Genomic DNA, 54,794 nt, shown 5'->3' on the forward strand with positions numbered 1-54,794 from the left:
CTCAGCCTCGCCGCGATGAAGAGCGCCTCCGAGGACGAGATCATCGCGCACTGCACGACGGTCGCCGCCGAGATCCCGCTGGTCGGCTTCTATCTTCAGCCGGCCGTCGGCGGCGTCATCCTCTCCGCCCGGTTCTGGCAGCGCTTCGCCTCGATCGACAACGTCATCGCGATCAAGATCGCGCCGTTCAACCGCTATCGCACCCTCGACGTCCTGCGCGGCGTCGCGGCCGCGGGCGCGCTCGACCGCGTCGCGCTCTACACCGGTAATGACGACCACATCCTGCTCGACCTGATGCTTCCGTTCGATCTGCGCGACAACGGCGTCACCACGCGCACCTACTTCAAGGGCGGTCTGCTCGGCCATTGGTCGGTGTGGACGGCGAGCGCGATCAAGCAGTTCGAACGCTGCAAGGCGGCGCGGCACAAGGATAGCGTGCCGGCCGACCTGCTGGCGCTCGATGCCCGCGTCACCGACTGCAACAGCGCCTTCTTCGACGTCGCCAACAATTTCCACGGCTGCATCGCCGGCTGCCATGAAGTGCTGCGGCGCCAGGGCCTGATGCAAGGCCTGTGGTGCCTCGATCCGGACGAGGGCCTCAGCCCGGGTCAGAAAGAGGAGATCGACCGCGTCTATCGCGCGCACGCCGACCTCAGCGACGATGCCTTCGTCGCCGCGAATCGGGACAAGTGGCTGGCATGAGCCCAGCCCCCTTCATCAGCCTGCAGGGCGTCCGCAAGGTCTATCGCAGCGGCGGCGCCGAGTTTCTGGCCGTGTCGGACGTCACCATGGACGTGCAGGAAGGCGAGCTGGTCTCGCTGGTCGGCCCGTCGGGCTGCGGCAAGACCACGGTGATGAAGATCCTGGCTGGCCTGCACGGCGCCGACGGCGGCACGGTGAAGATCGGGAACGCCGAGAGCCCGTTCGATCCGAGCCGCGACATCGGCATGGTGTTCCAGCAGGCCTTGCTGCTGAAATGGCGGACGATCCTGGACAACGTGCTGTTGCCGGCCGAGATCGTCGGCCTGCCGATGAAGGCTGCGCGCGAGCGGGCGCGCGACCTGCTCAACCTGGTCGGGCTCGCCGGCTTTGAACAGAAATATCCGCAGCAGCTGTCCGGCGGCATGCAGCAGCGCACCGCGATCGCGCGCGCCTTCATTCACGATCCAAAGCTGATCCTGATGGACGAGCCGTTCGGCGCGCTGGACGCGCTGACGCGCGAGCAGATGAATCTGGAGATGCTGCGGATCTGGCGGGAGAGCGGCAAGACCATCGTCTTCGTCACGCATTCGATCCAGGAGGCGGTGTTCCTGTCGTCGCATTGCGCGGTGCTGACGGCGGGACCGGCGAAGATGGCCGACTATTTCCCGATCGACCTGCCCTTCCCGCGCGATCTTCCGCTGAAGACGACCGATGCGTTCGGCGCCTATGCAAGGCGCATCTATGCGAAGCTGGGTCTGGGCGCGGTGTGAGGCGCCACACGACAGGTGCCGTAGGGTGGGCAAAGCGGAGCGTGCCCACCAATTCTATGAAACGCGGGGCAGTCGTGGGCACGGCGCAAGCGCGCCTTTGCCCACCCTACGAGAGCCGGGCGCGGCGTTGTCACCGCGCCCTCCTCACAATCAGCTCTTGTTGCGCATCTTGCTGAGCAGATAGTTGTCGTAGAAGTTCTCCGCGATCTGCGTATAGAACAGCAGCTCCTTCATATACGCGTCGTGGCTGTCCTTGGTCCGCTTGAACAGGTCGCTCTTGGCGGCGAGCTCGTTCAGATGGTCCTGGGTCGCGTTGTAGCAGGCCTCCAGCACCGGTTGCGGGAACGCCTTCAGCTCCGCGCCGTTGGCGATCAGCCGCTTCAGCGCCGCCGGATTCACGCTGTCGTATTTCTCGAGCATCCAGGCGCCGGCCGCCGAGGCGGCCTGGTTGACGATGGCCTGATACTGCTTCGGCAGCGATGCCCATTTCTCATCATTGACGATCATGTGCAGCATCGCGCCGCCCTCCCACCAGCCGGGGAAGTAGTAGTACTTGGCGACCTTCTGAAAGCCGAGCTTCTCGTCGTCATAGGGGCCGACGAATTCGGCGGCGTCGATCGAGCCCTTCTCCAGTGCCGAATAGACGTCGCCGCCCGCGAGCTGCTGCGGCACGATGCCGAGCCGTGCCAGCACATGGCCGCCCATGCCGGCGATGCGGAATTTGAGGCCCTTGAGATCGTCGACGGTCTTGATCTCCTTGCGGAACCAGCCGCCCATCTGGGTGCCCGAATTGCCGCAGAGGATGGCGTGCGCCTTGAAAGGCTTGAGCGCCTCGTTGGTGAGGTCGGCGCCGCCACCGAAGTGCCACCACGATTCCTGATGGCGATGGTTCATGCCGAACGGCGCGCCGGTGGCATAGGCCAGCGCCGGCTCCTTGCCGATGTAGAAATAGAGCGGCGTCTGCGCCATCTCGACGGACGCGACGCTGACGGCATCGAGCGCCTGGAGACCGGGAACGAGCTCGCCTGCCGCGAAGGTCTGGATCTGAAATTTGTTGTCGGTGGCCTCGGCGACGTATTTCGCGAAGGTCTGCGCCGTGCCGTAGATGGTGTCGAGCGACTTCGGGAAGCTCGACGTCAGGCGCCATTTGATCTCCGGCGCGCTCTGCGCGATCGCAGGTGCGGCGACCAGCGTCGTCGCGCCGGCAACCGCGCCGCCCTGGAGGAATGTACGGCGTTTCATGATGGGTCTCTCCCTGAACTAAATTTCAAACATATGGGCTTGCGGCGACGATCTTCGCGGACCGTTTGCCCGTTCCCAAAGCAGAGTTCAAGATGCGCGAGGACAAGATGCGCGAGGACATGGGTCCCGGATGACGCTGCGCTCCCGCCGGGCAACGAGACTGTGAGCTGAAAGGCTTCAGAGCAGCTTGGCGCTGACGAACAGCGCGCGCACGGCGTTGGTCGCCTGCACCGCCAGCATCGCGTTACCGGCTGCGCCTTCCAGAGCCTCGACGGCGTCCTCGTGCAGGGAGCGGAATTCCATCCATTCGACCGACTTGAAGTTGGTGAGGAATTGATAGGCCTGACCGACGGTCGCGATCGCCAACGTGTCGCCGTTCAGCTTGATCTTGAACGTCGTACGCAGCGGGGTCTCGGAACTTGATGGATCACTCATAGGCTGCTTCTGGACGATGACGGCTTAACGAAGGGGAAACGGCAGCCCCGCCGCAGCAGGCGAATATCAGGAGTCAGTGCTGGCGCGCTGCGAGGCAGTCGCAGATCCGCTCAAGCTCGGCACCACGACCAGGCGGTTGAACTCGCCATTGTCGTAAGCCTTGAGGAAGCGATCATAGTCCTTGATCGAGACGCAGCCGTTGGAATCGCCGCGCGGCCCGAGCATGTAATTGTGGGTGAGAAGGCCGACGCGGCCGAGCGCGCTTGTGCCATCGGTGGGCGTCAGGCGCAGCGCGCGGACACCGTGGAACAGCTTTTCGCGCGGCTTCAGGTCGTAGGTTGCGGGTGGAGTCGCGCCGACCATGCGCTGGTCGACATGATTGGGGTCGTCCATCAGCGCGCCCATGCCGGAATGGGCTTCCAGCGCGACGCCGCTCGGCAGGTAAAGCGCCTTGGCCTTGATGTCATAGACCGCCGTCCGCGAATCGTAGCCGAGGGCGGCCAGATCCGGCGCCTTGCCGAACAGGCCGTCGCCGGGCGTCAGCGAGGCCAGCCTGATCTTGTCGGTGAATTTTTCGAAGAAGTTGCGGTTGTCGACCCTTGGGTTGGTCTCGGCATAGGCTTGGCTGGACGCGATCTGGGCGGAGAAGTCCGCCTGCGTCGGGCGCGAGCGCGGCATCGGGATGGCGTCGGCACGCTGCGACGGCCGCGTCTCGTCAACCACGTGCCGGTCATCATCGGTCAGGGTCGAGCGCCAATCGTCGCCCTGGAGCTTCTGGGCGAGCATCGCCTTGGCATCGCGGAGCTTGAGCTGGACCGCACTCAGGGCGGAACGCTCCATCGTCCGCAGGCCAAGCTCGCGGGCGGGCGGATTGCCGGACGCCGACGCGAAACGGTCCTCGAAAGACGGGCTATTGGCCGGCGGCAGTGCAGCGGTGACCAGCGGGGTCGTGTCGCCGGTATCGACAACCCAGGCAGCAGCCCCCAGCGCCAGCGCGACGGCGGCCAGAGACAGCAGAACTCTTTCGGCTCGCCCGACACGGCGGCGCGACAACAGCCTCTCGGCATGTGCTGCGTCGGAAACCATCAGATCCCCAAATCGACCCCCGGGGGGCCCAACCCCCGCCCGGAAACTCTATACCAGCTACCACATTGGGAGCCAAAAGTTAGGCATAATCGCGGCCGGCAAGGCCCTCCAAGGTATCCAATGACCGATCCTTTCGATCTAGAGCGCTTCGTAACGGCCCAGAACACGGTTTTTCGCGACGTCCAGGGGGAGCTGGCCCGGGGCCGGAAGCAGACTCACTGGATGTGGTTCGTCTTCCCACAAATCGCGGGCCTCGGCTTCAGCGCCATGTCGCAGCGCTACGCCATCGGCTCGCGGGCGGAGGCGAAGGCCTATCTCGCGCACCCCGTCCTCGGTCCGCGCCTGGTCGAATGCACCCGCCTCGTGCTCGCCGTCGACGGGCGAACCATCAACGCCATCCTCGGTGCGCCTGACGATGCCAAATTCCGCTCGTCGATGACGCTGTTCGGCGCGGTCTCCGATGAGCCGGTTTTCGGCGAGGCACTCGCCCGCTATTTCGCCGGCGAGCGCGACGCCGCAACGCTGGAGATCCTGTCGAAGCTGGATCGGCAAGCTCCGCGTTGATCAACGTCCCTGGAAGATGGCGGCACGACGCTCGATGAAGGACTGAATGCCTTCCTTCGCGTCCGCGCTGCCGAGCACGCGGGCACGGATCTCCGGAATGTAGGCGATCGCCGCCGCCTCGCCGCCTTCGACGTACTTGGCCGCCGCTTCCTTGGTGACCTGGATGCCGAGCGGCGCATTGCGCGCGATGATGGCGGCAAGTGCCATCGCACGCTCGACCTGCTCGCCTGCCGGCACGACCTCCTGGACGAGACCGATCGCGTGGGCCCGCTCGGCCGAAAATTCGTCGCACAGGAACAGATGGTACATCGCGTCGCCCCAGCCGGCGCGCGACAGGAAGCGGAAATGCGCTCCGCCAAGCGGCGCGATGCCGCGCTTGGATTCCATCTGGCAGAAGCGCGCATCCGCGGCGGTCACCACGATGTCGCCGGCGAGCATCAGCTCGATGCCGATGGTGAACACGATGCCCTGCACGGCGGTGATAACAGGCTTGCGGCAGCGCTTGGCAAGGCCAAACGGATCGACATTGCCTTCCCGGATGTTGCGCTTCTCCGCGGTGGGCCCGAAGAATTTCGGCATGTCGAGACCTGCGGTGAAGTCCCTGCCCTCGGCGCAGATCACGCCGACGCGGTAGGCATCGTTATTGTGCAACTCGGTCAGCGCATCGGACAATTGCTCCATCATCACCGGCGTGAACGCGTTCTTCTTCGCGGCATTGTCGATGAGGATCTTGAGAACATGGCCGTGCACCTCGGTGCGGATCTGTCCCTCGCTCATGTGTGTCTCTCCATGATTGTCGTTCGGTGTCGGCGGGCGTCAGGCCGACGGCTGAATCGCCCCGCGGATCGCCTTGATCCGCTCCGGCGTGAACACGCCGGATTCGAGCAGTTGAAGGATCGAGAGCACGCCACCCCGCGATCCCCAGCTTCCCTCGTCGATGACCTCGAGATTGACCCACCAGGTGGGCGCCGGCGTCTGCATGCCGCAGGCCTCCGCGAGCCGCGCGAGCACGTTGCGGATCACCTCGGCGCGCACCTCCGCCGGCCAGGCCGCGTTCATCACCGCAATCCTGACGGTGATGATGTCGCGCGGGCTGTGCTGATCGGACAGGAGCTGGCCGCCGATCGCCATGCAGTCAGCCGCCAAGTCGTGGAAATGGACCTGAAAGCCCATTCGCGCGGCCGCCACGTGCTGGCCGATCTCAGGCTCGAGCACGGCATCGGTCAGGCTTTCCGCGAGGCGGCGGCGCTGGGTCAGGCTGAGCCGGCCCGCAGGCGCGGTCACGGTAATGATGGTCAAAAGGCGCCCTCCAAGAGAATTATGACGATCGTCATATTTCAGTCCCGCTTGCTTATGTCAAGCGTCATAGTCTAGATCAGAACGCCGACCAGGGATTTCCCATGACCTCCACTACCCGCGACAAGATGATCGCCGGCGCCGCCGATTTGATGAGCCGCCGCGGCGTCAACGCCACCAGCATGCGCGACGTCGTCCGCCATACGGCGACGCCGCGCGGCTCAATCAGTCACCACTTTCCGGACGGCAAGCGGCAGTTGATCGCCGAGGCCGTGACCTTCGCCGGCAGGGAGGTCGCTACTCCTCTGGAGAAAGCCATGCGCGATCGCGGCGTGATCGACGGCCTGCGGGCCTTCGTCGCGTCCTATCGCCGCCGGCTCGAGGCGACCGGCTTCAAGGCCGGATGTCCGGTGCTCGCGGTCGCCGTCGATGGCTATGTCGGGGAGGCCTCCGACAAGGACGATGAGGCGGCGCAGCAGCATCTGCTCGACCTCGCCGACGGGGTGTTCGCCGAGTGGCGGCAAATCATGCGCGCAGCCTTGCTGCGCGAAGGGCTGGCCGCGGAGCGCGCCGAGCGGCTAGCGACACTCGTCGTCGCCGCGATCGAAGGCACGGTCGCCATGTGCCGCGCCAATCGCAGTGCCGATGCGCTCGATCAGGTTCAAGAGGAACTGGAGACGGTGCTGGACGCCGCCCTCGCCCGCACCAACGGATAGATTGGAGACGCACCGTGGACCTTTCCCGACAGCGCGAACTCGCCCGTCATCTCGCCAAATTGCGCCGCGAGGGCCGGCAACAAAGCGGCCTCGAAGAACGGCTGGTCCCGCCGGATGCAGACACGGCGTACCACGTTGCACGGATGGTGGAAGAGGAATTGGGCTGGGATGTCGTCGGCTGGAAGATCGCCGGCATGAAGCCCGGACTCCAGCGCCAGCTCCGGATCTCTTCGCCGATCTATGGGCGAGTGTTCGCGCCTCTGATCAAGAGCTCGCCCGCCAGCGTCGAGCACGCCAGGCAATGCAGCCCGATACCGGAAGTCGAGTATCAGGCACGTCTCGGCGCCGACCTGCCACCGCGCGCGAAGCCCTATGCGGTGGGTGAGGTCGGCGACGCCGTCGCCTCGTTGCATCCCGGCATCGAGCTAGCGGAGTGCCGCTTCGTTCACGATGCGGCATTTCCCGCAATGCCGGCGATCATGGCGGACGGCTCTGGATCGGGAACGATCGTGCTCGGAGAGCCCATCACCGACTGGCGCCACCGCGACATCGCCAATCAGCACGTCATCCTCAATTGCAATGGCGCCGAGAGGCGCCGCGGCTCCGCTGCAGAGGCGATTGACCATCCGCTGGTGCCGCTGACCTGGCTTGCCAACGAGCTGTCGCGGACAGGCATCGGTCTCAAGGCCGGCCAGACGATCAGCACGGGCACGCTGACTGGCATGCTGCGGCCGAAGGCTGGCGAAACCTACGTTGCCGATTTTGGTCCGCTGGGATCGGTAAGCGCGACCTACAGTTGAGAGGGCGCCATCGGCCTGAGCGTAAACCCGAGATTAACACGGGCATCCTAACTTTCGGAGAATATCTTTCTCCCCCGCGCCAATTGCCGGATAGATCATGAAAATCGGTACGCTCCTGACCACCGCCATCGTCTCGCTCTCGACCGTGGGCGGCGGCCTCGCCGTCTATGTTGCCGTGACCAAGTACCAGACGATGGAGCGGATCAGCGAGGCGCAAGGCCGCCTGGCGATCGTCCGCGCTGCCAGCGACATCCCGCGCTATCTCAACCCCGAGCGCGGCTTTTCCACCAACATCCTCTACGGCCCTGCCACCATCGACCCTGCGCTGCTCGCCGAACAGGACAAGCTGCGCAAGCAGACCGACGGCGCCCGCGACAGGATGAACGCGCTGCGCAAGGAGCTGCCCGGCTCGTTCGACGACGGCAACACCATCGGCAGCAACATCGATGGCATCAATGCGAAATTCACCGCCTTGCGCGAGGCCATCGACAAGGCGCTCACCGGGCCGGCGGAGGCCCGCAAGGACGCGGCCAAGAAGATCGTCACCGACAATGCCGTGCTCAACAGCGGCGTGACCGCGCTGCTGAACGAGCAGGTCCGCCGCATGGCGATCCTGAACGGTGATGCCTACCGGCAGGCCAGCTACGCCAATACCGCCATGACGTTGCGCGACGTCGGCGGCTTCAACTCCAGCCTGCACAAGAACCTCGTCGGCGGCAAGAAGCCGGCGACCGACGCCGAGAAGGCCGACATCGGCCGCTCGCAGGGCCGCAACGACCAGCTCGTGATGGCACTACTGGAGTTGCGCGGCAATCCGGCAACGCCGGCGAACGTCGGCGCTGCGCTCGAAAAGTTCAATTCGATCTATGTCGAGGAATTTGGCCGCGAGCTCAAGCTCGTCAAGGACGGCGCGGTCAGCGGCAAGTACGAACACGACATGGACACCTATTACGCCGCCACGCAGCGCGGCCTCAGCACCATCATCGAGGTCCGCGACGCGTTCTACGATAATGCCGAGCAGATCCTCGCCGGCGCCTCCTCGGCCGCGCGCACCAGCTTCACCATCGCGCTTGCAGGCCTTGCCGCCGTGCTCGTCGCGAGCGTCGGCCTCATCGTGATGGTTCGCCGCCGCGTCTGCGCGCCGATCGTCAGCCTGACGAGCCGGATGTCGCGGCTTGCCGAGGGCGAGGTTGCCGAAAGTATCCCCGGCGCCGCGCGCTCCGACGAGATCGGGGCGATGGCTGCCGCCGTCCAGGTCTTCAAGGACAACATGATCCGGGCCGACCGGCTCGCGGCCGAGAAGCAGGCCGAGAATGACGGCAAGATGCGCCGCGCCCAGGCGCTCGACGAGCTCACCCGCGCGTTCGAGGCCAAGGTCACCGAGCTCGTCGGCGGCCTGTCCCGGGCCTCCTCGACCATGGAAAGCACCGCACAGTCGATGACCTCGACGGCGGCCCAGACCAACAGCCAGGCCGCGGTCGTCGCCACAGCGTCGGAGCAGACCTCGACCAACGTGCAGACCGTCGCCAGCGCCACCGAAGAGCTGACCTCCTCGATCTCCGAGATCGGCCGTCAGGTCGCACAATCCACCGAGATCGCGGCCCGCGCCGTCGAGAACGCCCGCCGCACCGGCGACACCGCACGCACCCTCGCCGAGGGCGCGCAGAAGATCGGCGACGTCGTCACGCTGATCCAGAGCATTGCCGAGCAGACCAATCTTCTGGCGCTGAACGCGACCATCGAGGCCGCCCGCGCCGGCGAGGCCGGCCGCGGCTTTGCCGTGGTCGCCTCCGAAGTGAAATCGCTGGCGGGCCAGACTGCCAAGGCGACCACCGAAATCTCCGAGCAGATCACGGCGATCCAGAGCGCGAGCGACGAGACCGTGGCCGCGATCCGCAACGTCGCCGACGTCATCGGCGAGATCGACCAGATCGGCACCGCGATCGCCGCGGCGATCGAGGAACAGGGCTCGGCGACCAAGGAGATCGCCCGCAGCGTCCAGGAGGCCGCCCGCGGCACCCAGGAGGTCAACACCAACATCGCAGGCGTGCAGCGCGCCGCCGACGACACCGGCGCAGCTGCAAGGGAAGTGCTCGGCGCCGCCGAGCAGCTCTCGACCCAGTCGCGCGATCTCGCCGGCCAGTTCGACCGCTTCCTCGGCGAGGTCAGGGCGGCGTAACGAGCCTCAGTAAGGCGGCGCCTTGCGCGCCCGCTGCGCCTTCGCCGCCTCGATCCACCAGGTGAGATCGTCGGCAAAGCGCGGGAACGAGCGCTCCAGGGCCTTGCCGCCATCACCGATCGGCTCGCCCTCGGCCGACAGCGTCTGCGCGATCGGGCCGACGCCGATGGTGCTGGACACCACCACCATGCCCATCTCCGACAGCGTGCCGTGCCAGGCGGTGGCGGCGCGCGCGCCCGAGAAGCGGCCGGCCGAATAGCTCACGATCGCGGCCGGACGCCAGAACCACTCTTCGAGGAAGTGGTCGGTGAGATTCTTGAGGCCGGGCTGGATACCCCAATTGTATTCGCCGGTGACGAAGACAAATCCGTCGGCGCCGCGGATCTGTCCAGCCAGAATCTCCAGCGCTTCAGGTGCCGAACCCTTCGGATACTCCTTGTACATGCGGTCGAGCATCGGCAGGCCGATCGCCTTGGCGTCGATGAAGGTGACATCGTCGCCGCGCGCGCGCAGCCGATTGATGACGAAATTCGCAAGGCGGATGCCCATGCGGTCGGAACGGTAGGAACCGTAGAGGACGAGGATGCGATTGCTCATGGCCGGACGGTAGCACAAACCGGCGTCCGGCCCTACTCGATCCGTCAACTATCGCCCGCGTCCGCGCTCCAGCGTTTGCGACGGCGTCTCGCCAAACTGGTCGCGGTAACTTCGGGAGAAGTCGCTGAGATGCCAGAAGCCGAACGCAAGAGCCACCGCCTTGACGCTGTCGGCGCCGGCGAGCAGCCGCCGGCGCACCAGCCACAGCCGACGCAGGCGCAAGTAACGGTGCAGGCTCATGCCGCGATAGCGGCGGATGACGTCGTGCATGGTGCGGACGGACAGTCCGAGCTTGCGGGCAATCTCCTCGCTGTAGATCGGCTGGGAGAGGTCATCGGACAGTAGCGCACTGATATCCCGGAACATCCTGAAGTTCCGCTCGTCATTGGGGCGCAGCGTCCAGCGGACCGAAACGACATCTCCCAACACGTGGTCGACGGCCGCGAGCAGGGATTCCTTCATTGCTCTTGCCTTGACCGGGAGATCTGACGCCTCGACGGGCTCTGAGGCCGCGGCCAGCACCTCACGCACCACACGGCGCAGCCGGTCCAGGCCAGCGGCACTCGTTTCGAAAATCTTGAAGCTCTGGGAAGCCCTGGGCCAGCCGCGGTCCCTCACCTCCGGGCTGAAAATCACTGAGGCGATTTGCCGCTGCACCTCCTCGATGACGGTGTAGGCCGCACCGCCGCTGCCAATGACCACGACTGGACGTGCACGTTGCGAGCCATTGAAGCGAATGGGGACGTTGAGGTCGTCCATCGTGAAGCCGATCGCCGTGCAATTCCCGACGAGCTGTGCATCAACGACCCGGGGAAACGCGCGCGTCAAATTCACGTCGCACCCGGGCAACGACAGAATTGTCTGCTCAGACGAAATCTTCCGTACGAAAGGCGTGAACTCGAAATTCAGCCCGCGTATGGCGCTTCGAAATTCGTCGACATCTGAAAAACGAAATGTCTTGAGTGCCAGCCTGGGCACATCATCAATGCTGTTCATGAAAATACGAAACCCGGCGTCGCAATCGACGCGCATTTGGCAACGGTGCCGATCCGCTCCCCCCTTTTTGGTTTTCGTCGGACCTGAAGAATCAATCCTAACGTGTCCTGATCAATTGGGAAGAGTCCAACTGAAAGGACAAGCCCGGACGTCGAGCCTTGCCGAATTTCGATAGCATTTCCCGAAATGCCGCGGCGCATTAACACCTGGGATTTAATTATCAAAATTAAAAATTAACACCTTTGAGGCCCAATAAAGCTCGTTAAATTGTATAGCTATTTTATTTCAGGCTCCTGCCATGATGGCAAATTCGCCTGCTGATATTTTGGTCGAGTTGGAGGATGCGGTCGCAACTTGCCCGCTGGACCGCTGCGCTCGCATCCTCGAAGGCATTTTGCAGCTGCTCACCGGCAGCCGCGACCGGCCTCAGGAATTGCTGGCCAGTGTGGTCGACGGCGTCCTGCTTCGATTGACGGAGCGAGTCGAGGCCAGCGCATTGATTCAACTCGGCGCGGCGCTTGCCGAGCTCAAAGTGGCTCCGCCGAAGACCCTGCAACGTCTTGCCTTACACGACAATCCCGGCGTGGCCTGCCCCGTTCTGCTCAAATCGCAGGCGCTCTCCACGTCCGATCTCGAAACAATCGCGATTTCGAGTGGCGAACCGCAGCAACTCGCGATTGCTGTCCGAGCGCGCATCGAACCCCGATTGACCGAGACGCTCATCAAGCGCGGCGGCCGCTCCGTTCACCTTGCGCTGATCAGTAACGCAGGGGCACGGTTCTCCGATGCCGCCTACGTCGCGCTCGTTGAGACGTGTGCAAGCGATGACGAACTCACGAAGGCCCTGGCGCTCAGACCAGGCACGCCAGATCCGGTCCTGCGGAAGTTGCTGCCGGCCTCGCCGGCCCCCGACGCTCGCGCGGAGCCAAAGGCTTCCACCGTCTCGTGTCCTCGAGCGGCAGCGCCGATCGTGCCCAAGCTGCCTAGCGCGGCCGCCTATGCAAGCGCACGGCCGGAGATCGTCGCGCTCAACCGCATCGGCAAGCTCAACGATTCTGCGGTGAACCGCTTCGCGATCCGTGGCGAGACCGCCAATTTGTTCACCGCCTTGTCGGTGCTTTCGGGGACCCCCATCGGGATCGTCGAGCACGTCATGACCGACGGCGATTGCGAGGGCCTGGTGATGGCCTGCCGGGCGTCGCGGCTGAACTGGCAGACCACGCTTGCCATCCTGAGCAACCGCAGCGGCACCAGGCTTTCCTTTGCCGAGCGCGAACGCGCACAACACGTTTTCGAGACGCTGCTTCTGTCGACCAGTCAGTGGACGGTGCGGTGGGGGGAAATCGCCGCAAGCGTCAAGGAGAGCAGTCGGCGAGATCGCGGCGCAAAAACGGGGGGGAGCCGATGAAGTTCGACGGCCGCAAGGCGGCGCGCGTGCGGATGGACCACAGGCAGGCCGTCAATCTGATGGGCTCTGACGGCACATGGCGGCGCAGCTGCGTTCTGCTCGACGTGTCGCAGACAGGCGCAAAGGTCGAGGTCGAGGGCACGCTGGACGTGCTGCAGGCCAAGGAATTCTTCATGCTGCTGTCGTCGACCGGGCTCGCCTATCGGCGCTGCGAGCTGGTCTGGATCGATGGCACCACGGCCGGCATTCACTTCGTCACCGCTGATGGCAAAAAGAAGCCGGCGAGCGCACCCTCGGCCGCTACGCAGACCGTCGCCCGGAGCAAATAGGCCAACAATTCATCCCAATTATTGCAATCCACGATAGTCCAGGTCGAGCCGTGCAGGACGCGCGAACCATCCTCAGCCCCGTCAACGCGGACGGCATCCGCGAGAAGGAAGCGGCCCGTTCCTTCGTGCATGTGCTGGCGGATACGTCCGAAAGGCTGGCCGGCGTCTGCACGATCCTTGAGGACCGTTTCGCCGTCGCCGGCGAACGGCTGGACGCCGAAGCCAAGCTGTCGCAGGTGCCCGCCGCCATCGTCATCCGCGCGGACCTGCGCGACGTCGACAATATCGCTGCCCTCAAGAGACGGGCTGGCAAGCTCGCCAAGGCGAAGAAGCGGATATTTCTCCTCGAGCACAGCTCTCACGTCGGTATCTCGCAAGCCTACGCGCTCGGGGCGACGCACGTCCTGTCCGGTACGATCAACCGGCCCAAACTACTGTCTGCGCTGTGCGATCCGGCGGATCCGTCCTCCGCCGCGCCGGGCGAGATGGCACGGTCCGACAACGCGGTCGAGGCCGCGGCAACCGCGATCGCCTCGATGTTTACGGCCGTCACCCTTGGCCAGCCCCTCGACGTCGATGGCACCAAGGAGGCCGGCCGCCAGATCGCCGACCGCATAACTCAGCGAGGCCTTTCGGAATGGCTCACGACGGTGCGGCGCCATCACGAGGGAACCTATCAGCACTGCCTGCTCGTGACCGGCGTCGCCATCGACTTCGGCCTGAGCCTCGGTGTCGGAAGAGCCGATCTGGAGCGCCTCTACTCGGCGGCCATGTTCCACGACATCGGCAAGGCGCAGATCCCGCTCGCCATTCTCGACAAGCCGGGCCGCCTCGATGCGGAGGAACGTGCCCTGATCGAGACCCATCCGGCCGCTGGCCATGAGTTTCTAAAGGGCCACGACAAGATTTCGCCGGAGATCCTCGATGCCGTTCGCCATCATCACGAATATCTCGACGGGAGCGGCTATCCCGATGCGCTCTGCGCCGAGAGCATCGGCGACGTCGTAAGGATTCTCACGATCTCCGACATCTTCGCAGCGCTGATCGAGTACCGGCATTACAAGCCCACCATGCCTCGTGCGGAAGCCTACGACGTCCTCTGCGGGATGAGCGGAAAATTGGAAAAAGTGCTGGTGACCTCGTTCAGGCAGGTCGCGCTCACGCGATAAGGCCGGCGGCTGGCGATGGCCGCGAAGCGAGCCCCGGCTAATGCGTGGCGCGATGGCTGGCGCGGTGCGGGATGGACCGGCAGGCCAGCCCATCGGCCAGCAGTTTCATGTCCTCATGCCGGCCGCTGCGAATCAGCCGGCCGAACTCTTCGGGTGTGAAAGGAAGACTTGGATCAGCATCGATGGGGCGCCGCAGCCGCGGGCCGAAGAACCATCGAACCAAGCTAGCCAGCCGCCGCATGTCAATTCCCTCGCGCCAGCAACAAACCTATCACGAGGCTTATTGTTCCTCCCGCATTTTCGAGATTGCAAGAGCCTGCGAACGACTCCGCACCAAAAAAATTTTGCGAGAGAATAATCTCCTCTTCATCGTCCTAATCGGCAAAACCCACGTAGCGCACGAACTCTTCGTTATGCTCGCGGTCCGAGCGAACGGCGTTTGCGGCAAAGTCGTCGTCGGGATAGCCCATCGCGACGCAGGTCATGATCACCTCGTCCTCCGGAATTTTCGCGACCTCGCGCACGATGTCGGAGCGCAGGTGGCCCCGCCGATCATCTCGTCCATGTTGCGGCGGCGGACCTCCTCGAGCGGGCTGCCGGTAAGCACATGAACATGCCAGGGCTGAGTGTTCATCGACGACGGCGCACGCTTGGCGCTCTCGATGATCGCCTCGATCACCGTGCGCGGCACCGGCCCGTTCCTGAAGCCGCGCACGCTGCGGCGCGACTGGACCAGCGTTTCGAATTCCACCTCGTGGACCTCCCTGCCCTTCATCCATCGGCGTGACGACACGGCCGGTTGCCGATGCGGCGCGCAAAATCTATGCTCACTCGCAAGCAAGACCAAGAACCCTGGAGGAACTGCCATGGCCACGCCACTCGATCCCGTCATCGCCCAGATCATTCCGCTCATGCCGATGCGCGATCCCACGGTCATGACGCCACAGAGCGCCCGCGATTCCTTGCGCGCACTGGCTGCCTCGCGCGCCGCCATCCCGCCGCCGCCCGTCGACAGCGTCGAGGATATCAAGGTGAAAGGCGGCGCCGGCCCGCTTCCTGCACGCGTTTATCGGATCGGCAGCACGCCCGCGCCAACCGTGGTGTTCTTCCACGGTGGCGGCTGGGTCGCGGGCGACCTCGAGACCCATGACCGGCAGGCGCGCAACCTTGCGATCGAGACCGGCGCCGTCGTCATCTCCGTCGACTATCGCCGCCCGCCGGAGACTCGCTTTCCGGGCGCGTTCGAGGACGCCTGCGCCGCCGTGAGTGATATCTTCGACCGCGTCGCGGAATTTGGCGGCGACGCAAAACGCCTCGGCGTTGCCGGCGACAGCGCCGGCGGCAATCTCGCCGCGACCACTGCGATCGCCTGCCGCGATGCTGGCATCAAGCTCGCCGCACAATTGCTGGTCTACCCCGTGACCGACGTCCTCGGCGCTTACGCCGACGCGCGCGAGAACGCGCGCTATCCTTCGCGCGCCGAGAATGCCGAGGGCTACTTTCTGACGCGTGCCACGATGGAATGGTTTTGCGGCCATTATCTCGCCGATCCCGGCCATGCCCTGGACTGGCGCGTCTCGCCGCTGCGGGCCGCCTCACTTGCGGGCCTTGCACCCGCGGTCGTGACCACCGCCTGGTTCGATCCCCTGCGCGACGAGGGCGCTGCCTATGCGCGGGCGCTGGAGGCCGCCGGCGTGCGGGTCAAGCATCACGAGGGCCCGGGCCTGATCCACGGCTATTTTGGCATGGGCGACGCCTCGGACGTCGCGCGTGCCGAGGCGCAGCGCGCGCGAGCCGACTTCAAGGCCCTGCTCGCGCGCGGCGTTTGAGCCACGTCGGCCAACCATCAGGACGTGGCAGCCGGGAGCTCGAAGAAGCCGGTCGCCTGAACCAGGCGGCCATCTGCACCAAAGCGCCCAAAACTCTCGCCCTTGACGAAGACGCGGCCGGTGCCGTCGTACATGGTCCAGCGGAAAAGCGCCTGCTCGTGGTGTTCGAGGAAGCTGTCGTTCCTGAAGCAGGCGCCCGGAAATTTTAGCTGCGTCTGCCCGATGCGGGCCATCAAGGCTTCCCGCCCCGCAACCTGCGAACCCGGATCTGTGTAGACGCAATCCGCGGCCACGCTCTGTTCGAGCAGCCGACGTCGCTCGCTCTCCCCAACGGGCCCCCATGCGGCCTGATAGGCGTTCCACGTCTTTAGTCGCGCTTCGTCGTTCATCTCGCAACACCCTCCTGCCCTGCCGGATCATGACAAGTTGACAATTACAGGCATTTTGTCAAGATGCGAACGATTGATGGGGAGACCATGGCTCAATCCCGCGCCTCGAAAGAACAGCTTGCCGTCGCGGCCGCGACCGAGGTCTTTTCGCGCTACGGCTATGCCCGCACGACGATGGGCGACATCGCCTCTGAGGCGGTGATATCGCGACCCGCGCTCTACCTGCTCTTCCCCGACAAGGACGCGGTGTTCGCGGCAGTCATCCGGGGAATGGACGAGCAGAAGCATCGCGAGATCAGGGCCGCGATCGCCCGCCTCGACGGGCTTCACGCCAAGCTGCTCCACGCCTGCAAATCCTGGGGATGCCATGGCTTCGACCTGGTCGAGGCGCATCCGGATTCGGCCGATCTCTTCGACCTCCGCTTCCCCGCGGTCAGACAGGTCTATGACAATTTCCAGTCCCTGGTCGTCGAGCTCATCGGCGATCAGGTGCGGTCTGCAAGGGGAGCGGACGAGCCCGAAGTTTTGGCGCGCTGCCTCGTGTTCGGCATGCGCGGACTGCGGGAAACGGCCAGGAGCGGCAAGGAGATGCGGCGCCTGATCGCCGTTCAGGTCGCCATGCTCGTCAGAAGCATCGGCGGCAAGACGTGAGCCGCGCCGAACCGCCTATCACCCGCTCCGCGCCCGCTGCGCCGCCGTGTGTCCCCAGGTTTCGTCCCAGTCCTGACCGGCGGCGTCGACCACGTGGCCGTCGGCTTCGAAGAACTTGTTCGGCACCTGGAAGATCGCCAGGATCAGGGCCCCGTCCGGGCAACAGGCGGCATGCCGGCTGCCTGCCTCGCGCCAGATGAATTCGCCGGCCTTGCAGGCGATGCCCCTGGCCGGCCCCTCCTTGTCGACGAGCGTGCCTTCGATGACCCAGCTCTGCTCGATGCCGACATGCTCGTGATCGGGCAGCACCGATCCCGGCGCAAACCGCATCAAGGCGGTCATCAGGCCGGTACGGCGATCGAACAGCAGCGTCTTGGCCTCGCAGCCGGGAAAGCGCGTGGTCTGCCAATCCATGTCTTGAGGCCGAACCAGATGCGAATGCTGATCGGCGGCTTCCTGGCGTTTCGGGATCACGGCGTCCATCACGATGCTCCGTCCGGCTAAGCTGGCCAAGCCTAGCAGCATTGCCCGCCGTGGTCAGCGAGCAGTGCAACAGGAAGCGAGCCTGGCCGACTCCGCTTCGAAAAAATCGCCAGCCGGACCGGATGGCAGGCCCTCATCCAGCTTGATTGCGCCACGATTCCCGGCTCCAATCTCTCCGCCATTTCTGGTTTACGGAGACACCCATGATGAAGCGGATTTTCCTGGCTGCGATTGTCGCCACCTTTGCAGCGGGCTCGGCCTTCGCGCAAGAAACCTGCGAGAGCAAGGCGGTCGGCAAGGACGGCAAGCCGCTGGCCGGCGCCGCCAAGACCTCGTTCCTGAAGAAGTGCAAGGCCGACGCCTGCACGCCCAAGGCCGTCAGCGCCGACGGCAAGCCGCTCGCCGGCGCCGCCAAGAACAGCTTTATGAAGAAGTGCGAAGTCGGCGCGTAAGGCGCTTTGCATTCGCTCTGGTTAGCGAACAATCGCTCCACGAACTCCGTCATGCCCGGGCTTGTCCCGGGCATCCACGTTCTTCGTGGCGCTTGAAAGTTCGTGGATGGCCGGGACAAGCCCGGCCATGACGATGCGGAGACACTTCACTCCCGCTTGAACTTGTAATCAAACGCATCGCCCAGCGGCCTGATCAGCCCCACCGTCGGCGCCGGGAAATGAACCGGCAAAATCAGCGTGTCGGTGTCCGCCACAGACGCAAAGAATTTTCGCCGCGAGAGCGCCGACTGCTTCGGGTTCCAATCCGGCTTCGCCGACCAGTCCGGCTCGCGGCACTGGATCTGGTGATGCATGAGGTCGCCCGCGACCACCGCGCGCTGGCCCTTCGAAAAAATGTTCACGCAGCAATGACAGGGCGAATGCCCCGGCGTCGGCGTCAGCGTGATGGTGTCGTCGAGCGCGTAGTCGTCGTCGACCAGCAGCGCCTGCCCGGCCTCGACGATCGGCAGGCAATTGTCGCGAAACACCGTACCGGGCGGATTACAGCCCTTGGCGTTCTCCGCCTCCCAGGCCGCATACTCCCCCCTGTGAAAGACGTATTTCGCGTTCGGAAACGTCGGCACCCAGCGTCCGTCGCGCAACGTCGTGTTCCAGCCGGTGTGATCGATATGCAGATGCGTGCAGAACACGTAGTCGATCTGCTCGAAAGAGATGCCGAGCGCGAACAGCTCGTTGCGCCAACGCTCCTTGCCGGGAAAATCGAACGGCGGCGGATGACCCTTGTCCTCCCCGGTGCAGGTGTCCACGAGGATCGTATAACGCGGCGTGCGCACCACAAAAGTCTGGTAGGTGATCACCATCATGCCGCGTGCGGCGTCAAAGACCTCCGGCTCCATCGTCGGCAGATGACGGGCGTACACGCCCTCGTCATAGGCCGGGAAGAAATCCTGCGGCCGCCGCCACGGCCCCTCCCGCTCGATCACGGCGTCGATGGTGATGTCTCCGATCCGGAGTTGCTGCATCGCCGTTTCACTCCCCTTTTTTGCAGGAGCGTAGCGACTGGCATGGGGCCGTTCAAGCGGTGCGATGCGGACAGCGCCCCTGCGAAACGATCGCCGCAAATCAACCTCAAATACCACTGAGGGTGATCGCGGAATTGGGAATCATCTGTGGGCTGGAAACTCAAATTCGCGACGACAGCCATCATCGCCGTCGCGGCAGGCGTCTACATCAACAACACCAGCCTTCTGGCGCCGCATCAGGGCGGCAAGCCGGTGCTGCTTGCCCATCGCGGCATGGCGCAACGCTTCGATGAGCGCGATGTGAAGAGCGACACCTGCACCGCCGCGCGGATGCTGCCGCCGACCCACGATTATCTCGAGAACACCATTCCATCGATGCGCGCCGGTTTTGACGCCGGCGCCGACGTGGTCGAGCTCGACGTGCATCCGACGACCGACGGTGAATTCGCCGTATTCCACGACTGGACGCTCGACTGCCGTACCGACGGCCACGGCGTCACGCGCGAGCAGAGTATGGCGAAGCTGAAAATGCTCGATATCGGCTACGGCTACACCGCCGACGGCGGCAAGACCTTCCCCTTCCGCGGCAAGGGGATTGGAATGATGCCGACATTGTCCGAGGCGTTGGCCACCTTCCCTGACAAGAAACTCCTCATCAACGTGAAGAGCCGAGACCCGAACGAAGGCGAGACACTTGCCGGCGTGCTGAATGCGCTGCCGGCCGAGCGGCGCCGCGCGGTCATGGTTTATGGCGGCGACGAGCCCATCGACGCGATCCGTCACCTCACCCCAGATGTCCGCACGATCTCGCGTGCGGCGATCCGGAACTGCCTGATCCGTTATATCGGCTATGGCTGGACCGGCCTGGTCCCGGCGGCCTGCCGCAACGCGATGGTGCTGGTGCCGATCAACGCCGCACCCTGGCTATGGGGCTGGCCCGATCGCTTCCTCGCACGCATGAACGGCGTCAACAGCGTGGTGTTCGTGCTCGGTCCCTACAGCGGCGGAGAGTTCTCCACCGGCATCGATACGCCGGAAGCGTTCGCGCAGTTGCCGCAAGACTATTCCGGCGGCGTCTGGACCAACGAGATCGAGGCCATCGCCAAGATTGCGGGCAAGGTTGCGGGAACGAGCAGAGATTAGCTCCGCAACCCCGGCGCCTCCTGCCCAGTCCGCGCGACATATTCCGTGTAGCCGCCGCCGAACTGATGGATGCCTTCCGGCGTCAGCTCCAGCACGCGGTTCGACAGCGTCGCCAGGAAGTGCCGGTCATGCGAGACGAACAGCATGGTGCCCTCGAAATCCGAAAGCGCCGTGATCAGCATCTCCTTGGTGGCGAGGTCGAGATGGTTGGTCGGCTCGTCCAGCACCAAAAAATTCGGCGGGTCGAACAGCATCTTGGCCATCACCAGCCGCGCCTTCTCGCCGCCCGAGAGCACGCGGCAGCGCTTCTCGACATCGTCGCCGGAGAAGCCGAAGCAGCCGGCGAGCGCGCGCAAGGAGCCCTGCCCCGCGGTCGGAAACGCGTATTCGAGCGACTGAAACACCGTCTGCTCGCCGTCGAGCAGGTCCATCGCGTGCTGGGCGAAATAGCCCATCTTGACGCTGCCGCCGACAGCCACCGTGCCCTGGTCCGGCTCGCTCGCGCCCGCGACGAGCTTGAGCAGCGTCGACTTGCCGGCGCCGTTGACGCCCATCACGCACCAGCGCTCCCTACGCCGGATCATGAAATCGAGCCCGTCATAGATGCGCTTGGCTCCGTAGCCCTTGTGCACGTTCTTGAGCGCCACGACGTCCTCGCCCGAGCGCGGTGCCGGCGGAAAGTCGAACGCCACGCTCTGGCGGCGGCGCGGCGGCTCGACCCGCTCGATCTTGTCGAGCTTCTTCACCCGGCTCTGCACCTGAGCGGCATGAGAGGCGCGCGCCTTGAAGCGCTCGATGAACTTGATCTCCTTGGCGAGCATGGCCTGCTGGCGCTCGAACTGCGCCTGCTGCTGCTTCTCGTTCTGCGCCCGCTGCTGCTCGTAGAATTCGTAATCGCCGGTATAGGTGGTGAGCGAGCCGCTATCGATCTCGATCACCTTGGAGATCACGCGGTTGATGAACTCGCGGTCATGCGAGGTCATCAGCAGCGTGCCTTCGTAGTCGTGCAGGAATTTTTCCAGCCAGATCAGGCTTTCGAGATCGAGATGGTTGCTCGGCTCGTCGAGCAGCATGACGTCGGGGCGCATCAAAAGAATACGCGCCAACGCGACGCGCATCTTCCAGCCGCCGGAGAGTTTTCCGACGTCGCCGTCCATCATCTCCTGACTGAAGCCGAGGCCGGACAGCGCTTCGCGCGCGCGGCCGTCGAGCGCATAGCCGTCGAGCTCCTCGAAACGGTGCTGCACCTCGCCGTAGCGGGTGATGATCTCGTCCATCTGGTCGGCTTTGTCAGGGTCGGCCATGGCGGCCTCGAGCTCGCGCAGCTCGGCCGCGACCTCGCTGACGGGACCGGCCCCGTCCATCACCTCGGCCACGGCACTGCGGCCAGACATCTCGCCGACGTCCTGGTTGAAATAGCCGATGGTGATGCCGCGATCGGTCGAAACCTGCCCCTCGTCGGGCAGTTCCTCACCGGCGATCATCCGGAACAGCGTGGTCTTGCCGGCACCGTTCGGCCCGACCAAGCCGATCTTCTCGCCCTTGTTGAGGGCGGCGGAGGCTTCAATGAATAGGATTTGGTGGCCGGCTTGCTTGCTGACGTTGTCGAGGCGGATCATGAGTATCTTTTGGGGGATTTTTGCGTTGCAGCGTCATAGGCCATGCGGGCCCCCAGGGGAAGCCCGGCGGGGTACGGATCCGCCCTGCCGGGTGCCAATTCCGTCCTTTCACCCCGCAGCCTGGGGCCCATAAACCTCGACCGTCCGCATCATTGCCATTTCCTCTGAGTTTGGAGGCGACATGATCGGCTCGCCGCGCCGAAATTGGTTGCGGGCTGGATGCGACCTCGAACGTCACTCGGCCGATTTGTCTTGCTTGTGGCGGAAGGGATCGGCGCTGTCATCGTGACCGCTGCGGCTGCTGAAGAACATCAGCGCCATCAGTCCGCATCCGATCAGCAAGGAGAAAAATGTGCCAAGGCCTAGCGCGATCCAGCCGTGCTTGCCGATCTCGACCCCGCTGCTGGCATTCCATACCGAAACGGCCCAGACACCGGTCAGGATCAGGATCATTGCCAAAACGGCGAGCAGGAGGATCTGGCCCTTGCTGATGCGTTCCATGGTCACGCCTCCTGACTGCTTCCCGGACCAACAAGCTGCGCTAGAGGCCGTTCCTCGACGCGTCGAGAGCAACTTCCGCCTCGGGCATCGGCGTCATGATCTTTGCCTCGGCGCCGATACCGAACTCGCCACAGATAGTGCCCGTGAATTTGATCGCGGTCGATAGCGGATGGCCCAGAGGCGTTTTGATGACACCCTTTCGTTTTTTTACACATGAACGGCGTGACCATGTCGGCATGGGCCAGTCTCGATCGTCCTCGGGTGGACACTTCCCGGAAGTGCCCTGTATGGACCCGCGACGTGAAGTGATGTCGTCGCCTCGAACCGTCAAAGTGAACCTGGAGCAATGCCCATGAGAATTACCGTCGAGACCAACGTAGCAGCCCCCGTCGATCAGGTCTGGCGTGCCTATACGACGCCTGCCGATATCGTGAAGTGGAACGCAGCGTCCGACGACTGGCATACGACCAGGGCTACGGTCGACCTGCGTGATGGCGGCGCGTTCTCGTCGCGCATGGAGGCCAAGGACGGCAGCATGGGTTTCGACTTCGCCGGCACTTACACGAAGATCGTTGAACACAAGCGGATCGAATACGCGTTCGGCGATCGAAAGGCCGAAGTTGAATTCGTGCCCGGCCCAAAGGGCGTTGTCGTCCGCGTCGTCTTCGATAGCGAACCGACGCACTCCGTCGAGCAACAGCAAGGCGGTTGGCAGGCGATCCTCGACAGCTTCACGCGATATGTGGAGGCAAGACAGAATAAGTCGTGACGTGGTGGGCAGGAGATGGAGATCCTGACAGGCGTGGTCGGATTTCCGCGGAGTACCTGACGGAAATTGAATAGTCCCCTTGGGGTCGCTTGCTGACATCCGACAGGCGGCGACCGAGGTCAGCCACGGGCCAACGCGCGGACATTCGGCACGCTTCCCAATCGCTCGAAAACGCGGTCATATGGCGCCCGGGGACACTTGGCTTATTGGCGCCAGGTGTCCGCTTCCACGGGAAGGCTGCGCGTGAAGGAACTCGCTGGAAAGACTGCGTTCGTGATCGGTGCAGCGTCGGGCATTGGATTCATGCATCGCAGCAAATCCCATCTCTATTCGATCACCTCATCGGCACGAACGAGTAACGAGGGCGGCACAGTGAGGTCGAGCGCTTTCGCCGTTTTCATGTTGATGACTAGCTCGAACTTGGTCGGCTGCTCTACCGGCAGATCGGCAGGCTTGGCGCCCTTGAGGATCTTATCGACGTAGCCGCCTGCACGGCGGAATAGATCGGCTATATCGGGGCCGTAGACGACCAATCCGCCATCGGCGAATTGTCGGAAGAAGTAAATCGCGGGCAAATGGTACTCCGCCGCGAGCCCGACAACTCGCGGGGCTTGGCGAATGGTCAGAATGTCGCCAAAAACAATCATTGCATCGGCGCGCTGGGCAGCTGCTGAAGCAAAGGCGGTGTCGAGTTCCTCGGTCTTAGTCGCCTCGACTATAGACAGAGCGACCCCGCGCTTTCGGGCTGTGCTTGGTACCTCCTCAGCTAACAGCAACCTGTGCATTGGGTTGTCGCGATTGACTAAGAGCGCAATTTTTGCGGCATGGGGTATCAGTTCGCGGAGGATTTCGATTTGTTTTCCAAACCAATCTCCCGGAACCCACGAGGTAAGACCGGTCATGTTGCCGCCTGGGCGCGAGAGGCTTTGAACCAGGCCAAGTCCAACAGGATCGGCAACAACCACGAAGACAATCGGAATGGCGGCCGATTTCAGGGCGGAGGCTGCTTGCGGCCCGGCGGCAACTATCAGATCGGGAGCTAGGGCTACCAACTCCGCAGCAGAGGTTTGCAAGCGATCCGAGGCGTCTGCATAGTTGCGATATTCGATGAGCAGGTTCTTGCCCTCGATCCAACCCCTTTCACGTAAGCCAGTGCGCCACGCTTCGCGAGCTATCGGATCTAAGAAACCGAAGAAACCGATTCGGCGAGGCCTTCCTTGCGCCCCCAACCGTCGTGGCGAAACGACCAGCACCGCAGCAGTCGCCATGAACTCCCGCCGCTTCATTCGATCCTCATCGCAGCTGGGGGGACAGGTGCAGAGTATCAGGTGTCAATGGTCGTCGCACTTGCTGCGAATGCAACTGCCGCGTCGCAAATGCGGCGAGATGGCGCATGCCCGCTTCGGGTCAAAAGCCGCGCCTCCAGCCGAACCAAACGATGTCCGCTCTACCTCTGTGGGGCGACATTCCAATGACCAGCGAGACCTTCGGCAAGGGGCAAAAGCGGACCTTGGCGCCCGAAGTGGCGTCTGCTTTATGACCGAGAGACAACGTCTCTTTAGCGCCAGATTGAGCGGATAGCTGCCACTTCAATTCGTCGTGGTCTTGCCGCCGCGCATGGACACGAGCTTTTTCTCACGAAATCGGAGAACGAACCATGCGGTCTCATCGAAACCGTCCGCGAGCTTTCCTTCGTGGTAATACACCATCTGAGCAGCTTCCGACTTCGACGGCGGTCCCAGCGCCTTGACTACCTCCAAACGCGACATACCCAAATGCAGCTTGCCGTCGAAGACGAGGGGCGCGAACTTTTCCGGGATGATGGCGCAATCTGCCGAGGTCTCGGTGTCTTTCTCGGTGAGCTCTTCCACGACCTCTGTGACAAGATGGTCCGGGCCGCCCATCTCTCCGCTGGACACGACCCATAATCGATGCTGCGCGCGCCTATAGCACAGCCAATAGATGCTACCTCCAGCGTCGCCCTGGTGTTGGACGGTCCCTTCGCCCACGGCTTCACGAACCGCGCCGAGCCGCGTCTCCTCGAAGCGGCCGGCGAATGCGCCTAGCGAAAAGCGGGTCGCCAATCTCTTCACGACTGTCGGCGGCACGCGCTCGAACGCATGTTCGCTGACTGGGGGCGGAGGTGTCTGCGCGGAGCAGTCGCCCGCGGGGATCGCGAAAAGGAGAAGCAGCAAGAAGAACGTCTTTCGACCATCAACTCCGAATTGCCTTACATTGAAGGTTGAGCGCTTCTGCATAGCTCGATTGCTCATCATTTTGGCTCAAAGCCTTCTTCACTCGCCCGATCGCTTCTGGGGCGTCGGGAGCGGCCAAAGATCGCCTATCGCTATTTCCCCGAACCCTCTTCGACCCTTGGTCGGGGTCACAATTCAAATGGTTCATACACGAACTCGGTCAGCTTCCGGTCCGGGTCGCAAGCCGTCGATGGCGACCAAGCGGAACGACTTCCGCTTTGCCCTTGGAAGCTGCCATTCGCGAACACCCGTCCTCAAAAAAAAAGCTCGTCGCAGCGCGCCCGTCGGGCAAAACAGCCGACCAATTCCGCTACGTCGCCCGTCAAGCCCCGCCCCGCAAAATATTCCACTTTACCGAAATTCGGATTTGTCGTACATACTGATCACCCTGGCCCGAGACGAGGGGCGGATCGCGATCGTCACGAACCGCGGGCTGGGCAGCGATGGACGCGACGGCGTCGGGCGCGATGGGCATTGCAGGGCGGCTTCAGCCGTGAGCAATGGCTTTCCGCGCGAACGACACGACGCTGACAGCGTCTTCGCATGGCTTCGGGGGCGAGCACACGCCACCCCTCGGATTCCCAGCGAGGACGTGCGCGGACGGAGAAGTCGTGTGGTCCCGACGCCCGGGGTCTGTGCGTCAAGTCTTGCGGTGATGTGGCGGCCGACCGGCGCGCGCATCGATCATCCGCAAGGCGACGGGGGCAATAGTGCAACGCTCCCCGAGGAGAGCACGAAGGACACCGTTAAAACCATTCGCGCAGGGAAGGCCGGGCGACCGGCATCACCTGTGGTCCACCCCGTGTGCATTTCTGTCGCGCACGGATCTCGGGTGCCAGCCGGCGCCCGGCCTTCCCTGCGCCCTTGTCATTTTCGAGGGCGTGCGAGAAGCAAGACTCGGGCGAGACGCGCCGCGAGAATGCGAACGTGCGCCTGCTGTTGGAAATGACCATTGACGTGACGGTGGCCTGACCTCACCCGCGGTGTCGTCGCCGGCTTGACCGGGCGACCTAGTATCTCAGAGGCAATCGTGACGGATAAAAGACGCCGCGGCGTACTGGATGCCCCGGTGAAGCCGAGGCATGACACCGGTGTTGTGACGCCCTGCGCCTCCCTCAATTCCGCTACCGCATCATCATCCGCGCGATCGCTTCGCCGATCACCACCGTGGTGAAATGCGTGTTGGCGCGGCAGTCGGACGGCATGATCGAGGCGTCGGCGACGCGCAAGCCCGCGATGCCTTTCACGGCGCCATCAGGATTGACCACGCCGTCGGCATCCCCGGCGCCGCTCATGCGGCAGCTGCCGGCGGCGTGCTGGATGTCGCCGGTCTCACGGCGCAGCACCGCATCGAGTTCGTGATCCGGCAGGGCAGCTGCCTGCGGCAGCGTCAGATCGGTGTCGGCGAGCCGGATCCAGTCCGCGATGCCTGAGAGCGCCGACTGCGACGTGATCACGGCGAGCCGTCTCACCGCATCCATCATGCGCAGCATGTCGCGGGGATCGGCCAGCATGTTCTCCTCGACCACGGGATCGATCGCGGGGTCGGTCGAGGCCAGCTTCAGCGTGCCGCGCGAATAGGCGTTGAACAGGCCCGCACCGATCGCCCCGGGATTGCCGATGCCGCGATGATTGAAGGCGATCAGGATCATGTCGCGCTTGCCGCCCTCGGCGAGACCCGAGGAATAGGTCACGCAGCAATTGGTGTGACGGGTGTCGGGGTCGGTGGGACGCAGTTCCTCGCGAAGCTGAATCGTGGTGCGAAACAGCGGGTGATCGAAGTAGTGGCGGCCGACCGGCAGGTCGCGCGCGACGCCAATTCCCATCGCCTTCAATTCCTCGGCCGGGCCGACGCCCGAGCGCAACAGGATCGCCGGACTGTGGATGGCGCCGGCGCACAGCACGATCTGCCGCGCGCTGATCTCGTGGGTGCCCTGCCCTTCGACATGAACACGGACGCCGGTTGCCCTTCCGTCGCTGATCAGGACGCGATCGACCAGCGCATGGCCGCGGATCTCCAGATTGGCGCGCCCGCGCGCCGGCTCGAGATAACCTTCATTGGTGCTGATGCGGCGGCTGTTGCGGCTGTTGATGGGATAGCAGGCAACGCCCTCGCCATCGGGGCCGTTGAGGTCGGCGCACCAGGGATAGCCGCTCGCCAGCGCCGCATCGCGCAAGCCGCGATCGATCGGTCCCCAAGTCTCCGGCGGCGCGCGATAGACCGGCAGCGGCCCGCCGCGGCCGTGGCCCTCGGCATCGCCGAACTCCAGATCGTCCTCGATCACGGAGAATAGCGGCATCACCTCCCTGGCCGACCAGCCGCTGCAGCCATTGGCGGCCCATTCGTCGAACGCATCGGCAACGCCGCGGATCGCGATCTGGCCGTTCATCATCGAGGAGCCGCCGAGCCCCTTGCCGCGCCAGTAGAAGCGCGCCTCCTGCCCGGCAACGCGCCGCGACAACAGATCAGGCCACTGCCATTTCTCCTGGTACTCGCGCTTGTGGATGATCGGGATCGGATTCGGCGTCCGCACCTCCCAGGGCGCCTCATCGGCGCGCCAGTCGCGGCCGGCCTCGAGCAGCAGCACGCGCCGCGCAGGATCCTCGGACAGCCGTGCCGCAACAGCGGCGCCAGCGGAGCCGCCGCCGACAACAATGACATCGTACATCGCGTTAGGTCTCAACGGAGAATACCGGGATGGCTGATGATATCAGCAGGATGGCATTTGGACAGTGGCGCTTTCGCCGCGCGTCATTGCGAGGAGCGAAGCGACGAAGCAATCCAGACTGCCGCCGCGGAGAGATTCTGGATTGCACCCGCCTTCGCCAAAGGCTTCGGCGGACAAGTCGCTTCGCTCGCAATGGCGAAGGGGAGACAGATGTGTACCACACATTGACGAGTGCCCCGGACGCAGCGCAGCGCCACTTCGGCGGTGCGTTGCAGAGCCGGGGCCCATGTCTCAGAGCAATCCGTGCAGCATGGGTCCCGGCTCTGCGCAGCAACGCCAAGAGCGTTGCAGCGCGTCCGGGACACGAGCCCGCCCTACCCGATCCCCCGGCCGAACTTGTTCGACTTCGGGAAACCCTTCGGCGGCAGGCGGCCGGCGTCGGCGCGGGTGCCCTGCCACTCCGCCAGCTCCTTCATGGTCGCGGAGAATTCACGGCCCGCGGAGTCCTTCCAGGTCAGGCCCGCCTTGGCCTCGAACACGGCAACGTCGGATAGATCGCCGTCCTTGTACTTCTGCAGCCGCACGCCGCGGCCGCGCGCCATCTCCGGCACCTGGTCGAGCGGGAAGATCAGCATCTTGCGGTTCTCGCCGATGACCGCGACGGTGTCGCCCAGCACTTCGGTAACCACGCGCGCCTCGTTCGGCATGTCGACGTTGAGGACCTGCTTGCCCTTCTTGGTGGTGCCGACGCAATCGTCCTCGTTGACGACAAAGCCCTGGCCCTCACTGCTCGCGACCAGGAATTTGCGTCCGCCCTTGTTGACGAACAGCGCGACGGGCGCCGCCTCCTGCTCGAGGTCGATGAACAGGCGGATCGGTTCGCCGTGGCCACGGCCGCCTGGCAGCTTCGCGACATCGAGCGAGTAGAACTTGCCGTTGGTGGCGAACAGCAGCAGCTTCGAGGTCGTCTCGGCGAAAAACGCGAAGCCGAGCTTGTCGTCCTGCTTGAAGGCGAGCCCCGAGAGATCCTCGACATGGCCCTTCATGGTGCGGATCCAACCCTTGTCGGAGACCACGACCGTCACCGGCTCGCGTTCGACGAGGGCCTCCTCCATCGCGGCCAGATCATGCTCGGGCGCGTCGGCAAAAGTGGTGCGGCGCTTGCCGAGCGGCGTCTTCGGTCCGAACATGTCGCGGACCTTGCCGACCTGCTCGCCGACCTTCTTCCACTGCTCGGCTTCCGAGGCCAGCACCGCGTTGATGCCCTTGAGTTCGGCACGGAGGTTCTTGTCCTCGGTGCGGATCTCCATCTCCTCGAGCTTGCGCAAGGAGCGCAGGCGCATGTTGAGGATGGCTTCGGCCTGCACTTCGGTGAGCTTGAACTCCTTCATCAAGGCCGGCTTCGGCTCATCCTCGGTGCGGATGATCTTGATGACCTTGTCGATGTTCAGATAGGCGATCAGGAGGCCGCCGAGGACTTCCAGCCGGTGCTCGATCTGGGCCTTGCGGTAGTTGCTGCGGCGGATCAGGACGTCGCGCAGATGGTCGAGCCATTCGCGCAGGCACTCCGCAAGACCCACCACCTTGGGCACGCGGCCCTTGATCAGCACGTTGAGGTTCAGCGGAATCTTGTTTTCGAGCTCGGTGAGGCGGAACAGCGATTCCATCATCAGCGCGGGATCGACGTTCTTCGATTTCGGCTCGATGACGATGCGGACGTCTTCGGCCGATTCGTCCCTGATGTCGCCGACCAGCGGAAGCTTCTTCTGGTCGAGCAGCTCGGCGACCTTCTCGATCAGCCGCGACTTCTGCACCAGGAAGGGAATCTCGGTGACGACGACGACCCAGGCGCCTCGCGCGCCCTCCTCCTGCTCCCACCGCGCGCGAACGCGGAACGAGCCGCGGCCGGTGGTGTAGGCTTCGGCGATGGCCTGCTTGGAATCGACGCAGATGCCGCCGGTCGGGAAATCGGGCCCCTTGACCCACCGCATCAGCGCCTTGGACTTGGCGTCCGGCTTCTCGATCAGATGCAGCGCGGCTTCGCAAAGCTCGGCCGCGTTGTGCGGCGGGATCGAGGTCGCCATGCCGACCGCGATTCCCTGCGCGCCGTTGGCGAGCAGGTTCGGGAAGCCGCCGGGCAGCACGACCGGCTCCTTCGACTGGCCGTCGTAATTGGCGCGGAACTCGACGCCATCCTCGTCGATGCCGTCGAGCAGAAGCCGCGCGACGTCGGTCATGCGCGCTTCGGTGTAGCGGTAGGCGGCGGGATTATCGCCGTCGATATTGCCGAAATTGCCCTGGCCGTCGACCAGCGGATAGCGCGAGGAGAAGTCCTGCGCGAGGCGCACCATGGCGTCGTAGATCGCCTGGTCGCCATGCGGATGGAACGAGCCCATCACGTCGCCGACGATTTTTGCGGATTTCTTGAAGGCCGTGCCGGGGTCGAGCCTGAGCAGGCGCATGCCGTAGAGGATACGACGGTGAACCGGCTTCAGGCCGTCGCGCGCGTCGGGCAGCGCGCGGTGCATGATGGTGGAGAGCGCATAGGCGAGATAACGCTCCTCGAGCGCTTCACGCAGCGGCACCTCGTGAATTTCGGCCGGTTCTTCCGGCGGAACGATTCGTTTTCCCATGCCGCCCGGTTAAACCGTGGAAGCGAATCGGGCAAGGATGGATTGGTTCCCTGTGGGCGGCTAATGCCCGGCCCAGCCGGCCGTCACGGTCTGGGTCTGGGTCCCACCAGGCGTTTGGGCCGGCGCCGGCACATTGGTCAGGCACCGCCGGGCGGCCTCGATTTCAGCCTCCGTCGCTCCCTTCGACCGCGCCCATGTCTCTGCGGCCGCAGCAGAATATTTCGCCACATAGTACCGGACGACCGTACAGGACGCCCGGCGAAACACGCCGGGTTGCGGCTCGCCGGCCATTGCATCAGGCGCAAACGCAAGCAGCGCCGCGGACAAGGCGAAACCTCTGATCAACATTTAGGCTGTCCCCGCTATGGAACCTGAGGAAGCGAACTCAACCAGCCCTACTTCGTTCCCCGGAACGCCATGCCCGGAGGCAAAGCAGAGTCCCGCTCGGCTCATGGCGCGGGAATTGCCGCCTTCGCCTGCTGCCGGATCAAGGCGTTGATGAAGCCCGCGCGCGCGTCGGAATGGCCCAGTCCACGCGGCTCCAGCACATGGCGGAGCAGGAACAGGCCGGTGAGCCGAAAGCCGTCCTGGAGATCCTGCTCGGTGAGGTCGCTTGCGGTCTCGCCCTGGCGCAGAAACGGCGGCAGGCGCAACAAGCGGTCGCGCCACGGCTCGCCCGCGCCGCGCGACACCGCGCCGCCGGATTTCGGCGAGACATAGATCAGGTCCGTGGTCTCGCCTGTGACCGCACAGTTTTCCAGGGCCAGCCCGAAGCCGAGCTCGGCGAGCATCGCCAGCTCGAAATGGATGAGGTGCACGGCCGCACCACCGATATCCTCGAAATCGTCGAGCGAATGTTCGAGCAGCGCAAAGATCTCCTCATGCGGATCGCGCTCCGGCAGGAGGCGCGCAATCGAGGCGAGATGGGTGACGCCGTAGACGCCATGGGATGATCCGAGCAACGTGGCCGCACGCAGCTTCAATCCCTCAATGGCATAGGTGCCGAGATGCTCGTCGAGCCGAGCCCGCCACACCGCGCTGACGCTGTTCCCCGGCTGCAGCAAGGGCCGCATCCGCGAGCCGGCGCCGCCGCGGACGAGGCCGAGATGACGACCGTGCCCGCGGGTCAGGAGCTCGACGATGGCGCTGGATTCGCCATGCCGCCGCACGCCCAGCACGATGCCTTCGTCGGTCCATTCCATGGGAGGAATCTTACCGCATTTCGAGCTGTCGTAGGGTGGGCAAAGCGAAGCGTGCCCACCAATTTGATCCACCCGATGCAAATTGATTGTGGTGGGCACGGCGCGCAAGGGCGCGCCTTTGCCCACCCTACGGCACCGCGCGAAACCTCACGCGTTGAACCAGCCTTGCGCGTCGCCGCTGAAGGAGAAATACAGGCCTGCCGTCGTCAGCGCGCAAGAGACGATCTCGATGGCGCTGTCGAGCTCCATTCCCTTCTCCCCGATGATCTGGCCGAGCGAGATCACCGACAGCACGAGCGCCGCCGCCAGCACCCAGCGCGGCCAGTTCTTGCGCCAATGCGCAGCTAACCAGACGAAGTAGACCAGGAGCAGGATCATGCCGCCGGCGAGCAAGGTCCCCGTCATGATCATCTGCTCGGTCACCTCGGCACTGGGCGTGCGGTCCTGGACCGCAACGGACAAGGCGTCCAGCATCAACGACGCATAGAGCAGCGCTTCGAAGCGCCGGACATTGCTGGGCACGCTCATCGGATACCGATCTTTTCTTGGTTATTCTCTCGGAAAGTCCAGGCCCATCTCGCGGTAGCGATCGGGGTCGTCGCCCCAGTTCTCGCGCACTTTGACGAACAGGAACAGGTGGACCGGCACGTCCAGGATCTGCATCAGCTCCTTGCGCGAGTCTGCGCCGATCGACTTGATGGTGGCGCCGCCCTTGCCGAGCACGATCTTGCGCTGGCTCTCGCGCTCGACGAAGATCGTCTGCTCGATCCGCACCGACTTGTCCTTGCGTTCCTCCCACTTGTCGGTCTCGACCGTGGACTGGTAGGGCAATTCCTGGTGCAGCTTCTGATAGATTTTCTCGCGCGTGATCTCGGCCGCCAGCTGCCGCATCGGCGCGTCCGACATCTGGTCCTCGGGGTAAAGGAACGGACCCGCCGGCACCATCTCGGACAGCGTCTTGCGGAGGTCGTCGACGCCGTCGCCCGAGATCGCCGCGATCATGAAGGTCCGCGCGAACTTCATGCGCTCGTTGGCGGCCTGCGCCAGCGCCAGCAGTTTCTCGCGCTGGACCAGGTCGACCTTGTTGATGACGAGGATCTTCTCGTGATTGACGCTGGCCGCCTTGGTGAGGATCGCCTCCGCCTCCTCGTCGATCCCGGTCTTGGCGTCGAGCAGCACGCAGACGAGATCGGCGTCATGCGCCCCGCTCCAGGCGGTCGAAACCATGGCGCGGTCGAGCCGGCGCTTGGGCAGGAAGATGCCGGGCGTGTCGACCAGAATGATCTGCGCGTTGTTCTCGATCACGATGCCGCGGATCAGCGCGCGCGTAGTCTGCACCTTGCGCGAGACGATCGTGACCTTGGCCCCGACCAGCGCGTTGACCAGCGTGGACTTGCCGACATTCGGCGCGCCGATCAGCGCAACGAAGCCGCAGCGCGTGGCAGTGGGCGCCTCGCCGCTTGTTTCAGCCGTCATTGCCGCCGCCAACGCCTTCACGTTCGATCATCACTGAAGCTGCTACTTTCTCTGCCGCGCGCTTGCTGCCGCCGATGCCCTCGGCCGGCGCGAGCCCCGGCAGGTCCACCGCGACGCGGAATTGCGGATCGTGGTGCGGGCCGGTGCGCTCGACCTCGCGGTAAACCGGCGTCGGCAGTCCCTTGCCCTGCGCCCATTCCTGCAGCACGGTCTTGGGATCGCGCAAGGGACGGCGCGGCTTGTGCATGCGTTCGGTCCAGTTGCGCTTGACGAACTCGGACGCCGCCGCGTACCCGCCGTCGAGGAAGACGGCGCCGATCACGGCCTCGCAGATGTCGCCGAGGATGGACTTGCGCAGGCGCGCGTCGGCGCTGGAGCCGACCGAGCCGAGCTTGATGTCGTCGAGCAGACCGAGCGACTTGGCGACGTCGGCGCAGCTTTCCTTGCGCACGAGTTCGGCAAGACGCTTGGACAGCTCGCCCTCATCGGCGTTCGGGAACGCGTGATAGAGCATGTCGGAGACGACCAGCCCGAGCACGTGGTCGCCGAGGAATTCCAGGCGCTGATAGCTGTCGCCCCGCTTGCGCCCGGACTTCAGCGCCGAGACATGCGTGATCGCCTGCATCAGCATATTCGGGTCGGCGAAGCTATGGCCGATGCGCGCCTCGAGCGCCGCGTTGGCATCGGTGCCCTTGGCCTTGCTGCTCCGTGTCCGCTTCTTCTTTGCAGGCGTCTTCGCTGCAGCTTCGCTCTCAGGAGCGGCTTGCGCCTCGGTCGGTTGGATCGCGATGTCCTTGGCTTCGTCTTTCATCGGACGATTTTGAAGAATCGATTCCAGCGCACCGCCCACGGCCAGCGCCAGAACATCCAGGCATGCTCGCCTTCGGCGATGGAGAAGAAGATCATCTGGGCGCGGCCGATCAGATTCTCCTGCGGCACATAGCCGACCTGGCCGAGGAAGCGGCTATCGGTGGAATTGTCGCGGTTGTCGCCCATCATGAAGAAATGGCCGGCTGGCACGGTGTAGACGTTGGTGTTGTCCACGTAGCCGTTGTCGGCGCAATCGAGCGTCTCATAGGACACCCCGTTCGGCAGCGTTTCCTTCCAGCGCTTCACGCGGGAGATGCCGCCACCTTCCGAGCCGCAGGGCTCCTCGCCGACATATTCGCTCATGCGCTGCCGCTCGACCGGCGTGTCGTTGATGTAGAGCAGCCCGTCCCGCATCTGGATGCGGTCTCCGGGAAGGCCGATCACGCGCTTGATGTAATCGGTGGAATCGTCCTTCGGCAGGCGAAACACGACGATGTCGCCGCGGTTCGGATCCGAGCCCCAGATCCGCCCGGAGAACAGCGGCGGCGAGAACGGAATCGAATAGTGGCTGTAGCCGTAGGAATATTTCGAGACGAACAGATAGTCGCCGACCAGCAGCGTCGCCTTCATCGAGCCGGACGGGATGTTGAACGGCTGGAACAGGAAGGTGCGGATCACCAGCGCGATCAGGAGAGCGTGGATCACGACCCGGATCGTTTCACCGACGCCGCTCTCAGTTTTCGTTCCTGAAGTCACGCTCATTGCTCTCTCAATTCCGCCCGGCGATCACAGAGCGCCCTCCTCCCGCGAACGGCCCACCGGTTCGCGGCGCAAGGAGATTGTCCTGATTCTGATAGTGAGGGCCAATTCCGGCGTAAAGCCGAATTCGCCCAAGCTGATTTTGTGTCCGCGGACTTTTAGACGGTTGTCGGAGGCCACGCAATCAAGGATCGCATCAAAACTGGATAAGTTATTGACTTACAACACAAATCGTAAAATCGCCGGGCCCCCTCAGGGTTTCGGCAGCGGGACGGCGGAAATGATCACGAAGGCCTGCGCCAGCGGCCAGTCGTCGGTGATCGACAGGTCGATCCGCGCCTCGAACCCCTCCGGGGTCAGGGCCTGGAGCCGGGCCAGCGCCCCGCCGGTCAGCTGCATGGTCGGCCGCCCGCCCGGCAGGTTGACCACCCCCATGTCGCGCCACCAGACGCCGCGCCGGATCCCGGTGCCGAGCGCCTTGGAGCAGGCCTCCTTGGCGGCAAAGCGCTTGGCGTAGGTCGCCACCACCATCTTCTCGTTCTTGGCCCGCCGCTCCGCCTTGGCCCGCTCGGCCGCGGTGAAGATGCGATCGAGGAAGCGCTCGCCATGGCGCTCGATCACCTTGCCGACGCGGGTGATGTCGATCAGGTCGGAGCCGATGCCGATGATCATGCCCGGCTCCGGCCGCGGTCCATCGCCGCGCGCATGCAGCGCACCGTCTCGGCAAGACCGACGAACAGTGCCTCGCCGATCATGTAGTAGCCGATGTTGAGCTCCATGATCTCTGGAAGCGCGGCAATCGTCTCCGCCGTCGCATAGTCGAGCCCGTGCCCGGCATGAACCTCCAGCCCGGCGGCCTTCGCCAGCTTCACCCCCGCCACGATCCGCTGCCATTCGGCCTCGGCCTTGGCGGTGTGGCCGTCGACCACGGCATCGCACCAGGCGCCGGTGTGGATCTCGATCACCGGCGCGCGCAGCCGCGCCGCCATCTCGATCTGGGCGGGATCGGCGGCGATGAACAGGGAGACCCGAATGCCGGCATCGTTCAGCCGGGCGATGTAGGGCGCGAGCGCGTTGTGCTGGCCGACCACATCCAGCCCGCCTTCGGTGGTCACCTCCTGCCGGCGCTCCGGCACCAGGCACACCGCGTGCGGCTTGGTCGCGAGCGAGATGCGCATCATGTCGTCGGTCGCCGCCATCTCGAAATTGAGCGGCCTGGAGATCTCGGCCTTCAGCCGCGCCATGTCCTCATCGCGGATGTGGCGGCGATCCTCGCGTAAATGGGCGGTGATGCCATCGGCGCCGGCTTCGATGGCCATCAGCGCCGCGCGCACCGGATCGGGATGGCGGCCGCCGCGCGCGTTACGCACGGTTGCGACGTGATCGATATTGACGCCGAGGCGAAGCGGAATTGCGGGCATTTCAGAAACTCACGAAATCGGGGGACGGACGGCTGCGGAAGACGTCTATCCATTAACACGTTCGACTTTGGCGACGACCGCCTTCGCGCGCAGCTGGGCCAGGATCGCGCTGAGGTGCTTCAGATCGTAGACTTCGAGATCGATCGTCGTCTCCGTGAAATCAGGCGAGCGGCGCTGCATGCTGATGTTGTCGATATTGCCGTCGTGCTCGGCGATCACGGTCGCGATCTGGGCAAGCGCACCGGGCTCGTTGACGTTCTCGACCTTGATGCGGGCGGGGAAGCGCTGCGGCGCGGAGTCCTCGATGTCCCAGCGGACGTCGAGCCAGCGCTCCGGCTCCTCCTCGAAATCCTTCAGGGCCGGCGCCTGGATCGGGTAGATCGTGATGCCCTCGCCCGGCGTGACGATGCCGACGATGCGATCGCCCGGCACGGCGCCGCCATTCGGCGCGAACTTGATCGGGAGGTCGGAATTGATGCCGCGGATCGGGATCGCGACCGGGCTGCGCGGCGGCTCCGACGACTTCTCCTTGAGCTTGGCGGCAAGCCCTTTCTTGACGCCGTAGCGCGCGATGCGCTCCTCCTTGTAGTCGGGGTACATCGCGCGCGCGACGTGGGAGGCCTTGATCTCGCCGCGGCCCACCGCCGCCATCACGTCCTCGATCGAGGTGCGCGCGAGCCGCGGTAGCGCGCCCTTGAGCTTGTCGTCGGCGTATTCGATCTTGGCGCGCTCGAACAGGCGTTCCACGATGCGCCGGCCGAGACCGGCATATTGATCGCGCACCGCAGTCCGCGTGGCACGGCGGATCGCGGCGCGCGCCTTGCCGGTGACCGCAAGCGTCTCCCAGGCCGAGGGCGGCGCCGATTGCGCTTCCGAGGTCAGCACCTCGACCTCGTCACCGTTCTGCAGCTCCGAGGACAGCGGCGCGAACTGGCCGTTGATCTTGCAGCCGACCGCGCTATTGCCGACGTCGGTGTGCACGGCATAGGCGAAGTCGATCACGTTGGCGTGGCGCGGCAGCGCGATCAGCTTGCCCTTGGGGGTGAAGCAGAACACCTGGTCGTGGAACAGCTCGAGCTTGGTGTGCTCGAGGAATTCCTCCGGGTTGGCACTCTCCGAAAGGATGCCGATGGTGTGGCGCAGCCAGGCGAACGCATTGGACTCGCGCTTGAGGAATTCGGTCGGCGAGCCGACGCCCTCCTTGTAGAAGACGTGCGCAGCGATGCCCCGCTCGGCGATCTGGTCCATCGCCTCGGTGCGGATCTGCAGCTCGACGCGCTGGTTGCCGGGGCCGATCACCGTGGTGTGGATCGAGCGGTAGTCGTTCTGCTTCGGCGTCGAGATGTAGTCCTTGAAGCGTCCCGGCACGACCGGCCAGGTGGTGTGGACGATGCCGAGCGCGCGATAGCAGGCCTCGATGTCGTTGACGACGAGGCGGAAGCCGAAGATGTCGGACAATTGCTCGAAGCCGACCGACTTGCGCTCCATCTTGGTCCAGATCGAGAACGGCTTCTTGCGGCGGCCATAGACCCGCGCCCCTAAGCCCCGGTGGCGCAGATTGTTGGAGAGCTGGTCCTCGATCTCGCCGATCAGGTTGCGGTTGCGCTCGGCGAGCGCGTCGAGCCGCTGCATCACCACCGAATAGGCCTCGGGATCGAGGGTGCGGAAGGACAGATCCTCCAGTTCCTCGCGCATTTCCTGCATGCCCATGCGGCCCGCCAGCGGCGCATAGATGTCGAGCGTCTCTTCGGCAATGCGCCTGCGCGATTCCGTCGGCACGAAATCCAGCGTACGCATGTTGTGCAGGCGGTCGGCGAGCTTGACCAGGAGCACGCGGACATCGTCAGCAATGGCCAGCAATAATTTGCGCAGGTTCTCGGCCTGCTTGGCCTCGCGCGACACCAGCTCGAGCCGCTTCAGCTTGGTCAGGCCCTCGACCAGCGCGCCGATCTCCGGCCCGAATATCTGGTCGATCTCGGCCCGCGTCGCTTCGGTGTCCTCGATGGTGTCGTGGAGCAGCGCGGCCACGATGGTGGCGTCGTCGAGCTTGAGGTCGGTGAGAATCGCTGCCACTTCGAGCGGGTGCGAGAAATACGGATCGCCCGAGGCGCGGGTCTGCGAGCCGTGCGCCTTCATGGCGTAGACATAGGCGCGGTTCAGCAAGTCTTCGTTGGTGTTGGGATTGTAGGACCTGACGCGCTCGACGAGGTCATATTGACGCATCATGCGCGCACGCGGCTTGGCCGGGCGCGCGACCGGCGCAGTCGGGGCCACGGCAACCGATTCGGTTGCGGCCTGCATCTGCGTGGATCTGCGGCGCCGATATACCATCCCGTCCTGCCTTCAAACGAGCCCGAGCCGGCCCGCTGTATACATCTTAGCTCCGATCGCGCTTGTGTCCGATCAATTCAGTGACAGGACGCATCGCCAAGTACAACGCATGGTAACCACGAAAACGTCAACAAAAGCAAAGGCCCGAACACCGGTTCGGGCCTTTGATAAAATCACAAGACATCGACGATCGCGACGGACGATTTACTCGTCTTCCTCGGGCTGCTCCTCGGGCGGCGCAAGGCCTTCGAGTCCCTTCAGGAGCTCCTCTTCGGTCATGCGCTCGACGGCGACTTCGGTATCGTCCGCATCGACGCTCGCGCCCGCGGAACCGATCAACGGCACCGTATCCGGCTCGGGCTCGTCGACCTCGACGAACTTCTGGAGCGAGTGCACCAGCTCCTCGCGCAGGTCCTCGGGCGAAATGGTCGTGTCAGCAATTTCGCGCAAAGACACAACAGGGTTCTTGTCGTTATCGCGGTCAACCGTTAGTTGTGAACCGGACGAAATCATGCGGGCACGGTGGGCGGCCAGCAGGACCAGGTCAAACCGGTTGTCGACCTTGTCGATACAATCTTCTACGGTGACGCGAGCCATGGACTGTCGCTCCGTTGTGGGTGGGACGAAATATGTGGATGATTGGGGCTAGTTATAGGGGCTGGGGCGGTTTCGCAAGGCCAATTTGTGATTTGGCCTCGCCAAACGGCTCTGCTACCCCCACATTGGGGCTGGGATGGGTGGTTACCCGGGCTGCCATCGATGGCGGCGCCGGGTGTATGGAAAGTCCGCCATAACTATACCTTGTTTGCCCCGACTTCTCCGGATTTGCGGTTTCGATGGGTTTTAGCGGCACTCTACAATTGCGCGGCCTCCTGCCGCCGCGCCAACAATAAACGATCAATCACGAACACTACGCGAGCAAACTGAATGTCACCTTCCTCTACCGACAAGATCGCGCTCTTCATCGACGGAGCCAATCTCTACGCGACGGCGAAAACTCTGGGCTTCGACATCGACTACAAGCGCCTGCTGAAGGAGTTTCAGAGCCGCGGCACGCTGCTTCGGGCGTTCTACTACACCGCCATCATCGAGGATCAGGAATACTCCTCGATCCGCCCGCTGATCGACTGGCTGGATTACAACGGCTACACCGTCGTCACCAAGGCGACCAAGGAGTTCATCGACGCCTCCGGCCGCCGCAAGGTCAAGGGCAATATGGACATCGAGCTCGCTGTGGACGCCATGGAGCTTGCCGAGCACATCGACCAGATGGTGCTGTTCTCCGGTGACGGCGACTTCCGCTCCCTGGTCGAGGCCGTGCAGCGCCGCGGCGTGCGGGTCACGGTGATCTCCACCATCGCCAGCCAGCCGCCGATGATCGCCGACGAGCTGCGCCGCCAGGCCGACGTCTTCACCGACCTCGTCGAGCTGCAATCCAAGCTCGGCCGCGATCCCTCCGAACGCCCCGCCCCGCGCGACCGCGGCGATCGCGAGGCCCGCCACCACGCCCCGCAATTCCTCCAGCGCGCAACCACCGTGGCGCCGAGGGGCGATGACGACTTCGAGGAGTGAGGCGGCCCGGTCAAGTCGCCAGGCTCCAACCGTCGTTCCCGACCGCAATTGTCCGCTCTGTCCGCGCCTGGTCGCCTTTCGCGAGGCGAACCGGGCGCGCGAGCCGTTGTGGCACAACGCGCCGGTCGCGCCCTTTGGCGACGTCAAGGCACGCCTGTTGATCGTCGGCCTCGCGCCGGGGATGCAGGGCGCCAACCGCACGGGACGGCCGTTCACCGGCGACTACGCCGGTGACCTGCTCTACGCCACGCTGCTCGAATATGGATTTGCCAAGGGCACCTATCAGGCGCGTCCCGACGACGGCCTGAAGCTGGTCGACTGCCGGATCGCCAATGCAGTGCATTGCGTTCCGCCGCAGAACAAACCGCTGCCGGTTGAGATCAACACCTGCCGCCAGTTCCTCGTCGCGAATCTCGAGACGATGCCGAAGCTGCGCGCGATCATCGCGCTCGGGCGGATTGCGCACGACAGCGTGCTCAAGCCGCTGAACCTGAAGGCCTCGCAGGCCCCCTTCGGCCACGGCGCCGTGCATCAGGCCGGCGCGTTCAGGCTCTACGACAGCTATCACTGCTCGCGCTACAACACGAATACCGGCGTGCTGACGCCGGACATGTTCCGGTCGGTGTTCGCGAAGGTGAAGGCCGATCTCGATTAGCGCCCGGGTTCAGGCTTTGGCCGGATTGGCCTTGAGCCAGTCCAGGACGTCGCCTGCGTTCCGGTCGGGCGGAAACACCGGGTAGAACACATGCGTGATCCTGGCGTCGTCGACGATCAGCGCAAGACGCTTGATCAGCGTCAGGCCCGCGACCTCCATCGTCGGCAGATTGAGCGCGCGCGTCAGCGCCAGCTTCTCGTCCGACAGCACGGGGAACGGCAGATGCAGCCGTGACGCCATCTCGGTCTGGTACGCGTTGCTCTGGGTCGAGAGGCCGAACACGTGGGAGGCGCCGGCGCCCTTCAGCTCGGCGAACAGATCGCGAAATGCGCAAGTCTGCGGCGTGCACCCGCGCGCGCCCGGGATCATGTCCCAATCGTCGACCAACGAAATCTTGCCGGGTTCGCCGGTGCGGGGATAAGCGAACACCACAGTCCGGCCACGCAGCGCCGACAGCGTCACCGAGGTGTCGTTGGTCGCGAGCAGGCCGATCGGCGGCAACGTCATGCCGGTCAGATGCGCGGCGGCGCCGTCGTCTTCGGGTGCGGGAATCTGGCTCCAATCGACCTCGAGCAGGTTCCGTTGGTTCATCTCGCTATCCCCTCGCCCGCATCAGGCGGCCCTTCTCCCGGCTCCAGTCGCGCTTCTTCTCGGTCTCGCGCTTGTCGTGGAGCTTCTTGCCCTTTGCAACCGCAAGCTGCAGTTTGGCGCGACCACGCTCGTTGAAATAGAGCTTGAGCGGGATCAGCGTCATGCCCTCACGGTCGACGGCGCCCATCAGCTTGTTGATCTGCCGGCGATGCAGCAGCAGCTTTCGCGGCCGCTTGGGCTCGTGATTGAAGCGGTTTCCTTGCAGATATTCGGGAATGGTGGCGTTGATCAGCCAGATCTCGCCGTCCTTGGAATCGGCATAGGACTCCGCGATCGTGCTCTTGCCGTTGCGGATCGACTTGACCTCGGTGCCGGTCAGCGCAATCCCCGCCTCGATCGTATCCTCGATCGCATAGTTGAAGCGGGCCTTGCGATTTTCCGCCATGACCTTGATCGGACGTTCGTTCTTTTCAGCCATGGCGACGAAACCTGAGCGCGATGCGCAGCGATGCTAACAGTTTGGATGAAGCGCGCGCGTCACTTCTTGAGGAGATCGCGGATCTCGGTCAGCAGCACGACCTCCGCCGACGGCTTCGGCGGCTCCGCGGGCTTGGTCTCTTCCTTCCGCTTCAGCGTGTTGATGGCGCGGATCACCAGGAACAGCACGAAGGCGACGATGATGAAGTTGATCGTCAGCGTCAGGAAGCTACCGTAAGCAAGTACGGCGCCTTGCTTTTTCGCATCCGCTAAGTTGGTGGCGGTCACCGCCTTCGACAAGGGGGCGAAGTAGTTCGAGAAGTCGAGGCCGCCCGTCGCTGCACCGATGATCGGCATGATGATGTCGCCGACCAGCGAGGTGACGATGGCGCCGAAGGCCGCACCGATGATGACGCCGACCGCGAGATCGACGACGTTGCCCTTCATGGCGAATTCGCGGAACTCCGTGAGCATCCGCCTGCCCTTCTCGTCGACGCTCATGAACGGCCCCCCCCCGATTGGTCAACCCATCAGTTGATCAACCCAGCATGAACCATGGCACTGCGCACGGCAACGCGGGTCGGCTCGGAGACCGGCACCATCGGCAGCCGCAGCGTCTCGTCGAGCTTGCCGAGCAGCGACATCGCGTACTTGATCGGCGCCGGGTTGCTCTCGATGAAGAGGTTGTTGTGCAGCGGCATCAGCTTGTCGTGGATCTTCAGCGCGGTGGCATGGTCACCCTTCGCCCAGGCGGCCTGGAACTCCGAGCACAGGCGCGGCGCGACGTTCGACGTCACCGAGATGCAGCCGTGGCCGCCATGCGCCATGTAGCCGATGATGGTCGCGTCCTCGCCCGAGAGCTGGTTGAAATCCTCGCCCATCGCCGCACGCTGCTGCGACACGCGCACCATGCTGGCGGTGGCGTCCTTCACGCCGGCGATGTTCTTGAGCTCCCACAGCCGCTTCATGGTGTCGACCGACATGTCGATCACCGAGCGCGGCGGGATGTTGTAGATGATGATCGGAATGCCGATCGCGTCGTTGATCGCCTTGAAGTGCTGGTACATGCCTTCCTGGGTCGGCTTGTTGTAGTAGGGCGTCACCACCAGCACGGCGCCCGCGCCGGCCTTCTCCGCGTGCTGGGCGAGCTCGATCGCCTCCTTGGTCGAGTTGGAGCCAGCACCGGCGATCACAGGCACGCGGCCCTTGGCTTCAGCGATACACCATTCGACCACCTTCTTGTGCTCGTCATGGCTGAGCGTCGGGCTCTCGCCGGTGGTGCCGACCGGGACCAGGCCGTTGGTGCCCTCCGAAATCTGCCAGTTGACCAGGGATCGGAATGCCGCCTCGTCCAGCGAGCCGTTCTTGAACGGCGTGACCAAGGCGGTGAACGACCCCCGGAATTTCGTCTTGGCTGCCATGGACTTCCTCCGTACGCGGCTATCTCTTGAGCAAGCCCCTTTCATATCGGGTCTATCCCGCCGGTAAAAGGCCCGCTTCCGTGTGACGCACCGTTTAGGCCGCGATTTTGCCGTGGTAGTGGTGCAAACCCGCCCGCGGTAAGCCGCTGTTGGTATTTTGTCCGCATATTCAATCAAATACAGCTAGATCTTGAGCCACTTGACTGATTCGGGGCGACCAAACCCGTGACCTCATTCCCTCGTGCCGCCTGGCGATCCACCGGTCTCATCGTGTGCCTGATGGCAGGGCTGTCGGTCGGCTGCGCCGCCCTGGCCAAGTCCAATGAGACACCTGCGGAAGCCGGCAAGGACACCGCGAAGCCGGCCGCCAAGGACGCTGCCAAGGACAGCGCGAAGGGCTCGTCCAAGGGAACCGGCAAGGAAACTTCGAAGGACGCGGCCAAAGGAGCAAGCCAGGGAGCAAGCAAGGGCGCGAGCAAGGGTGCCGCTGGCGCTCCGGCGAAGGACGCTGCGAAGAAACCGGCCAAGGAGATCGGCAAGGACGGCGGCAAGAGCGCCGGAACAGAGCCCGCGAAGGACAAGCCCAAGCCTGCAGCAACGCCTGCCGCAAAGCCCGCCGTAGCGACCCCTGCGCCGAAATCGCATCCGGCCGCCAGCGGTTCGCCGCCGAAAACGGCCCCCGCGCCGGCCGTGACCGCCACCGTCAGACCTTCCGCCCCCGCGGCCAGACCGGCCGCAGCGCCGGTGCTGGCTCCGGCGACCCGCCAGCATGCCGCGCCGCGCAAGCCGGTCATACCGGCCGCGGTCGCTGCGACGTCGTCGACGCCCCAGGGTGACAAGGACGCCCTCGAGAGTGTCATCGAGCTCGTGCGCAAGCGCAAGGCGGGTGACGCCAGCAGCGTCGCAGCGGGCATCTCGGATCCGGTCGCGCGAAAACTCGCGGAATGGATCATCCTGCGCAGCGAGGACAATGGCGCGACCGTGGAGCGCTACCGCGCCTTCCTCTCCGCCAATCCGAGCTGGCCGTCGCAAACCTTCCTGCGCCGGCGCCTCGAGGCCGCGATGTGGGACGACAGGCGCGACGATTCCGTCGCGTGGTCGTGGTTCGAGAACGAATCTCCGATCTCCGCCAAGGGCCGCTTCACGCTCGCCAAGGCGATGCTGGCGCGCGGCGACCGCGCCAATGCCGAGCGGCTGGTGCGCGAGGCCTGGCGCAGCGATCCGATGTCCGAGGACACCGAGAACAACGCGCTCGACCAGTTCGGCGCCCTGCTGACGCCGGGCGACCAGAAGGCGCGGATGGACACCCTGCTCTACGGCAGCGAGAACGAGGCCGCGCTGCGCGCCGCAAAGCGCCTGGGCGCCGGCTATGTCGCACTCGCCAAGGCCCGCATCGCCGCCGTCAAGAAGGCGCCGAACGCGCGCGCGCTGCTCGACGCCGTGCCCCGCGAGCTGCACAACGACCCCGGCTTCACCTTCAGCAGGATCCAGCTGCTGCGCCGCGAGGAGAAGTTCGCCGAAGCAGCCCAGCTCATGCTGTCGGCGCCGAAGGATCCGAACCGGCTCCACAATCTCGACGAATGGTGGATCGAGCGGCGTCTTTTGGCGCGCAAGATGATCGACACCGAGGAATTCCGCAGCGCCTATCTGATCGCGCGCGACGCCGCACTGCCCTCGCGCGACATCTACAAGACCGAGCAGGAGTTCACGGCCGGGTGGATCGCGCTGCGCTTCCTCAACGACCCTGCGGCCGCCACCCAGCATTTCGCCCGCATCGGCGTCGGCAGCGTCAATCCGACCGCGCTGGCGCGTGCCGGCTATTGGCAGGGCCGCGCCGCGGAAGCGGCGGGGCGCCAGCAGGAGGCGCGCAACGCCTATGCCCGCGCGGCCGAACAATCGACCAGCTATTACGGCCAGCTCGCCCGGGCCAAGCTCGGCCTGCCGCAGATCGAGCTCAACAGCCAGCCGCGCGGCCGCGGCGCCGAGCGGCTGGAGATCGTGCGCGCCGCGCACCTGCTCTACGAGCTCGACGAGCGCGAGATGGCGATACCGCTGCTGGCCGACATGGGCGAGAACGGCGATCCCGAAGCACTCGCCGGCCTCGGCGAGCTGACCCAGCGCTACAACGATGCGCGCGGCATGCTGCTGCTCGGCAAGGCCGCGCTCAATCGCGGCCTGCCGTTCGACTTTTACGCCTACCCCGTCAACGGCATTCCGCAGTTCACCCCGATCGGTCCCGACGTCGAGCGCAGCATCGTCTATGCGATCGCGCGGCAGGAGAGCGCATTCAATCCGTCAGTGGTCTCGCCGGCGCAGGCCTACGGCCTGATGCAGGTGACGCCCGACGCCGCGCGCTATGTCTGCAAGCGTCACGGCGCGACTTACGATCTGGGGCGGCTGAAGAACGATTCGGTCTACAACGCCACGCTCGGCTCGGCCGAGCTCGGCGGACTGCTCGAGGATTATCGCGGCTCCTACATCATGACCTTTGCCGCCTACAATGCCGGCCGCGGCAGCGTGAAGAAGTGGGTCGAGCGCTACGGCGATCCGCGCGACCCCAAGGTCGACGCGGTCGACTGGGTCGAGCTGATTCCGTTCTCCGAGACGCGCAACTACGTGCAGCGGATCATGGAGAACCTGCAAGTCTACCGCGCCCGCTTCGGCGGCGGCACACGGCTACAGATCGAAGCCGATCTGCGCCGTGGCGCCGGCAGCGTGGAATAGCGATCCGCTCTTTCGATTCGCAGCCGCGAGCAGGGGTGGCGAGCGCTGCCGTTGCCTCACGGTGCAGATGAAGGGCCTGTCGCCACCGCTGCAAAGACAGACCAGCGAAGCGTATGCGCGGCCGCGCCGGCCAGCGCAGCTCTCCGCCCGCGCGCCACTGCCAGGGATGGGAAGCGCGGAGCTTCCCTCTCCCACCCCGGAGCAATCGCATTTGGGAGCGCCCCCTCTGTAGCTAACCTTCGAGACGCCCGCCGTTGGCGGGCCCTCAGGATGAGGACGGAGTGTGCGGCAGCAGTCTTGACGGGCACTGATGCCGCTTGGCCTCAGCCTCAGGAGACCGCCACGGGGCCGCGCAAAGGGCGGCCTTATGACAGGCTTCGCGGTCGTCTCGAATGACGAGGCGCGCGCTCAGTTGGCGGAAAACGCCGTGTGCGATTGCCCTGCCCTCCCACCACGACTTCCATCAGATCGCAACGAAGACCGTCAATGGAGAGCGATGCGCCAAACTTGGCCCATTGCGCCAAGCGAGAAGGCAGCATCGCGGCAAAGGAAAAGCCCCGGCGGTTTCCCGCCGGGGCTCTCTGTCAGGTCGTTAGACCGAACTTACCAGTTGCGCTGAGCGCGGAGGAGCAGGGTGATGGTGTCCTGATCCTTCAGCTCGTACACAGCGGCCGGCTTGGCCGTCGTGCCGGCACCAGCGTAACCAACCGTACCGGAGTACTTCTGGTCGAGATGGGTCCAGTTCAGGTCAGCCGAGAACGTGAGGTTCTTGACCGGAGTCCAGCGGGTGATGATACCGACCTGGCCGATGGCGAAGTCAGGATTACAACCCGTCACACCGGCGAGACCGCCGAACACGCCGCCAGCACCACCGGCGCCGCAAAGCGTGGTCTTGGCCAGCGAGCCGAACTGTGCCTGAGCGTAGGCACCGTAGAGCGCGGTGTTCCAGTAGGGATCCCAGTTGTGGGTGTAGGCACCACGGAAGCCCCAGGTCTTCACAGTCTCCTGCGACGAGCCGGTCACGAACACGGTGTCCGGAGCGATGGCGAAGCCGACGCTCTGGTAGGCAACGCCCGAGCTGCCGAACATCGAGTAGCTGCCGCCCGACAGGTTCTGGAAGTTGTAACGGGACGCGCCGTCGGTGTAGACGCCCGAAATGTTGATCACGTCACCCGCGCCGGTCGGGATGTTCTTGATCGACAGAGCGAGCTGAACAGCCCAACCCCACTTGTCGTCGGGGTGGCCAGTCGGCTCGGTGGCGCCGTAGTAGGCAACGTGGTTGTCATGCGCAGCGACCGATGCCTGGAACAGACCCCAAGCCTGGTCGACACGAACCATACCGACGAGGTTCGGCGAACGCGAACCGCCGATGGCGTTCGAGCCATACGAACCGCCGATCATGCCAGTCGCCGAAGCGCCGGTCATGTTGAGGTTGCCGGCCTGGTAGTAAGCCGTCGCGTCTTCCGCCGAGAACGACGCCGTCACGCCCTGACCGAAGTCAGCGGTGTAGGTGAACTGGTTGACACCAGTGACCGTGCCGCTGCCGCCGACGAGGCTGTCGAAGTTATTGCCGGGATAGTTGGTCCAGGGCGCGTCGAACTGCGACACGGCCTTACCCATGGTGAAGCCGGCGAACTGGATGAAGGCGTAGTACACGCCGAGCGAACCGCCCGAGGTGTTGCCGTCGGTGCCGTTGATCGACGAACCAACGAGCGCCGGTGTGGCGCCGGAGGTGTTGAGAGCCAGCGTGCCGCTGTAGGCGGTCGTGCCGGTCGCGCTGCCCGTACCGGCGTAGTTGCCGGTGGTCCAGGAGAACACGCCGTCGAAGAAGGTACGGACGACGCCGTACTCGGTCGCGGTGCGCGTGTCGATGTTGAGATCTTCACGAGCGCGCATGGTGTAGTAGTTCGTCAGACGGTTGCGCGAACCGTTGTTCGACGTGAGCTGACCGCTGAAGCTCGAGTTGGTGTTCAGCGCGACTTCAGCGCGCAGATAACCACCCAGCTTGATGCAGGTGTCGGTGCCCGGGATGTAGTAGAAGCCCGCGCCGTACAGCGAGCAGATCTTCACGTATTCGACCGCCTTGGCCTTCACGGGCAGATCGGCTGCTTGAGCTCCGCCCACGGCGATCAGACCCGCCGCTGAGCCGAGCAAAAGGCTCTTAACCAACTTCATGTTAAACCTCCAAGTTGCTCTTCAGGGAAGGTCACTGACCGGACGGCCAATTCCCCAACCCCCTCTAAATCACCGCTCCGGGCTCCTTCGCGTCTTCGGACACACCCGCATGAACGCGAGGGACTTAAGCGAAATGACCTAAACGGGACGACCTCGGGATGCCCCCCTCCGTCGCTCAGTCACAATTACCGAACGTCCTTGCACACACAACAAGAGAACGCTTTGAAACGGGCCTATGAAGCTTGTTTTCCGGCGGGTGTTGCACAAATAACACGCAGATGTGACCGGAGCGCCCTCGCAACCAATTGTTTTCTTTGATGTTTTAGAGACGGTTCCTTTTGCCATCAAAGTTCCGCACTTAAGGCACCGCAAGCGAGATCTCGGCCTGGAGGGGCTTTGACGCCCTCGAATCGTAGAATCGGAGGGAGACTCGAGGAGAACGCATCGACCTGCTCCGCGCCTCCCCAGCCTGATGCAGGCGCGGCTTCAAGGTGCACGACGAGCACCTTTGTGGATAGCGGGGCTATTGGAGCCGGCTGACGGAGATGCCACGAATCGAACTTTCGACCGCCCGCCCCCGCTCAATCGATTCTTCCAGTAAACTCAGTCTCTTACGCGAGCTAAGACGTTCTCATGGGCGGAACTATCCTTCGAGATGCGCCGGACGCTCCAACTCTGTGCCCGATTCTCGCAACGTTACGGTCACGCCCCGGGAGCAAACTGCTTTGCTGCGAAAATCGCTGGGAATATTCGAGCGAAAACACACGCTTCCAAATTGACCGGCCCGAGTAATTAGATGCATAAGGCTCGCACCGGAGAGGTGGCCGAGTGGCTGAAGGCAACGCTTTGCTAAAGCGTCATACGGTCTCAAGCTGTATCGAGGGTTCGAATCCCTCCCTCTCCGCCACCCAGCGGCAGAATCAATCAAGGTCTGGGCGTTCTTTCACCTGAGTGCGCTCGTGAGGCCGCGCGAAAGCCTGGCGCAAGGATCGGCGCGGCGAGCTCCAGCTCGATTCGCGCCATCTTATATGTGTGGATATGTGTGTGGTCCGTGCCTACCGGTGGAACCGCCAGATCCGCCAATGCGAGGGCGAAATCAGCACCGCCTCGCCGGCCCAGACGTTGTACCAGACGCCGGACCTGCGCCGGCACGGGAACGACCAGGGCAGAATCCCCGTCTTGTGCGGACGTCCGAGTTCCAGATCGCACTCATCGGGAGCGATCTGAATCGGCAGCCATCGTCTCTTAGTGTCGGGCTCGCTCATGCCGCACGGGTCTTATGTGGCGGCACGACGAAGAAACTTGATTCAGCGCAACCAGGCCCACCCGTGCGAACACGGGTGCGGATGCAATTCTCGGTTCAGTGCGTGGAGACCCACGCCCTCGCCTCGCGCTGCGCGGCCGAGATCTCGGCATCCGACATCTGCCCGGCGACTTCCTGGCGCAGCGTCACGGCGTCCTTGCGGCCCTTCAGGGCGGCGAGGTTGAACCATTTGTGTGCGGCGACGAGATCGACGAGCCCGGAACGGCCGCTCGCCCAATAGATCCCCCGCTCGAACAGCACGTCCGACAGCGCGGTCGCGTCGATCGGCGTTGCCGTCTCCAGATCGAAAGTACCCTGAAACATAACGCATCCCCTTTTTCTTGTGCCTTGCTCCCCCGAGCGCGGCTCCCGTCCAACTCTGATGTGCATGCCCCTTCCCGGGACCGTGCACTGTTCAACTCATCCCTTAGTCTTTTTACCCAACGCCGTTTGCCGGCTTGTTGGAGGCGATGATGATGGGCAAATTTGAATGGCAGTTTAAGTATCGCGATGAAGCAGACGTAAACGCGAGCGCGCGGCGCCGGCGCACAGAATTCAAGAAGTCCCTGATTTGCAGGCACTTCCGCGATTCGTCAGATTTGGTTTACCTTGGGATTTTGGGACATCGATAACCATCGCGCGCGGTGGGCGCCGCCTCCGCCCTGTCATTCCCCACGCGGGCGGGAATCCAGTACGCCGCAGCCCATCGATTCAACCACTGCCGTCTCGGCGTGCTGGATCGCCCGGTCGGAGCCGGGCGATGACACCGCGAATGGCAAAGCGTGGCGCAAACACCACGCAATCGGGCCTCAGCCCTTGCCTGCCCCAAGGCAGCACGACAAGAGCGGCGCGGACGCGCTGTGGTCAGATCAGCAATGTGGGGAAAAGGAATGCCGGCAATACCCCGGCCTCAGGAGAACGAGGGCGTCGGCGAACACGTCAGGACCAGATTCCACTTTGACCGCGAGGCCACTCGTGAAATTGCAGAACCGGAGAACCGGCCCCGCACCGAACGAAGAAAACTTGTTTCTTCTGCCGGACCGCAAAAGAGAACGGTCCGACCGTTGACCTGATGTCTCGCCGACACCCTCTATCGTCGACCAGAACCTCTGGGAGGCGCTGATGACGTGCCGGCTCTCGAGGAGCCGGCAACTTCAGAAGCGAAGTTACTTCTTCTTGGCGACCTTGCGGGTCTTCTTCGCAGTCTTCTTCACTGCGCTCTTCGCCTTCTTCGCCTTCTTTGCCTTCTTAGCTTTCTTGGCCATGTTGCCCTCCGATGTGTGAGATGGCTTAATCGCTGCATGCATTCGGGGATCGAGTGCACACTCATCCCGAATACACCAACACAACGAAAAAAACAGCGTCTCGCTTAAAGAAGTGTTGACGGCGCAAGGCGCGTGCGCTTGGCGAGCGCGATGCAAGCACGCTGCATGACGCGTTTGCACGATCGCGCAGAGTGCCCGCATCGTCGATGTCTGCGAGAGATGCGATTGCAGAAAACTCTATGCAGCAAGTATTTTCCTGCACGCGCGCATCGCGCACGATCGACCCGACGGTGCGCATCGTGACGGTCGAGATCACCTTGCAAAGGCATTTCGCGGACTCTGAGTCGCGATTTTTGGCAACGAAATTATTTTCATGCTTAACGGCGCGAGCGCTCGCCAGAGCGTGAGCGAGCCGCCTTTTTGCGCGAATCGCGTGACGGCGATTCGGCCGTCGCATCGCCTCTGGTCGGGATGAAGTTTGCCGCTGAGGATGCGCGCGAGCGTCGCATCACGAACCGAAAGCGAGGTGACGAAGCGTGTCCGTCACCTCGTTCGAACGCGCGACGCTAGACGCCGAGCTTGGACTTGAGCAGGTCGTTGACGCTCTGCGGGTTGGCCTTGCCGCCGGAGGCCTTCATGACCTGGCCGACGAACCAGCCGAGCGACTGCGGCTTGTCCTTCACCTGCGCGGCCTTGTCGGGATTGGCCGCGATGATGTCGTCGACAACCTTTTCGATCGCCGAAAGATCCGTGACCTGCTTCATGCCGCGGCTTTCGACCAGCGCACGGGGATCGCCGCCCTCTTGCCAGACGATCTCGAACAGATCCTTGGCGATCTTGCCCGAGATCGTGCCCTCGCCGATCAGGTCGATGATCCCCGAGAGCTGCTCGGCGCCCACCGGAGAGCCCGTAATATCCCGGCCTTCCTTGTTGAGACGGCCGAACAGCTCGTTGATCACCCAGTTCGCCGCCATCTTGCCGTCGCGCGCGCGGTTGCCGAGCTTGTCGAGCACTGTCTCGTAGAACACCGCGCTCTCGCGCTCGGCGACGAGCACGCTCGCATCATAGGCCGACAGGCCGAGATCGGCGACGAAGCGCGTCTTCTTCTGGTCCGGCAGCTCGGGGAGCTCAGCCTTCAGCTCGTCGACGAATTCCTGGCTGAACTCCAGCGGCAGCAGGTCGGGATCGGGGAAGTAGCGATAGTCGTGCGCCTCTTCCTTGGACCGCATCGAGCGGGTCTCGCCCTTGTTGGGATCGAACCGACGCGTCTCCTGCTCGATCTGACCGCCGTCCTCCAGGATCTCGATCTGGCGCCGCGCTTCATACTCGATCGCCTGGCCGATGAAGGTGATCGAGTTCATGTTCTTGATTTCGCAGCGGGTGCCGAGCGGCGCGCCGGGCTTGCGCACGGACACATTGACGTCGGCGCGCAAGGATCCCTTCTCCATGTCACCGTCACAGGTGCCGAGGTAGCGCATGATCGAGCGCAGCTTGGTCACATAGGCCTTGGCCTGCTCGGCGTCGCGGATATCCGGTTTCGAGACAATCTCCATCAGCGCCACGCCGCAGCGATTGAAATCGATGTAGGACAGCGACGGCGACCGGTCGTGCAGCATTTTGCCCGGATCCTGCTCCAGATGCAGCCGCTCGATGCCGATGGAGACAGTGCGGCCGCCGTCGAGATCGACGATCACCTCGCCCTCGCCCACGACCGGCGACTTGTACTGGCTGATCTGGTAGCCCTGCGGCAGGTCTGGATAGAAATAGTTCTTGCGGTCGAACACCGAGCGCAGATTGATCTGCGCATTGAGACCGAGCCCGGTCCGGACAGCCTGCCTGACGCATTCCTCGTTGATGACGGGCAGCATGCCCGGCATCGCGGCATCGACCAGCGAGACGTGCGTGTTCGGCTCGCCGCCGAACGCGGTGGAGGCGCCCGAGAACAGTTTCGACTTCGACGTCACCTGAGCATGGATCTCCATGCCGATGACCACCTCCCAGTCACCGGTGGCGCCCTTGAGAAGCTTGTGCGTGGCCGTGCTCATGTCGTGCTCCCGAGCAGCGTGACAGCGATCCGCTCCCACTCCGCTTCCAATGAATCCTTTGCCGCGGGCTGGCCGGCCTGGCGGTACCAGTAGCCGGCGTTGCCGAGATCGCCCTCGACGCGGTGCAGGTAGGCGTGCACCCAGGCCGCGTCGCGGCCGTTGTCGTCCTGGACGATCTTGTGGGCGCGGTCCCAGTCTCCCTTCGCGGCCCACCACAGGCCGGCGAGCGGCGCGCTCAGGTGTGGCGCGGGCGCCGCGCCGTCGAGGCTCGCGATGAACGCCGCGGCATTCACCACCACCTCGCGGGCGTGAAGCGGCCGGCCGCCTGCTCGATCACCTCGCCGAGCGAGAACAGCGTCTCCTCCTCGAACGGATGGCCGATCAGCTGCAGGCCGAGCGGCAGGCCCTGCGCATCCTTGCCGGCGGGCACCGCGATGCCGGGCAGGCCCGCCATGTTCACGGTCACCGTGAAGATGTCGTTGAGATACATCTCGACCGGATCGGCGCCGCCCTTCTCGCCGATGCCGAAGGCCGCCGACGGCGTCGCCGGGGTGAGGATCGCGTCGACGCCCCTGGCGAAGCAATCCTCGAAATCCTTCTTGATCAGCGTGCGCACCTTCTGGGCGCGCAAATAGTAGGCGTCGTAATAGCCGGCCGAGAGCACATAGGTGCCGATCATGACGCGGCGGCGGACCTCCGCACCAAAACCTTCGGCGCGGGTGTTCTCGTAGAGCTCGGTGATGTTCTTGGCCTGCTCGCGCAGGCCGTAGCGGACGCCGTCATAGCGCGCGAGGTTCGAGGACGCTTCCGCCGGCGCCACGATGTAATAGGCCGGCAGTGCGTATTTGGTGTGCGGCAGCGACACCTCGACCAGCTCGGCGCCGGCCGCCTTCAGCCACGCCGCGCCCTCGCTCCAGAGTTTTTCGATCTCGGCCGGCATGCCGTCGAGGCGGTACTCCTTGGGAATGCCGATCTTCATGCCCTTCACGGACTTGCCGATCGCCGCCTCGTAATCGGGCACGGGAATGTCGACCGAGGTCGTGTCCTTCGGGTCATGGCCGGCCATCGAGCGCAGCAGCATCGCGGAATCGCGCACGCTGCGCGCAATGGGACCTGCCTGGTCGAGCGAGGAGGCAAAGGCGACGATGCCCCAGCGCGAGCAGCGGCCATAGGTCGGCTTGATGCCGACGGTCGCGGTGAACGCCGCCGGCTGGCGGATCGAGCCGCCGGTGTCGGTCGCGGTCGCGCCCATGCACAGCAGCGCCGCCACCGCCGAGGCAGAGCCGCCGGACGAGCCACCCGGCACCAGCGTGGTGTTGCTTCCCTCGCGCCGCCAGGGATTGCCGACGGGACCGAAGCACGAGGTCTCGTTCGCCGAGCCCATCGCGAATTCGTCATTGTTGAGCTTGCCGAGCATCACCGCGCCGTCGCGCCACAGCTGCGAGGTGATGGTGGACTCGTAGGTCGGCACGAAATTGCCGAGGATTTTCGAGCATGCGGTGGTGCGCACGCCCTTGGTCGCGAACAGATCCTTGATGCCGAGCGGGATTCCGGCGAGCGGACCGGCATCGCCCTTGGCGATCTTCTCGTCCACGGCCTTGGCCATGTCGCGCGCCTGCTCCGGCGTCTCCATCACGAAGGCGTTGAGCACCCGCGCGGCTTCGATGGCGCTCAGATGCGCGTCGGTCAGCTCGAGGGACGTGAAAGTCTTGTCGGCGAGACCCTTGCGGGCCTCGGCGAGCGTCAGCGATGTCAAATCGGTCATTTATTGATCGGGCTGCAGAAGAACGGAGACAGGGTCTTGTCGTTGGCTGGGTCGTCTTTTTTGGCGGCCGCATTGGCGGCGGCCTCGATCTCGTCGAG

The 54,794-nt window shown here is 64.3% G+C and carries 57 protein-coding genes and 1 tRNA gene (2 of these 58 running past the window's edge); 18 read left to right on the forward strand and 40 right to left on the reverse strand.

What is annotated here, in order from left to right; all coding sequences use genetic code 11:
• Both XI04_RS22610 and XI04_RS22615 read left to right on the forward strand, forming a co-directional pair.
• Positions 1-702, forward strand: partial view of a dihydrodipicolinate synthase family protein gene (locus XI04_RS22610; protein WP_095424269.1) — the 3' portion only. It extends 354 nt beyond the left edge of the window; the window shows 702 of its 1,056 coding nt (coding positions 355-1,056); its start codon lies off the left edge, out of view; its stop codon occupies positions 700-702.
• Entirely contained in the window at positions 699-1,472 is a 774-nt protein-coding gene (locus XI04_RS22615) for an ABC transporter ATP-binding protein (protein WP_212475999.1), read from the forward strand. Before XI04_RS22610 ends, XI04_RS22615 begins: the two co-directional genes overlap by 4 nt.
• A gap of 150 nt (positions 1,473-1,622) precedes the next feature.
• Here the strand turns inward: XI04_RS22615 and XI04_RS22620 are convergent, their stop codons facing one another.
• The 3 genes from XI04_RS22620 to XI04_RS22630 all read right to left on the reverse strand — a co-directional run bounded on the left by XI04_RS22620 (position 1,623) and on the right by XI04_RS22630 (position 4,166).
• Positions 1,623-2,714 (reverse strand): TRAP transporter substrate-binding protein, encoded by a 1,092-nt coding sequence (locus XI04_RS22620; RefSeq protein WP_028144916.1) that lies wholly within the window; start codon positions 2,712-2,714, stop codon positions 1,623-1,625.
• A gap of 177 nt (positions 2,715-2,891) precedes the next feature.
• Positions 2,892-3,149, reverse strand: coding sequence for a hypothetical protein (locus XI04_RS22625; RefSeq protein ID WP_018322933.1), 258 nt, complete (start codon positions 3,147-3,149; stop codon positions 2,892-2,894).
• Positions 3,150-3,215: 66 nt separating this feature from the next.
• Entirely contained in the window at positions 3,216-4,166 is a 951-nt protein-coding gene (locus XI04_RS22630) for a DUF2778 domain-containing protein (RefSeq protein ID WP_038970167.1), read from the reverse strand.
• Positions 4,167-4,355: 189 nt separating this feature from the next.
• Between XI04_RS22630 and XI04_RS22635 the strand changes: the two genes are divergently transcribed.
• Positions 4,356-4,799, forward strand: coding sequence for a DUF1810 domain-containing protein (locus XI04_RS22635; RefSeq protein WP_038946590.1), 444 nt, complete (start codon positions 4,356-4,358; stop codon positions 4,797-4,799).
• Here XI04_RS22635 and XI04_RS22640 read toward each other — a convergent pair whose 3' ends face one another.
• Positions 4,800-5,576 carry a crotonase/enoyl-CoA hydratase family protein gene (locus XI04_RS22640; RefSeq protein ID WP_038946588.1) on the reverse strand — a complete coding sequence of 259 codons (777 nt, stop codon included), beginning with the start codon at positions 5,574-5,576 and terminating at the stop codon, positions 4,800-4,802.
• A 39-nt stretch (positions 5,577-5,615) separates the two neighbouring features.
• Complete coding sequence (locus tag XI04_RS22645) at positions 5,616-6,098, reverse strand: tautomerase family protein (RefSeq protein ID WP_028144920.1); 483 nt, start codon at positions 6,096-6,098, stop codon at positions 5,616-5,618.
• A gap of 101 nt (positions 6,099-6,199) precedes the next feature.
• On the opposite strand from XI04_RS22645, the gene XI04_RS22650 reads away from it, so the two are divergent.
• From XI04_RS22650 to XI04_RS22660, 3 genes are all read left to right on the forward strand, one after another.
• The gene (locus XI04_RS22650; protein WP_271609739.1) at positions 6,200-6,811 is read left to right on the forward strand and encodes a TetR/AcrR family transcriptional regulator; all 612 of its coding nucleotides are present in this window, start codon (positions 6,200-6,202) and stop codon (positions 6,809-6,811) included.
• Positions 6,812-6,825: 14 nt separating this feature from the next.
• Positions 6,826-7,611: a 2-keto-4-pentenoate hydratase gene (locus XI04_RS22655; protein WP_028144922.1), complete on the forward strand. Its 786-nt coding sequence runs from the start codon at positions 6,826-6,828 to the stop codon at positions 7,609-7,611.
• 97 nt (positions 7,612-7,708) lie between these two features.
• Positions 7,709-9,790, forward strand: coding sequence for a methyl-accepting chemotaxis protein (locus XI04_RS22660; protein ID WP_212475995.1), 2,082 nt, complete (start codon positions 7,709-7,711; stop codon positions 9,788-9,790).
• A gap of 6 nt (positions 9,791-9,796) precedes the next feature.
• On the opposite strand, the gene XI04_RS22665 is transcribed toward XI04_RS22660, so the two are convergent.
• Positions 9,797-10,387 (reverse strand): NADPH-dependent FMN reductase, encoded by a 591-nt coding sequence (locus XI04_RS22665; RefSeq protein WP_028144924.1) that lies wholly within the window; start codon positions 10,385-10,387, stop codon positions 9,797-9,799.
• Between the two features lie 48 nt (positions 10,388-10,435).
• Positions 10,436-11,383 (reverse strand): AraC family transcriptional regulator, encoded by a 948-nt coding sequence (locus tag XI04_RS22670; protein WP_271592551.1) that lies wholly within the window; start codon positions 11,381-11,383, stop codon positions 10,436-10,438.
• A 298-nt stretch (positions 11,384-11,681) separates the two neighbouring features.
• On the opposite strand from XI04_RS22670, the gene XI04_RS22675 reads away from it, so the two are divergent.
• Genes XI04_RS22675 through XI04_RS22685 form a run of 3 tightly spaced genes read left to right on the forward strand, consistent with a single transcriptional unit; the run spans position 11,682 to position 14,289 of the window.
• A complete protein-coding gene (locus XI04_RS22675; RefSeq protein WP_271609740.1) occupies positions 11,682-12,791 on the forward strand; it encodes a DUF2336 domain-containing protein in 1,110 nt (369 codons plus the stop codon).
• The gene (locus tag XI04_RS22680; RefSeq protein WP_028144927.1) at positions 12,788-13,120 is read left to right on the forward strand and encodes a PilZ domain-containing protein; all 333 of its coding nucleotides are present in this window, start codon (positions 12,788-12,790) and stop codon (positions 13,118-13,120) included. The genes XI04_RS22675 and XI04_RS22680 overlap by 4 nt, the downstream gene beginning before the upstream one ends.
• Positions 13,121-13,170: 50 nt before the next feature.
• Positions 13,171-14,289: an HD-GYP domain-containing protein gene (locus XI04_RS22685; RefSeq protein WP_028144928.1), complete on the forward strand. Its 1,119-nt coding sequence runs from the start codon at positions 13,171-13,173 to the stop codon at positions 14,287-14,289.
• 37 nt (positions 14,290-14,326) lie between these two features.
• Here XI04_RS22685 and XI04_RS22690 read toward each other — a convergent pair whose 3' ends face one another.
• Both XI04_RS22690 and XI04_RS22695 read right to left on the reverse strand, forming a co-directional pair.
• Positions 14,327-14,530, reverse strand: a complete 204-nt coding sequence (locus XI04_RS22690; RefSeq protein WP_018322924.1) for a hypothetical protein — start codon at positions 14,528-14,530, stop codon at positions 14,327-14,329.
• Positions 14,531-14,776: 246 nt separating this feature from the next.
• A complete protein-coding gene (locus XI04_RS22695) occupies positions 14,777-15,040 on the reverse strand; it encodes a nitroreductase family protein (RefSeq protein WP_271611575.1) in 264 nt (87 codons plus the stop codon).
• 115 nt (positions 15,041-15,155) lie between these two features.
• On the opposite strand from XI04_RS22695, the gene XI04_RS22700 reads away from it, so the two are divergent.
• Entirely contained in the window at positions 15,156-16,118 is a 963-nt protein-coding gene (locus tag XI04_RS22700) for an alpha/beta hydrolase (protein ID WP_038970148.1), read from the forward strand.
• 17 nt (positions 16,119-16,135) lie between these two features.
• Here the strand turns inward: XI04_RS22700 and XI04_RS22705 are convergent, their stop codons facing one another.
• Complete coding sequence (locus tag XI04_RS22705) at positions 16,136-16,507, reverse strand: nuclear transport factor 2 family protein (protein ID WP_028144931.1); 372 nt, start codon at positions 16,505-16,507, stop codon at positions 16,136-16,138.
• Positions 16,508-16,594: 87 nt separating this feature from the next.
• On the opposite strand from XI04_RS22705, the gene XI04_RS22710 reads away from it, so the two are divergent.
• Positions 16,595-17,158 carry a TetR/AcrR family transcriptional regulator gene (locus XI04_RS22710; protein WP_038970147.1) on the forward strand — a complete coding sequence of 188 codons (564 nt, stop codon included), beginning with the start codon at positions 16,595-16,597 and terminating at the stop codon, positions 17,156-17,158.
• Positions 17,159-17,176: 18 nt separating this feature from the next.
• Here the strand turns inward: XI04_RS22710 and XI04_RS22715 are convergent, their stop codons facing one another.
• Positions 17,177-17,641 carry a cupin domain-containing protein gene (locus XI04_RS22715; protein ID WP_271609741.1) on the reverse strand — a complete coding sequence of 155 codons (465 nt, stop codon included), beginning with the start codon at positions 17,639-17,641 and terminating at the stop codon, positions 17,177-17,179.
• Positions 17,642-17,844: 203 nt separating this feature from the next.
• On the opposite strand from XI04_RS22715, the gene XI04_RS22720 reads away from it, so the two are divergent.
• The gene (locus tag XI04_RS22720) at positions 17,845-18,093 is read left to right on the forward strand and encodes a hypothetical protein (RefSeq protein ID WP_038970146.1); all 249 of its coding nucleotides are present in this window, start codon (positions 17,845-17,847) and stop codon (positions 18,091-18,093) included.
• A gap of 146 nt (positions 18,094-18,239) precedes the next feature.
• Here XI04_RS22720 and XI04_RS22725 read toward each other — a convergent pair whose 3' ends face one another.
• Complete coding sequence (locus XI04_RS22725) at positions 18,240-19,115, reverse strand: MBL fold metallo-hydrolase (RefSeq protein ID WP_152103048.1); 876 nt, start codon at positions 19,113-19,115, stop codon at positions 18,240-18,242.
• A 147-nt stretch (positions 19,116-19,262) separates the two neighbouring features.
• On the opposite strand from XI04_RS22725, the gene XI04_RS22730 reads away from it, so the two are divergent.
• The gene (locus tag XI04_RS22730) at positions 19,263-20,258 is read left to right on the forward strand and encodes a glycerophosphodiester phosphodiesterase family protein (RefSeq protein ID WP_271609742.1); all 996 of its coding nucleotides are present in this window, start codon (positions 19,263-19,265) and stop codon (positions 20,256-20,258) included.
• Here XI04_RS22730 and XI04_RS22735 read toward each other — a convergent pair.
• From XI04_RS22735 to XI04_RS22745, 3 genes are all read right to left on the reverse strand, one after another.
• Complete coding sequence (locus XI04_RS22735) at positions 20,255-21,877, reverse strand: ABC-F family ATP-binding cassette domain-containing protein (RefSeq protein ID WP_028144936.1); 1,623 nt, start codon at positions 21,875-21,877, stop codon at positions 20,255-20,257. The genes XI04_RS22730 and XI04_RS22735 overlap by 4 nt on opposite strands.
• A 234-nt stretch (positions 21,878-22,111) precedes the next feature.
• The gene (locus XI04_RS22740; protein WP_028144937.1) at positions 22,112-22,378 is read right to left on the reverse strand and encodes a hypothetical protein; all 267 of its coding nucleotides are present in this window, start codon (positions 22,376-22,378) and stop codon (positions 22,112-22,114) included.
• Between the two features lie 40 nt (positions 22,379-22,418).
• Entirely contained in the window at positions 22,419-22,616 is a 198-nt protein-coding gene (locus tag XI04_RS22745; protein WP_131233219.1) for a hypothetical protein, read from the reverse strand.
• A gap of 114 nt (positions 22,617-22,730) precedes the next feature.
• Here XI04_RS22745 and XI04_RS22750 point away from each other — a divergent pair, with 114 nt between their 5' ends.
• Entirely contained in the window at positions 22,731-23,147 is a 417-nt protein-coding gene (locus XI04_RS22750) for an SRPBCC family protein (protein WP_028144938.1), read from the forward strand.
• Positions 23,148-23,473: 326 nt separating this feature from the next.
• Here the strand turns inward: XI04_RS22750 and XI04_RS22755 are convergent, their stop codons facing one another.
• The 14 genes from XI04_RS22755 to rpoZ form a co-directional block, all read right to left on the reverse strand.
• The gene (locus XI04_RS22755) at positions 23,474-24,433 is read right to left on the reverse strand and encodes an ABC transporter substrate-binding protein (RefSeq protein ID WP_028144939.1); all 960 of its coding nucleotides are present in this window, start codon (positions 24,431-24,433) and stop codon (positions 23,474-23,476) included.
• 303 nt (positions 24,434-24,736) lie between these two features.
• Positions 24,737-25,405, reverse strand: coding sequence for a hypothetical protein (locus XI04_RS22760; protein ID WP_095426320.1), 669 nt, complete (start codon positions 25,403-25,405; stop codon positions 24,737-24,739).
• Between the two features lie 1,121 nt (positions 25,406-26,526).
• Positions 26,527-28,071 carry a GMC family oxidoreductase gene (locus XI04_RS22765; protein WP_271609623.1) on the reverse strand — a complete coding sequence of 515 codons (1,545 nt, stop codon included), beginning with the start codon at positions 28,069-28,071 and terminating at the stop codon, positions 26,527-26,529.
• Between the two features lie 374 nt (positions 28,072-28,445).
• On the reverse strand, positions 28,446-30,704 hold the full coding sequence (gene parC / locus XI04_RS22770; RefSeq protein ID WP_028144255.1) for a DNA topoisomerase IV subunit A: 2,259 nt from the start codon (positions 30,702-30,704) through the stop codon (positions 28,446-28,448).
• Between the two features lie 60 nt (positions 30,705-30,764).
• Complete coding sequence (locus XI04_RS22775) at positions 30,765-31,052, reverse strand: hypothetical protein (RefSeq protein ID WP_028144254.1); 288 nt, start codon at positions 31,050-31,052, stop codon at positions 30,765-30,767.
• Between the two features lie 101 nt (positions 31,053-31,153).
• Positions 31,154-31,906, reverse strand: coding sequence for a DNA repair protein RecO (recO, locus tag XI04_RS22780; RefSeq protein ID WP_028144253.1), 753 nt, complete (start codon positions 31,904-31,906; stop codon positions 31,154-31,156).
• Between the two features lie 147 nt (positions 31,907-32,053).
• Positions 32,054-32,434, reverse strand: coding sequence for a hypothetical protein (locus XI04_RS22785; protein WP_028144377.1), 381 nt, complete (start codon positions 32,432-32,434; stop codon positions 32,054-32,056).
• A gap of 21 nt (positions 32,435-32,455) precedes the next feature.
• Entirely contained in the window at positions 32,456-33,382 is a 927-nt protein-coding gene (gene era, locus XI04_RS22790) for a GTPase Era (RefSeq protein WP_028144378.1), read from the reverse strand.
• Complete coding sequence (gene rnc / locus XI04_RS22795; protein WP_028144379.1) at positions 33,372-34,193, reverse strand: ribonuclease III; 822 nt, start codon at positions 34,191-34,193, stop codon at positions 33,372-33,374. Before rnc ends, era begins: the two co-directional genes overlap by 11 nt.
• Complete coding sequence (lepB, locus tag XI04_RS22800) at positions 34,190-34,954, reverse strand: signal peptidase I (RefSeq protein WP_018320011.1); 765 nt, start codon at positions 34,952-34,954, stop codon at positions 34,190-34,192. The genes rnc and lepB overlap by 4 nt, the downstream gene beginning before the upstream one ends.
• Before the next feature lie 249 nt (positions 34,955-35,203).
• Positions 35,204-35,623, reverse strand: a complete 420-nt coding sequence (gene acpS / locus XI04_RS22805; protein ID WP_028144381.1) for a holo-ACP synthase — start codon at positions 35,621-35,623, stop codon at positions 35,204-35,206.
• Positions 35,620-36,372: a pyridoxine 5'-phosphate synthase gene (locus tag XI04_RS22810; RefSeq protein ID WP_038972469.1), complete on the reverse strand. Its 753-nt coding sequence runs from the start codon at positions 36,370-36,372 to the stop codon at positions 35,620-35,622. Before XI04_RS22810 ends, acpS begins: the two co-directional genes overlap by 4 nt.
• 45 nt (positions 36,373-36,417) lie before the next feature.
• Entirely contained in the window at positions 36,418-38,703 is a 2,286-nt protein-coding gene (locus tag XI04_RS22815) for a RelA/SpoT family protein (RefSeq protein WP_018320008.1), read from the reverse strand.
• Positions 38,704-38,907: 204 nt separating this feature from the next.
• Positions 38,908-39,300 carry a DNA-directed RNA polymerase subunit omega gene (gene rpoZ / locus XI04_RS22820; protein ID WP_008133017.1) on the reverse strand — a complete coding sequence of 131 codons (393 nt, stop codon included), beginning with the start codon at positions 39,298-39,300 and terminating at the stop codon, positions 38,908-38,910.
• A 330-nt stretch (positions 39,301-39,630) separates the two neighbouring features.
• Here rpoZ and XI04_RS22825 point away from each other — a divergent pair, with 330 nt between their 5' ends.
• Positions 39,631-40,275: a LabA-like NYN domain-containing protein gene (locus XI04_RS22825; protein ID WP_028144383.1), complete on the forward strand. Its 645-nt coding sequence runs from the start codon at positions 39,631-39,633 to the stop codon at positions 40,273-40,275.
• Positions 40,256-40,930, forward strand: a complete 675-nt coding sequence (locus tag XI04_RS22830) for a uracil-DNA glycosylase (RefSeq protein ID WP_038950895.1) — start codon at positions 40,256-40,258, stop codon at positions 40,928-40,930. The genes XI04_RS22825 and XI04_RS22830 overlap by 20 nt, the downstream gene beginning before the upstream one ends.
• Positions 40,931-40,939: 9 nt before the next feature.
• Here the strand turns inward: XI04_RS22830 and XI04_RS22835 are convergent, their stop codons facing one another.
• From XI04_RS22835 to dapA, 4 genes are read right to left on the reverse strand one after another with little or no spacing between them, the layout of a single operon-like run.
• Complete coding sequence (locus XI04_RS22835) at positions 40,940-41,521, reverse strand: peroxiredoxin (protein WP_028144385.1); 582 nt, start codon at positions 41,519-41,521, stop codon at positions 40,940-40,942.
• A gap of 4 nt (positions 41,522-41,525) precedes the next feature.
• A complete protein-coding gene (gene smpB, locus XI04_RS22840) occupies positions 41,526-41,999 on the reverse strand; it encodes an SsrA-binding protein SmpB (protein ID WP_018320004.1) in 474 nt (157 codons plus the stop codon).
• Between the two features lie 59 nt (positions 42,000-42,058).
• Entirely contained in the window at positions 42,059-42,472 is a 414-nt protein-coding gene (mscL, locus tag XI04_RS22845; protein ID WP_028144386.1) for a large conductance mechanosensitive channel protein MscL, read from the reverse strand.
• 56 nt (positions 42,473-42,528) lie between these two features.
• Entirely contained in the window at positions 42,529-43,419 is an 891-nt protein-coding gene (gene dapA / locus XI04_RS22850; RefSeq protein ID WP_095426319.1) for a 4-hydroxy-tetrahydrodipicolinate synthase, read from the reverse strand.
• A gap of 279 nt (positions 43,420-43,698) precedes the next feature.
• On the opposite strand from dapA, the gene XI04_RS22855 reads away from it, so the two are divergent.
• Positions 43,699-46,143: a lytic transglycosylase domain-containing protein gene (locus XI04_RS22855; RefSeq protein ID WP_049824272.1), complete on the forward strand. Its 2,445-nt coding sequence runs from the start codon at positions 43,699-43,701 to the stop codon at positions 46,141-46,143.
• 603 nt (positions 46,144-46,746) lie between these two features.
• On the opposite strand, the gene XI04_RS22860 is transcribed toward XI04_RS22855, so the two are convergent.
• Complete coding sequence (locus tag XI04_RS22860) at positions 46,747-48,318, reverse strand: porin (RefSeq protein ID WP_038974922.1); 1,572 nt, start codon at positions 48,316-48,318, stop codon at positions 46,747-46,749.
• Positions 48,319-49,132: 814 nt separating this feature from the next.
• Between XI04_RS22860 and XI04_RS22865 the strand changes: the two genes are divergently transcribed.
• Positions 49,133-49,225: transfer RNA gene (locus tag XI04_RS22865), tRNA-Ser, on the forward strand.
• Between the two features lie 148 nt (positions 49,226-49,373).
• On the opposite strand, the gene XI04_RS22870 is transcribed toward XI04_RS22865, so the two are convergent.
• The 6 genes from XI04_RS22870 to XI04_RS22895 form a co-directional block, all read right to left on the reverse strand.
• Complete coding sequence (locus XI04_RS22870; protein WP_080670245.1) at positions 49,374-49,583, reverse strand: hypothetical protein; 210 nt, start codon at positions 49,581-49,583, stop codon at positions 49,374-49,376.
• A gap of 95 nt (positions 49,584-49,678) precedes the next feature.
• A complete protein-coding gene (locus XI04_RS22875; protein ID WP_018321086.1) occupies positions 49,679-49,945 on the reverse strand; it encodes a hypothetical protein in 267 nt (88 codons plus the stop codon).
• A gap of 1,507 nt (positions 49,946-51,452) precedes the next feature.
• Positions 51,453-52,931, reverse strand: a complete 1,479-nt coding sequence (gatB, locus tag XI04_RS22880) for an Asp-tRNA(Asn)/Glu-tRNA(Gln) amidotransferase subunit GatB (RefSeq protein ID WP_028143919.1) — start codon at positions 52,929-52,931, stop codon at positions 51,453-51,455.
• Positions 52,928-53,230 carry a hypothetical protein gene (locus XI04_RS22885; protein ID WP_271609620.1) on the reverse strand — a complete coding sequence of 101 codons (303 nt, stop codon included), beginning with the start codon at positions 53,228-53,230 and terminating at the stop codon, positions 52,928-52,930. Before XI04_RS22885 ends, gatB begins: the two co-directional genes overlap by 4 nt.
• Entirely contained in the window at positions 53,221-54,696 is a 1,476-nt protein-coding gene (gatA, locus tag XI04_RS22890) for an Asp-tRNA(Asn)/Glu-tRNA(Gln) amidotransferase subunit GatA (RefSeq protein WP_271609619.1), read from the reverse strand. The genes XI04_RS22885 and gatA overlap by 10 nt, the downstream gene beginning before the upstream one ends.
• A protein-coding gene (locus XI04_RS22895) for a hypothetical protein (protein ID WP_018321091.1) crosses the window boundary here: on the reverse strand, positions 54,693-54,794 show its 3' portion. Its footprint extends 111 nt past the window's final position; 102 of the gene's 213 nt are visible here — the last part of the coding sequence; the start codon falls outside the window, past its right edge; it ends in the stop codon at positions 54,693-54,695. The genes gatA and XI04_RS22895 overlap by 4 nt, the downstream gene beginning before the upstream one ends.

The organism is Bradyrhizobium sp. CCBAU 11430 (assembly GCF_028128855.1).
Taxonomy (GTDB): Bacteria; Pseudomonadota; Alphaproteobacteria; order Rhizobiales; family Xanthobacteraceae; genus Bradyrhizobium; species Bradyrhizobium ottawaense.

Excerpts from the sequence above, each read along its gene's own strand:
- XI04_RS22615 (WP_212475999.1), top strand. The coding sequence starts at position 699 with ATGAGCCCAGCCCCCTTCATCAGCCTGCAGGGCGTCCGCAAGGTCTAT.
- XI04_RS22620 (WP_028144916.1), bottom strand. The coding sequence starts at position 2,714 with ATGAAACGCCGTACATTCCTCCAGGGCGGCGCGGTTGCCGGCGCGACG.
- XI04_RS22625 (WP_018322933.1), bottom strand. The coding sequence starts at position 3,149 with ATGAGTGATCCATCAAGTTCCGAGACCCCGCTGCGTACGACGTTCAAG.
- XI04_RS22635 (WP_038946590.1), top strand. The coding sequence starts at position 4,356 with ATGACCGATCCTTTCGATCTAGAGCGCTTCGTAACGGCCCAGAACACG.
- XI04_RS22640 (WP_038946588.1), bottom strand. The coding sequence starts at position 5,576 with ATGAGCGAGGGACAGATCCGCACCGAGGTGCACGGCCATGTTCTCAAG.
- XI04_RS22650 (WP_271609739.1), top strand. The coding sequence starts at position 6,200 with ATGACCTCCACTACCCGCGACAAGATGATCGCCGGCGCCGCCGATTTG.
- XI04_RS22660 (WP_212475995.1), top strand. The coding sequence starts at position 7,709 with ATGAAAATCGGTACGCTCCTGACCACCGCCATCGTCTCGCTCTCGACC.
- XI04_RS22665 (WP_028144924.1), bottom strand. The coding sequence starts at position 10,387 with ATGAGCAATCGCATCCTCGTCCTCTACGGTTCCTACCGTTCCGACCGC.
- XI04_RS22670 (WP_271592551.1), bottom strand. The coding sequence starts at position 11,383 with ATGAACAGCATTGATGATGTGCCCAGGCTGGCACTCAAGACATTTCGT.
- XI04_RS22675 (WP_271609740.1), top strand. The coding sequence starts at position 11,682 with ATGATGGCAAATTCGCCTGCTGATATTTTGGTCGAGTTGGAGGATGCG.
- XI04_RS22680 (WP_028144927.1), top strand. The coding sequence starts at position 12,788 with ATGAAGTTCGACGGCCGCAAGGCGGCGCGCGTGCGGATGGACCACAGG.
- XI04_RS22690 (WP_018322924.1), bottom strand. The coding sequence starts at position 14,530 with ATGCGGCGGCTGGCTAGCTTGGTTCGATGGTTCTTCGGCCCGCGGCTG.
- XI04_RS22700 (WP_038970148.1), top strand. The coding sequence starts at position 15,156 with ATGGCCACGCCACTCGATCCCGTCATCGCCCAGATCATTCCGCTCATG.
- XI04_RS22705 (WP_028144931.1), bottom strand. The coding sequence starts at position 16,507 with ATGAACGACGAAGCGCGACTAAAGACGTGGAACGCCTATCAGGCCGCA.
- XI04_RS22710 (WP_038970147.1), top strand. The coding sequence starts at position 16,595 with ATGGCTCAATCCCGCGCCTCGAAAGAACAGCTTGCCGTCGCGGCCGCG.
- XI04_RS22715 (WP_271609741.1), bottom strand. The coding sequence starts at position 17,641 with ATGGACGCCGTGATCCCGAAACGCCAGGAAGCCGCCGATCAGCATTCG.
- XI04_RS22720 (WP_038970146.1), top strand. The coding sequence starts at position 17,845 with ATGATGAAGCGGATTTTCCTGGCTGCGATTGTCGCCACCTTTGCAGCG.
- XI04_RS22725 (WP_152103048.1), bottom strand. The coding sequence starts at position 19,115 with ATGCAGCAACTCCGGATCGGAGACATCACCATCGACGCCGTGATCGAG.
- XI04_RS22735 (WP_028144936.1), bottom strand. The coding sequence starts at position 21,877 with ATGATCCGCCTCGACAACGTCAGCAAGCAAGCCGGCCACCAAATCCTA.
- XI04_RS22740 (WP_028144937.1), bottom strand. The coding sequence starts at position 22,378 with ATGGAACGCATCAGCAAGGGCCAGATCCTCCTGCTCGCCGTTTTGGCA.
- XI04_RS22745 (WP_131233219.1), bottom strand. The coding sequence starts at position 22,616 with ATGCCGACATGGTCACGCCGTTCATGTGTAAAAAAACGAAAGGGTGTC.
- XI04_RS22750 (WP_028144938.1), top strand. The coding sequence starts at position 22,731 with ATGAGAATTACCGTCGAGACCAACGTAGCAGCCCCCGTCGATCAGGTC.
- XI04_RS22755 (WP_028144939.1), bottom strand. The coding sequence starts at position 24,433 with ATGAAGCGGCGGGAGTTCATGGCGACTGCTGCGGTGCTGGTCGTTTCG.
- XI04_RS22760 (WP_095426320.1), bottom strand. The coding sequence starts at position 25,405 with ATGCAGAAGCGCTCAACCTTCAATGTAAGGCAATTCGGAGTTGATGGT.
- XI04_RS22765 (WP_271609623.1), bottom strand. The coding sequence starts at position 28,071 with ATGTACGATGTCATTGTTGTCGGCGGCGGCTCCGCTGGCGCCGCTGTT.
- parC (WP_028144255.1), bottom strand. The coding sequence starts at position 30,704 with ATGGGAAAACGAATCGTTCCGCCGGAAGAACCGGCCGAAATTCACGAG.
- XI04_RS22775 (WP_028144254.1), bottom strand. The coding sequence starts at position 31,052 with ATGTTGATCAGAGGTTTCGCCTTGTCCGCGGCGCTGCTTGCGTTTGCG.
- recO (WP_028144253.1), bottom strand. The coding sequence starts at position 31,906 with ATGGAATGGACCGACGAAGGCATCGTGCTGGGCGTGCGGCGGCATGGC.
- XI04_RS22785 (WP_028144377.1), bottom strand. The coding sequence starts at position 32,434 with ATGAGCGTGCCCAGCAATGTCCGGCGCTTCGAAGCGCTGCTCTATGCG.
- era (WP_028144378.1), bottom strand. The coding sequence starts at position 33,382 with ATGACGGCTGAAACAAGCGGCGAGGCGCCCACTGCCACGCGCTGCGGC.
- rnc (WP_028144379.1), bottom strand. The coding sequence starts at position 34,193 with ATGAAAGACGAAGCCAAGGACATCGCGATCCAACCGACCGAGGCGCAA.
- lepB (WP_018320011.1), bottom strand. The coding sequence starts at position 34,954 with ATGAGCGTGACTTCAGGAACGAAAACTGAGAGCGGCGTCGGTGAAACG.
- acpS (WP_028144381.1), bottom strand. The coding sequence starts at position 35,623 with ATGATCATCGGCATCGGCTCCGACCTGATCGACATCACCCGCGTCGGC.
- XI04_RS22810 (WP_038972469.1), bottom strand. The coding sequence starts at position 36,372 with ATGCCCGCAATTCCGCTTCGCCTCGGCGTCAATATCGATCACGTCGCA.
- XI04_RS22815 (WP_018320008.1), bottom strand. The coding sequence starts at position 38,703 with ATGGTATATCGGCGCCGCAGATCCACGCAGATGCAGGCCGCAACCGAA.
- rpoZ (WP_008133017.1), bottom strand. The coding sequence starts at position 39,300 with ATGGCTCGCGTCACCGTAGAAGATTGTATCGACAAGGTCGACAACCGG.
- XI04_RS22825 (WP_028144383.1), top strand. The coding sequence starts at position 39,631 with ATGTCACCTTCCTCTACCGACAAGATCGCGCTCTTCATCGACGGAGCC.
- XI04_RS22830 (WP_038950895.1), top strand. The coding sequence starts at position 40,256 with ATGACGACTTCGAGGAGTGAGGCGGCCCGGTCAAGTCGCCAGGCTCCA.
- XI04_RS22835 (WP_028144385.1), bottom strand. The coding sequence starts at position 41,521 with ATGAACCAACGGAACCTGCTCGAGGTCGATTGGAGCCAGATTCCCGCA.
- smpB (WP_018320004.1), bottom strand. The coding sequence starts at position 41,999 with ATGGCTGAAAAGAACGAACGTCCGATCAAGGTCATGGCGGAAAATCGC.
- mscL (WP_028144386.1), bottom strand. The coding sequence starts at position 42,472 with ATGCTCACGGAGTTCCGCGAATTCGCCATGAAGGGCAACGTCGTCGAT.
- dapA (WP_095426319.1), bottom strand. The coding sequence starts at position 43,419 with ATGGCAGCCAAGACGAAATTCCGGGGGTCGTTCACCGCCTTGGTCACG.
- XI04_RS22855 (WP_049824272.1), top strand. The coding sequence starts at position 43,699 with ATGGCAGGGCTGTCGGTCGGCTGCGCCGCCCTGGCCAAGTCCAATGAG.
- XI04_RS22860 (WP_038974922.1), bottom strand. The coding sequence starts at position 48,318 with ATGAAGTTGGTTAAGAGCCTTTTGCTCGGCTCAGCGGCGGGTCTGATC.
- XI04_RS22870 (WP_080670245.1), bottom strand. The coding sequence starts at position 49,583 with ATGAGCGAGCCCGACACTAAGAGACGATGGCTGCCGATTCAGATCGCT.
- XI04_RS22875 (WP_018321086.1), bottom strand. The coding sequence starts at position 49,945 with ATGTTTCAGGGTACTTTCGATCTGGAGACGGCAACGCCGATCGACGCG.
- gatB (WP_028143919.1), bottom strand. The coding sequence starts at position 52,931 with ATGAGCACGGCCACGCACAAGCTTCTCAAGGGCGCCACCGGTGACTGG.
- gatA (WP_271609619.1), bottom strand. The coding sequence starts at position 54,696 with ATGACCGATTTGACATCGCTGACGCTCGCCGAGGCCCGCAAGGGTCTC.